45 protein-coding genes, 1 other RNA gene and 2 riboswitches (1 of these 48 cut by a window edge) are annotated in these 57,671 nt (G+C 54.4%); of the genes, 25 read left to right on the top strand and 21 right to left on the bottom strand.

Annotated features, from left to right (window positions below; genetic code table 11):
- Positions 1-188 precede the first annotated feature (188 nt).
- On the top strand, positions 189-4,334 hold the full coding sequence (locus tag P1X16_RS07115) for a T9SS type A sorting domain-containing protein (RefSeq protein WP_277227255.1): 4,146 nt from the start codon (positions 189-191) through the stop codon (positions 4,332-4,334).
- A 149-nt stretch (positions 4,335-4,483) separates the two neighbouring features.
- Here the strand turns inward: P1X16_RS07115 and ffh are convergent, their stop codons facing one another.
- Positions 4,484-5,842: a signal recognition particle protein gene (ffh, locus tag P1X16_RS07110; RefSeq protein WP_277227254.1), complete on the bottom strand. Its 1,359-nt coding sequence runs from the start codon at positions 5,840-5,842 to the stop codon at positions 4,484-4,486.
- Positions 5,843-6,184: 342 nt separating this feature from the next.
- Between ffh and P1X16_RS07105 the strand changes: the two genes are divergently transcribed.
- The 4 genes from P1X16_RS07105 (at position 6,185) to P1X16_RS07090 (ending at position 11,071) form a co-directional block, all read left to right on the top strand.
- Positions 6,185-7,495, top strand: a complete 1,311-nt coding sequence (locus P1X16_RS07105; protein WP_277227253.1) for a glycosyltransferase family 4 protein — start codon at positions 6,185-6,187, stop codon at positions 7,493-7,495.
- Between the two features lie 170 nt (positions 7,496-7,665).
- On the top strand, positions 7,666-8,685 hold the full coding sequence (gene pseB / locus P1X16_RS07100; protein ID WP_277227252.1) for a UDP-N-acetylglucosamine 4,6-dehydratase (inverting): 1,020 nt from the start codon (positions 7,666-7,668) through the stop codon (positions 8,683-8,685).
- A 113-nt stretch (positions 8,686-8,798) separates the two neighbouring features.
- Positions 8,799-9,479, top strand: coding sequence for a TylF/MycF/NovP-related O-methyltransferase (locus P1X16_RS07095; RefSeq protein ID WP_277227251.1), 681 nt, complete (start codon positions 8,799-8,801; stop codon positions 9,477-9,479).
- Positions 9,476-11,071 carry a hypothetical protein gene (locus P1X16_RS07090; protein WP_277227250.1) on the top strand — a complete coding sequence of 532 codons (1,596 nt, stop codon included), beginning with the start codon at positions 9,476-9,478 and terminating at the stop codon, positions 11,069-11,071. The genes P1X16_RS07095 and P1X16_RS07090 overlap by 4 nt, the downstream gene beginning before the upstream one ends.
- A gap of 131 nt (positions 11,072-11,202) precedes the next feature.
- Here P1X16_RS07090 and P1X16_RS07085 read toward each other — a convergent pair whose 3' ends face one another.
- Positions 11,203-12,609: a T9SS type A sorting domain-containing protein gene (locus P1X16_RS07085; RefSeq protein WP_277227249.1), complete on the bottom strand. Its 1,407-nt coding sequence runs from the start codon at positions 12,607-12,609 to the stop codon at positions 11,203-11,205.
- Between the two features lie 155 nt (positions 12,610-12,764).
- On the opposite strand from P1X16_RS07085, the gene pseC reads away from it, so the two are divergent.
- The 17 genes from pseC to P1X16_RS31310 all read left to right on the top strand — a co-directional run bounded on the left by pseC (position 12,765) and on the right by P1X16_RS31310 (position 35,784).
- Positions 12,765-13,934, top strand: a complete 1,170-nt coding sequence (gene pseC, locus P1X16_RS07080; protein WP_277227248.1) for a UDP-4-amino-4,6-dideoxy-N-acetyl-beta-L-altrosamine transaminase — start codon at positions 12,765-12,767, stop codon at positions 13,932-13,934.
- On the top strand, positions 13,927-14,667 hold the full coding sequence (locus P1X16_RS07075; RefSeq protein ID WP_277227247.1) for a glycosyltransferase family protein: 741 nt from the start codon (positions 13,927-13,929) through the stop codon (positions 14,665-14,667). Before pseC ends, P1X16_RS07075 begins: the two co-directional genes overlap by 8 nt.
- Before the next feature lie 46 nt (positions 14,668-14,713).
- Positions 14,714-15,739, top strand: coding sequence for a UDP-2,4-diacetamido-2,4,6-trideoxy-beta-L-altropyranose hydrolase (gene pseG / locus P1X16_RS07070; RefSeq protein WP_277227246.1), 1,026 nt, complete (start codon positions 14,714-14,716; stop codon positions 15,737-15,739).
- A gap of 122 nt (positions 15,740-15,861) precedes the next feature.
- Positions 15,862-16,410: a UDP-4-amino-4,6-dideoxy-N-acetyl-beta-L-altrosamine N-acetyltransferase gene (gene pseH, locus P1X16_RS07065; RefSeq protein WP_277227245.1), complete on the top strand. Its 549-nt coding sequence runs from the start codon at positions 15,862-15,864 to the stop codon at positions 16,408-16,410.
- A 14-nt stretch (positions 16,411-16,424) separates the two neighbouring features.
- A complete protein-coding gene (locus P1X16_RS07060; RefSeq protein WP_277227244.1) occupies positions 16,425-16,829 on the top strand; it encodes a MaoC family dehydratase in 405 nt (134 codons plus the stop codon).
- Between the two features lie 105 nt (positions 16,830-16,934).
- Complete coding sequence (gene pseI / locus P1X16_RS07055) at positions 16,935-17,975, top strand: pseudaminic acid synthase (protein WP_277227243.1); 1,041 nt, start codon at positions 16,935-16,937, stop codon at positions 17,973-17,975.
- Positions 17,960-19,282, top strand: a complete 1,323-nt coding sequence (locus tag P1X16_RS07050) for a hypothetical protein (RefSeq protein WP_277227242.1) — start codon at positions 17,960-17,962, stop codon at positions 19,280-19,282. Before pseI ends, P1X16_RS07050 begins: the two co-directional genes overlap by 16 nt.
- 52 nt (positions 19,283-19,334) lie before the next feature.
- Entirely contained in the window at positions 19,335-20,702 is a 1,368-nt protein-coding gene (locus tag P1X16_RS07045) for a hypothetical protein (RefSeq protein WP_277227241.1), read from the top strand.
- A 47-nt stretch (positions 20,703-20,749) separates the two neighbouring features.
- The gene (locus P1X16_RS07040) at positions 20,750-22,234 is read left to right on the top strand and encodes a polysaccharide biosynthesis C-terminal domain-containing protein (protein WP_277227240.1); all 1,485 of its coding nucleotides are present in this window, start codon (positions 20,750-20,752) and stop codon (positions 22,232-22,234) included.
- 297 nt (positions 22,235-22,531) lie between these two features.
- Positions 22,532-22,623: riboswitch (SAM riboswitch) on the top strand.
- 331 nt (positions 22,624-22,954) lie between these two features.
- Entirely contained in the window at positions 22,955-23,734 is a 780-nt protein-coding gene (locus P1X16_RS07035) for a phosphoadenylyl-sulfate reductase (RefSeq protein ID WP_277227239.1), read from the top strand.
- A 126-nt stretch (positions 23,735-23,860) separates the two neighbouring features.
- Positions 23,861-24,772 (top strand): sulfate adenylyltransferase subunit CysD, encoded by a 912-nt coding sequence (gene cysD, locus P1X16_RS07030; RefSeq protein WP_277229479.1) that lies wholly within the window; start codon positions 23,861-23,863, stop codon positions 24,770-24,772.
- Between the two features lie 92 nt (positions 24,773-24,864).
- Entirely contained in the window at positions 24,865-26,154 is a 1,290-nt protein-coding gene (locus P1X16_RS07025; RefSeq protein WP_277227238.1) for a GTP-binding protein, read from the top strand.
- A 69-nt stretch (positions 26,155-26,223) separates the two neighbouring features.
- Entirely contained in the window at positions 26,224-27,027 is an 804-nt protein-coding gene (cobA, locus tag P1X16_RS07020) for a uroporphyrinogen-III C-methyltransferase (protein WP_277227237.1), read from the top strand.
- Between the two features lie 125 nt (positions 27,028-27,152).
- On the top strand, positions 27,153-29,072 hold the full coding sequence (locus P1X16_RS07015) for an assimilatory sulfite reductase (NADPH) flavoprotein subunit (RefSeq protein ID WP_277227236.1): 1,920 nt from the start codon (positions 27,153-27,155) through the stop codon (positions 29,070-29,072).
- 350 nt (positions 29,073-29,422) lie between these two features.
- Positions 29,423-32,302: a TonB-dependent receptor gene (locus tag P1X16_RS07010; RefSeq protein WP_277227235.1), complete on the top strand. Its 2,880-nt coding sequence runs from the start codon at positions 29,423-29,425 to the stop codon at positions 32,300-32,302.
- Between the two features lie 46 nt (positions 32,303-32,348).
- Complete coding sequence (locus P1X16_RS07005) at positions 32,349-34,064, top strand: NADPH-dependent assimilatory sulfite reductase hemoprotein subunit (protein ID WP_277227234.1); 1,716 nt, start codon at positions 32,349-32,351, stop codon at positions 34,062-34,064.
- 208 nt (positions 34,065-34,272) lie between these two features.
- Complete coding sequence (locus P1X16_RS31310) at positions 34,273-35,784, top strand: TSUP family transporter (protein ID WP_346771237.1); 1,512 nt, start codon at positions 34,273-34,275, stop codon at positions 35,782-35,784.
- Between the two features lie 89 nt (positions 35,785-35,873).
- Here the strand turns inward: P1X16_RS31310 and P1X16_RS06990 are convergent, their stop codons facing one another.
- The 12 genes from P1X16_RS06990 to P1X16_RS06935 form a co-directional block, all read right to left on the bottom strand.
- On the bottom strand, positions 35,874-37,328 hold the full coding sequence (locus P1X16_RS06990; RefSeq protein ID WP_277227233.1) for an amino acid permease: 1,455 nt from the start codon (positions 37,326-37,328) through the stop codon (positions 35,874-35,876).
- Positions 37,329-37,669: 341 nt separating this feature from the next.
- Positions 37,670-37,781: riboswitch (SAM riboswitch) on the bottom strand.
- A 128-nt stretch (positions 37,782-37,909) separates the two neighbouring features.
- Positions 37,910-39,532, bottom strand: a complete 1,623-nt coding sequence (locus P1X16_RS06985; protein WP_277227232.1) for a DHA2 family efflux MFS transporter permease subunit — start codon at positions 39,530-39,532, stop codon at positions 37,910-37,912.
- Between the two features lie 21 nt (positions 39,533-39,553).
- Positions 39,554-40,165 carry a hypothetical protein gene (locus P1X16_RS06980; RefSeq protein WP_277227231.1) on the bottom strand — a complete coding sequence of 204 codons (612 nt, stop codon included), beginning with the start codon at positions 40,163-40,165 and terminating at the stop codon, positions 39,554-39,556.
- A gap of 57 nt (positions 40,166-40,222) precedes the next feature.
- Positions 40,223-41,551: an HlyD family secretion protein gene (locus tag P1X16_RS06975; RefSeq protein WP_277227230.1), complete on the bottom strand. Its 1,329-nt coding sequence runs from the start codon at positions 41,549-41,551 to the stop codon at positions 40,223-40,225.
- Between the two features lie 27 nt (positions 41,552-41,578).
- Positions 41,579-43,354: a TolC family protein gene (locus P1X16_RS06970; protein ID WP_277227229.1), complete on the bottom strand. Its 1,776-nt coding sequence runs from the start codon at positions 43,352-43,354 to the stop codon at positions 41,579-41,581.
- Between the two features lie 382 nt (positions 43,355-43,736).
- The gene (locus P1X16_RS06965; protein WP_277227228.1) at positions 43,737-44,300 is read right to left on the bottom strand and encodes a MarR family transcriptional regulator; all 564 of its coding nucleotides are present in this window, start codon (positions 44,298-44,300) and stop codon (positions 43,737-43,739) included.
- 214 nt (positions 44,301-44,514) lie between these two features.
- Positions 44,515-45,264 (bottom strand): EcsC family protein, encoded by a 750-nt coding sequence (locus P1X16_RS06960; protein WP_277227227.1) that lies wholly within the window; start codon positions 45,262-45,264, stop codon positions 44,515-44,517.
- A gap of 66 nt (positions 45,265-45,330) precedes the next feature.
- Positions 45,331-45,744: a PIN domain-containing protein gene (locus P1X16_RS06955; RefSeq protein WP_277227226.1), complete on the bottom strand. Its 414-nt coding sequence runs from the start codon at positions 45,742-45,744 to the stop codon at positions 45,331-45,333.
- Positions 45,737-45,943 carry a hypothetical protein gene (locus P1X16_RS06950; RefSeq protein ID WP_277227225.1) on the bottom strand — a complete coding sequence of 69 codons (207 nt, stop codon included), beginning with the start codon at positions 45,941-45,943 and terminating at the stop codon, positions 45,737-45,739. Before P1X16_RS06950 ends, P1X16_RS06955 begins: the two co-directional genes overlap by 8 nt.
- A 335-nt stretch (positions 45,944-46,278) precedes the next feature.
- Positions 46,279-47,304 (bottom strand): Gfo/Idh/MocA family oxidoreductase, encoded by a 1,026-nt coding sequence (locus tag P1X16_RS06945; protein WP_277227224.1) that lies wholly within the window; start codon positions 47,302-47,304, stop codon positions 46,279-46,281.
- A 165-nt stretch (positions 47,305-47,469) separates the two neighbouring features.
- Positions 47,470-48,276, bottom strand: coding sequence for a M48 family metalloprotease (locus tag P1X16_RS06940; RefSeq protein WP_277227223.1), 807 nt, complete (start codon positions 48,274-48,276; stop codon positions 47,470-47,472).
- 106 nt (positions 48,277-48,382) lie between these two features.
- A complete protein-coding gene (locus P1X16_RS06935; protein ID WP_277227222.1) occupies positions 48,383-49,552 on the bottom strand; it encodes a DegT/DnrJ/EryC1/StrS family aminotransferase in 1,170 nt (389 codons plus the stop codon).
- A gap of 161 nt (positions 49,553-49,713) precedes the next feature.
- Between P1X16_RS06935 and P1X16_RS06930 the strand changes: the two genes are divergently transcribed.
- The gene (locus P1X16_RS06930) at positions 49,714-50,622 is read left to right on the top strand and encodes a DUF6565 domain-containing protein (protein WP_277227221.1); all 909 of its coding nucleotides are present in this window, start codon (positions 49,714-49,716) and stop codon (positions 50,620-50,622) included.
- Between the two features lie 157 nt (positions 50,623-50,779).
- Here the strand turns inward: P1X16_RS06930 and P1X16_RS06925 are convergent, their stop codons facing one another.
- The 6 genes from P1X16_RS06925 to P1X16_RS06900 form a co-directional block, all read right to left on the bottom strand.
- Positions 50,780-51,673, bottom strand: a complete 894-nt coding sequence (locus tag P1X16_RS06925) for a glycosyltransferase (protein WP_277227220.1) — start codon at positions 51,671-51,673, stop codon at positions 50,780-50,782.
- A 160-nt stretch (positions 51,674-51,833) separates the two neighbouring features.
- Positions 51,834-52,532 carry an ATP-binding cassette domain-containing protein gene (locus P1X16_RS06920; RefSeq protein WP_277227219.1) on the bottom strand — a complete coding sequence of 233 codons (699 nt, stop codon included), beginning with the start codon at positions 52,530-52,532 and terminating at the stop codon, positions 51,834-51,836.
- Positions 52,533-52,630: 98 nt separating this feature from the next.
- Positions 52,631-52,834 (bottom strand): fructose-6-phosphate aldolase, encoded by a 204-nt coding sequence (locus tag P1X16_RS06915; RefSeq protein WP_245124171.1) that lies wholly within the window; start codon positions 52,832-52,834, stop codon positions 52,631-52,633.
- Between the two features lie 85 nt (positions 52,835-52,919).
- Entirely contained in the window at positions 52,920-53,576 is a 657-nt protein-coding gene (gene fsa, locus P1X16_RS06910; RefSeq protein WP_277227218.1) for a fructose-6-phosphate aldolase, read from the bottom strand.
- Positions 53,577-53,723: 147 nt separating this feature from the next.
- An RNA gene (gene ffs, locus P1X16_RS06905) (signal recognition particle sRNA small type) lies at positions 53,724-53,820 on the bottom strand.
- Positions 53,821-54,209: 389 nt separating this feature from the next.
- Positions 54,210-54,680 carry a carboxypeptidase regulatory-like domain-containing protein gene (locus P1X16_RS06900; protein ID WP_277227217.1) on the bottom strand — a complete coding sequence of 157 codons (471 nt, stop codon included), beginning with the start codon at positions 54,678-54,680 and terminating at the stop codon, positions 54,210-54,212.
- Between the two features lie 276 nt (positions 54,681-54,956).
- Between P1X16_RS06900 and guaA the strand changes: the two genes are divergently transcribed.
- Positions 54,957-56,489 (top strand): glutamine-hydrolyzing GMP synthase, encoded by a 1,533-nt coding sequence (gene guaA, locus P1X16_RS06895; protein ID WP_277227216.1) that lies wholly within the window; start codon positions 54,957-54,959, stop codon positions 56,487-56,489.
- A 103-nt stretch (positions 56,490-56,592) separates the two neighbouring features.
- On the opposite strand, the gene P1X16_RS06890 is transcribed toward guaA, so the two are convergent.
- Entirely contained in the window at positions 56,593-56,919 is a 327-nt protein-coding gene (locus tag P1X16_RS06890) for a DUF6686 family protein (RefSeq protein ID WP_277227215.1), read from the bottom strand.
- Between the two features lie 212 nt (positions 56,920-57,131).
- On the opposite strand from P1X16_RS06890, the gene P1X16_RS06885 reads away from it, so the two are divergent.
- Positions 57,132-57,671, top strand: the start of a protein-coding gene (locus P1X16_RS06885; protein WP_277227214.1) for an AsmA-like C-terminal region-containing protein. 2,733 nt of this gene lie beyond the right edge of the window; the window shows 540 of its 3,273 coding nt (coding positions 1-540); the start codon lies at positions 57,132-57,134; its stop codon lies beyond the right edge, outside the window.

Genomic DNA, 57,671 nt, shown 5'->3' with positions numbered 1-57,671 from the left:
AATTGAATGTTATTGACAGATAAATAACAAAGTGCAATTGTCTTAGCTCAATAAGGCCACTATATTTGTTTTGAGACCTAGCATGTTAAGGTCTGTAACCGGGCAGAAGTTGATTGATTATGTTGGATAGCGTCCCCCTAGGTTTAGGCCTGAATTACCACTTAAGTAACTACCACAATCTGTACTAAATGAAAACACTTTACATTCCATTCAGCCAGATGCGAACTTGGTTGAGATCTTCTAGTAAGGCGTCATTACCGGCAGCATTGCTACTAGTCTTAGCGCAGAATGCTGATGCGCAAGACACATTTCCCAGGTTTGAAAACTTTACGACTAACACGGCCGCCAAATTTACACTAGGAGGCGCACCTACCAGCGCTCGATTGACGGGAACGACCGCCACTAGCTCAGATGGTTTCCTGCGGCTTACAGATGCAACGCAGAACCAGTCGGGCTATGTTATTGACCAACTGTCCTTCCCAGCTCCAAAAGGGTTTAGCGTATCGTTCGAGTTTTTCTCATACGGCGGTACAGGAGCGGACGGGTTTTCAGTGTTTTTGATCGACGCAGATAAAACTACAGCTTCGACCTTCACCTCTGGTGCTTCGGGTGGCTCACTTGGATATGCACAAAAGACTGTTGATCCTATCAGCAACGGTGTTCCAAATGGCTATATAGGTATAGGTATTGATGAATTCGGCAACTTTGCCAACCCAACAGAAGGGCGCGTTGGAGGGCCAGGTTCCAGACCTGACGCTATTTCTGTGCGTGGACCCGGCAATGGTCGGGGTGCCACCGATTATCAATATCTAGGCGGCAGCGGTTCATTGCCATTTAGCTTAGACGTACCAACTCGAGTTACAGACCCGAAGAACGCTAATTATCGGCGAGCGTATATTGATGTTGTACCTCAAGGTACTGCCCCTAATATCACCTACAAAATCACGGTGCGTATTCAACACGGTACCGAGATAACGAAGGCCATTGATAATTTGACCGTTGCGACTCCGCCCGATCGACTACGCATTGGATTTGCTGGCTCCACAGGTGGTAGCACCAACATTCACGAAATTCGTAATCTAGCCATTGTGCAAGCACCTATTGCCAATGACGATTTAGCTGGAACAATTTACAATCAGCCTGTCACACTAAATGTCCTCAACAATGACATATTCTATGGCACTGATTTCAAGCCAGGCTCGGTTGACTTAGATATCTCTACTGCTGGCGTTCAATCAACATATACCGTAACAGGAAAAGGCACTTTCTCAGCCACTGCTGATGGGTTAGTCACTTTTACGCCTAGCGGTACTTTTGCTGGTGTAGTGACTCTCCCCTACCTCATGCAGGACTTGGCTGGGTCTACCAACGTGCCGCAATATTTTTCTAACCCAGGCACTATCACCATCATTGTAGAGGGAGCCGATATATCTACGACAATAAGCGGGCCAACTTCAGCTAACCCTGGCTCACGCATCACTTATACAGTAAATACTTCTAACCTTGGCACTCAGGCAGCTACGAACGTAAAACCAACACTTCAACTTGCCCCAAACTTACCAACTGCTAGCGTAAGTGTAACGAACGGAACCTACAACGCAAGCAATGGCTTAGTGACATTCGATGCCATTGCGAACCTAGCGAGCGGTGATGCCAACCCAACAGTAAACTCAGTTAGCATTATTGCACCTGATAACGGCAACGTGACGGGCACCACCAGCTACGTGACGACTGCTCCCGCCGTTCCTGATCCTGTAGCTACAAATAACACAGCTACGATTACCACTGTCATTACTGGTATCAAAAATGCAGCAGGAGTTTGTGCCACTCCCGGCAAAGATGGTCCTGCTACACTTGACGGTACAACTACGCCTAATACCTATTACCCCGGTACTGCGTCAGCCGCTATAGGTGCAACTAGCATTTTAGTTGGCACCGCTGCAGGCAGTACCACGCCTATAGTCGCTGGCGACTTATTGTTAGTTATGCAGATGCAAGGCGCAGAAATTAGCACTACCAACGGTACTGCCTACGGTGCTGGAACAAACACAGGAAGTGGAAGCCTTGGCACCAACTACACAGCAGGAACATACGAATATGTTACTGCTGCAGGCCCTGTGGCAAATGGCGCAGTGCCTCTAACAATGGGACTCGTAAATGCATACACGAATGCCGGTATGACGGCTACTGTTGGGGTACGTCGCTTCCAAGTGATTCGCGTACCGCAGTACTCCTCACTTTCAGTCACAGGAGTTGTATCTGGAGCAGCATGGAATGGGGAAACTGGTGGTATACTAGCACTGGATGTAGCCGGGGAAACCTCTTTTACAAGTGGCTCACTAAACATGACCGGTAAAGGCTTCCGTGGCGGTGGAGGTAAACTCTATACGGGCATAAGCGGGTACGTCAATACAGACCGCGTTAGAACTGCCACTGCTGGACCTAGTGGAGCCCATGCATCCAAAGGAGAAGGTATAGTGGGAACCCCTCTATTCGTGAACAATGATGGCGTTGTTCTGACTAACACTGCCGAAAACTATCCTAGTGGCAGCCTAGGGCAAGGAGCTCCTGGAAACGCCGGCGGAGGCGGTTCAGATGGCACGCCCGATTCAAATACACGCAATACAGGCGGTGGTGGCGGTGCTAACGGCGGTGCTGGAGGTATTGGCGGAGAATACAATGGAAGCAACAGTTCTTATGGCGGAAGAGGGGGCGCTGCCATCAATTCTGCTTCGGCAAGCCGCCTGACCTTGGGCGGCGGCGGCGGCGCCGGCACTAATAATAATACGATCAATAATGCCAATACTAGCAGTGGTGGCGATGGTGGGGGCATCATTATCTTCCGAACCGGATCGGTTACTGGCACTGCATCCATCGTAACTGACGGAGAAGCGGGTAAGAGCCCTTCTGCAAACGACGATGCCGCCGGTGGCGGCGGCGCTGGAGGCACGGTGTTAGTAGCTGTTCAATCGACTGGTATCAGCAATATTAGAGTGCAAGCGAATGGCGGTAAAGGCGGTAATTCAACCAGTAGCTCTAATTCGACGCAATATGGCAACGGTGGCGGCGGCGGCGGCGGTCAAGCATATGCCAACGGTACTGTGGGGAGCTCGAGTCTGGCTGGCGGTACCAACGGTGATGCTATTACTGCTAATGGAAGCACTGCGGTCAATGGCGCTACCTCAGGAGCAACGGCCACAATCACAAATGCAACCATTCCGCAGGCAGTTGCCAGTGTAGGAGCTTGCCTGCCTACATTCGACGTTGAACTATCAACTTCTACGCGCAATGTGGCCCGCCAAGCTAATAGATCAGTGAGTCCTGCTACCTATACACTCCTAGTAACTAATCTAGGTGGGTCAGCAAGTTCTGTAAGTTCTCTAGTATCGTTAACCGCTAATATATTCGCCTATGATCCGGCCTTCACACCAGTAGCAACGCTACAATTGGCTGATGAAACAGGAAACACAGGCAATAAGACAGCAGCCACTAACTTGACCGTTACTGCACCAACTACTGCTACTAGTACCCCATCTTTTGGTATTGGTTCTATTCCGGCAGGTGCTACTGTAAGCATCACTTTCCGTGCTACAGTTGCTAGCACAGCTATTGATGGCTTTGCTTACCAAGCCGATGCCACAGTAACTTATCTCGATCCTACTCGCACTAACACTCAAAGAGTAGGCCCAGGCAGCCCTTATGCTTCGGGAGGTGCAACAGCAGGCGGTTCCAATTATGGAGCTAGCAGCAGCAGCAGAGAGGATGTAATAGTTGCTCGTCCACTGCCTGTAGAGCTGAAGCGCTTTGAGGTGGCCGCCAAAGGCTTGAACGCTGAGTTGACCTGGGCTACGGCCAGCGAACTACAGAACGACCACTTCAACATCGAGCGTAGCTTGGATGGGCAGAACTTCGAGCGGATCAATGTTGTGAAGGGCCAGGGTACAAGCGCCCACGAAACTGCATACCGCTTCACTGATGCTGGCGCTGGTCGTTTGTCGCTGAAGCCGATTTACTATCGCCTACAGCAGGTGGACCTCGATGGCAGCAGCAGCTACTCGCCAATCCGTGTCGTGAAGTTTGAGCGTGGGTTGAAGGCAGCTATTGCCCTCTATCCTAACCCGCACCAAGGAACTGCTACGCTCGACCTAACTGCCTTGTCTTCACTTGACTCGCAGGTTGAGGTAATGGATATCTCGGGCCGCGTGGTGGGCAAGTTCCAGTTACTTGGTGGTCTTCAGCATCCGCTCGACTTGAATGCTCTTCCACTTGGCTCTTACCTGATTCGGGTGCGTAACGCTGAAACAGTTGTTACCCTGCCAATGGTGCGCAACTAGCGTTTCCGAGGTTCTTCAGTGAAGCTGGCCGCCGCAGAATTCTGCGGCGGCCAGTTTGCTTTATAAGGTTTGGCAAATCAGTTTCTAGCAAACAGAAAGGCCCGGACGTATAATACGTCCGGGCCTTTCTGTTTACTGGAGGCTAAAGACTAGAACTTACCGCCGCCTTTACCCATGCCGCCCATCATGCGGGCCATTTGCTGCATACCGCCTTTAGTTTGGCTCATCTTGTTCATGGTGCGCATCATCTTGCGCATATCCTCGAACTGTTTCATCAGGTTATTCACCTGCTGAATATCAGTACCCGAACCCTTGGCGAGGCGCTTACGGCGTGAGCCGTTGAGCACATCCGGGTTGGCGCGCTCATGAGGCGTCATGCTCTTGATAATGCTTTCAATTGGCTTGAAGGCATCGTCATCGATATCCACGTCCTTGATGGCTTTGCTCATGCCGGGTATCATGCCTACCAGATCCTTCAGGTTACCCATCTTCTTAATTTGCTCGAGCTGCGAGAGGAAATCGTCGAAGTTGAACTGGTTTTTGCGAATTTTTTGGTTGATGCGCTTGGCTTCGTCTTCGTCGAACTGCTGCTGTGCGCGCTCTACCAACGAAATAACGTCGCCCATACCCAGGATGCGCTGGGCCATCCGGTCTGGATAGAACATATCCAGTGCCTCCATTTTCTCGCCCGTCGAGATGAACTTGATGGGCTTCTCCACTACGGCTCGGATACTGAGGGCGGCACCGCCGCGGGCATCACCATCGAGCTTGGTAAGTACTACGCCGTCGAAGTTGAGACGGTCGTTGAAGGTCTTGGCGGTGTTTACTGCGTCCTGACCCGTCATCGAATCCACCACAAACAGCGTCTCCGAGGGATTGATGGCGCGCTTAACCGACTCAATTTCCGTCATCATTTGCTCGTCCACGGCCAAGCGGCCGGCGGTGTCGATGATGACTACTTTCTTGTTGTTCTTGCGGGCGTACTCGATGGCATTGCGCGAAATTTCCACCGGGTTTTTGTTCTCGATTTCGGCGTACACTTCCACTCCAATCTGCTCGCCGAGCACTTGCAGCTGATTGATAGCCGCCGGACGGTACACGTCGCAGGCTACGAGCAGCACGGTGCGGTTCTGCTTTTTGATGAACGAGGCCAGCTTGCCCGCAAACGTGGTTTTGCCCGAACCCTGCAAACCTGAAAGCAGTACGACAGCCGGATCACCTTTGATAACGATATCCTTCTTGTCGCCGCCCATGAGCAGCGTTAGCTCATCATAAACGATTTTGGTCATGAGCTGGCCCGGCGACACGGCTGTCAGCACGTCGCGGCCCATGGCCTCATCTTTGATCTTGTCGGTGACTTCTTTGGCCACCTTATAGTTTACGTCGGCATCAACGAGGGCGCGGCGGATTTCCTTGATGGTGGAAGCCACGTTGATTTCGGTGATGCTGCCTTGACCCTTGAGGGTTTTAAAGGCTTTATCGAGTTTGGTACTTAGGTTATCAAACATTGAATCGCTGATTTGCGCTGATTTACTTGATTTCGCTAATTAAAACGGCTTCTGTCACCTAGCCGGATAAGGGCCCTAGCAAGAGCACTATCTACTTTGGTTGATCCAGACGCGAATACAAAGCGCGCCAGAGGCTATTTTGGTTGCGGCTTACTTCGTCTCAACTTCCTTACAACCTAGCGGATATTAGAAATTTCATCTAACCGGAAGAGCGTAGAGCTTTTCTACCCTCACAGGGGCTGCAGAAGAATGGAGGCGAATTCAGCCTTCAAAAGTAACCAGAAAACCCCAAAAGGCCGCGTCTGTGTACCTTCGTGCATCTTCCCGCTATTTGCTTGCCTTGTGTCTGCTGCCCGTCCGCTCCGTTTGCTTGTTATTACCTACTACTGGCCGCCTTCCGGGGGCGCAGGCGTGCAACGAAGCTTGAAGTTTGTGAAACACCTGCCCGCCCTCGGGGTGGAGCCTACCGTGATTACCGTGGACCCAGCGCAGGGAGCCTACCCGGTGCTGGATCATTCCTTGGCCGCCGAGGTGCCCGCCAGCGTCCGGGTGATTCGGACCGGCACGTCCGAGCCGTTTGGGAGCTACAAGAAACTGACGGGGCGCGCCCAAATTCCATACGGAGGGTTTGCCAACGAAAGCAAAACCAGCTTGACGCAACAGCTCTTCAAATTTGTACGCGGCAACTTGTTTATTCCGGATGCGCGGCGTGGCTGGAACTCACATGCGCTGCAAGCAGTAGCCGAGTTGTTGGCACAGGGCGAAACCTTTGATGCCGTGCTTACTAGCTCGCCTCCTCACTCCACACAGCTGATTGGGCTTGAGCTGAAACGCCGCTACGGTTTGCGCTGGCTGGCTGACTTGCGCGACCCTTGGACCGATATTTATTACCGCTCCGAACTAAATCAAACCGCACCGGCCCGTTGGCTGGACGCCCGCTATGAGCGGCAGGTACTCGAACAGGCCGACATCGTACTCACCACCAGCGCCGACACGAAACGGCTGTTCCTAGGCAAATCAGCGAAGCTCAAAGACAGTAAGTTTCATGTGCTGCCTAACGGCTACGATGAAAGTGACTTCAAGCTTGCCTCCTCCCCTCCTACCGATGCGTTACTCATCACGCACACCGGCACTATTTCCGAAACCTACCACATTGAGCTATTCCTGGGTGCCGTGGCCGAGTGTATTCGCCGCCACCCTGATGTGCCACTACGGCTGCGCTTTGTAGGCAAGGTGGCCGAGGGAGTGCAACGGCAAATAAGAGAGTGTGGCCTCTCCGAAACAGCTGAATTGTTGGCCTTTGTGCCGCACGACCAATCAGTAGAGTACTTGCTACGCTCTACTGTCTTGCTGATGGCTATTCCGGATGTGTCGCACAACTTCGGCATTCTACCCGGCAAAGTGTTTGAGTACCTGGCTGCCAACAAGCCAATTATCTGTATAGGTCCCACTGGTTCCGATGCCGACCATCTGCTGCAAGAATGTGGTGCGGGCCGTGCTTGGCCTTACGACGCCTACGAGGCTATGCTCGAGTATCTGGAAACACTGGTAATGCAGTGGCGCGTCAATCCTAACCTAGACCTGCCAGCCCTCAGTCACTCCCGTTATTCGCGGCGGGCTTTGACCGAACAATTAGTATCACTTTTAGTGTAGTTAAGTACCAGAAGCTGTGCTAGAGAAAGATGGGAGCAAGCCCTGCTTTGCTTTTCAAGTCCCGCCAGCTTTCTGCACTCCTTAAGTAAGCGTACCTTTGCCACCCCATTTTGCCCGTGGTGCTGTAGCGCTTTACTTGCTCCCGCCTATTACCTCACTCCCATTCCCTAATGGCCCTCGATCTAACTAATAAATCTATTCTGGTTACCGGTGGTACCGGTTCGTTCGGCAAGCAGTTCGTGCAAACCGTGTTCGAGAAGTTTCCGCAGGTCCGGCGCTTGGTGGTGTATTCGCGTGATGAGCTGAAGCAGTACGAAATGTCGCAGACCTTTCCGCAGTCCAAGTACCCTGCCATCCGTTACTTCATTGGCGACGTGCGGGACGGGGAACGGTTGAAGCGGGCCTGCGAAGGTGTCGATATTATTGTGCACGCCGCGGCTCTGAAGCAGGTTCCTGCCGCCGAATACAACCCCATGGAGTGCATCAAGACCAACATCTTCGGTGCGGAAAACGTGATAAATGCCGCTTTCGACTGCGGTGTAAAGGACGTAGTAGCGCTAAGTACCGACAAGGCTGCTGCTCCCATCAACCTCTACGGCGCCACCAAGCTTTGCTCCGATAAGCTGTTTGTGGCCGCCAACAACATGAAAGGTGCCCGGGATTTGCGTTTTTCCGTGGTTCGTTACGGCAACGTAATTGGCTCGCGCGGATCGGTAGTGCCCTTCTTTTTGCAGCGCCGCCATTCCGGCGTGCTGCCCATCACGCACCCCGACATGACCCGCTTCAACATTTCGTTGGAAGAAGGCGTGAACCTAGTGCTCTATGCGCTGGAAAATGCTTGGGGCGGCGAGATTTTCGTACCGAAGATTCCGAGCTACAAAATAACGGAAGTAGCCCAGGCCATCGGTCCAAATTGCGAGCAAGAAATTGTGGGAATCCGGCCCGGCGAGAAGCTGCACGAGGAGATGATTACGTCGACCGACGCGCTAAGCACTGTAGAACTAGATAAGTACTACGTGATTCTCCCCTCTACCCCCCAATGGAGCGTTGACAAATTCATCGAGAAATTCGATGGGCAGCGCGTGCCGCTAGGCTTCCACTATGACTCCGCCAACAACAGTGACTGGTTGTCGGCGGACGAAATTCGAGAAGAAATTCGCCTACATGTCGACCCTGATTTCACGGTTTAGATTCCTTTGTTGTCAACCGTGTACGCAGGTGACGCCTAGCAGACCTTTGCTCTAGAGCTGTGTCGCGAGCTGCACTTTCTTGCTCTTACTTATTATCTCCCTTCCTTTTCTGCATGATCATCCAGAATTTCGATTCCGCCCAGGCCATTACCTACGAAAACGGGTTCTACCTCACCAGCGACATCACGCGACTAGCGAAGGCGATGGGCCACTTCGAAATCTACCGGATGATTACCCACCTGCCCGGGCAGGTAGTGGAATGCGGCGTATTTAAGGCAACATCACTGGTGCGTTGGGCTACCTTCCGAGAACTACTCGAAAGCCCTTTTTCCCGCCGCGTTATTGGTTTCGATATATTCGGCTCTTTTCCCCGCCACGATGATGAAGCCGACAACGCGTTTGCTGCCCGCCACGATGATGTAGCCGGGCAGGGCCTAAGCATGGAGCAGGTTCAGGCAGTGCTAACCCACAAAGGCATTCGCAACGTAGAGTTGATACCTGGCGACGTGATAGAAACTGTACCGGCCTACGTGGCGGCTCATCCAGAACTGCGCGTTGCGCTGCTGCACATCGATGTAGATGTGTATAAGCCAAGCAAAGTGGCACTCGATGCACTCTATGACATAGTAGTGCCTGGGGGACTCATTGTGTTTGATGATTACGGTACAGTGGCCGGCGAAACCCGCGCTGTGGATGAGTTGTTGCTCCAACACGGGCTTACGCTGCAGAAGCTTCCTTACACGCACACGCCTAGCTTTATTCGGAAGCCGGCGGCCTCCGGTTCTTCTCTATGAAAACCTACCACAAGCACCTAGAATCCACGCTGGCTGCTGGCGAAACCGTTAGTCTGACGCGCCGGCCTGTTTTCCGCTCGTCGGCTATCTTTCCGGTGCTGCACAATGTGCATTATTCCAGCCGGGTGCTGTTTATGGGGTACTGGCTGCTCAAGCGCCACATTCCTGAAGTACAGATGCTGGTGACGTTGCGCGCGCAGAATGGCACCATCTTGCTGCGCAAAAGCTTGCTTATCACTGAGCCCAAAGCCTTTGCACTACGCGTTGGCGATTTGCTAGCTGAAACCAACACCCCGGACACGAGCGAATTTACCGGCTCACTGGAGCTGGAAATTTTTGCTACGCGCGACCTGGTTTATCCCTATCCAGCGTTTGTGCTGAATTACTTCAGCGACACCTTTATGGCGACCGTTCACACCACGGGTCGGGTGTACAACGACATCGAGGACTTGCAGGAGAACGAGGATATTCAAGTGCCGGAATGCGGGTTCGACATCTTGTCGGGAGCTGCGTACGCCCCGTTTTTCGCGTTTGTAAACGGAGTTTATGCCTACGAGCAACAACTCGTGCGCTGGACCATCGTCGACGAGCACAACCACGCCACCCAAGGCGAATTCAAGTTGTGCGACGTGCAACCCTACGGCACCTACTTCATCAACCTGCGCGACTATATCGACCTAGACACCATCCTGCAGGGCCAGAAAGGTACCATTAAGATTCACCATAATTTCCGGGGTTTCTTTCCGCGCTTCGTCGCTGGCAACTTCGAATTGGAGCGTCATGCCCTCAGCATCACGCATACTTACTACGACAGTTCGGCCGTCAGCGACGCCGGGGCTTATTGGGGCAATACCGACGAGCGGTTTCACGACAGCGCCGTATTTGCGCCCCTCTTTTTGGAAGAAGGCGAGTACACGCAATTGGTGTTCTATCCTATCTACTCCCCTTCCGCCTTCGGCATCGACCTGGAATTCTACGACACCAATGGCCAGCGCATAGGCACCGTTCAGAACTGGCGTCACCTGGAAACCTCGCCGGATCAGTTCTTTACCTTGAACTTCAACGACGTTATCAACGAGAATTTCTCGCTGGAGCAGGCTCGTCAGTTACGTGGCGTTAACATTATCAAGCACTGGCCCAACCGGGAGCGTATCCCAACCCGCCTTAAGTTCGGACTGAACGTTGGGCGCCAGCAGCGCCCGATGAATCTGCCAACGAATGTGTGTTTCAACTCGCAGGTAGCCAACGCCAAACTCCTAACTAAACCCGGTACGTTTAAGTGGAGCCCCATTCTCGATGGTGAACATTCGGTGGTAATTATCCTGAACGGTTCCCCTGTAAAAGAGTACGCCACACCTGCTAACCTAGACCTCACCTTCTACCGCGAAGCCGACAACCAAACTCTCAGCCGTACCGCCCAAGTAGCCCCTTTCGGTCAGCTCCGCATCGACATGAACACAGACCAGGAGCTAGCTAGCTTCCTCGATGGCCAGCCCGGTTGGGTTACCATTCAGGCCGACAATCCATTCGTGACTTCGTGGTATTTCGATTTCAATGAAAGCGGCGCGGTTGGAGGTGACCATGCATTTTAGGTATAGCTTGAATAAAGTTCTATAAGTTAAAAAGAGAGGCCATTGCTGTAGCAACGGCCTCTCTTTTTAACTTATAGTTTGTGTTTTAAACGCCACCAAATTGCTATAGCATCCTTTCCTACCCCAGAATATTATTCAATAACAAGCTTCTTGCTGAGGAGGCCAGATTCAGTGCTAATCTGTAGGGTATATAATCCTTTGGGAATGGTTGTCAATTTGACAGCAGTACCTTCTTCGCCTTTAGAAACCTGAACCATTTGTTGAAATACTTGCTGACCTAAAGCATCGAATAGAGTGACTTCTGATGACTGCTTGGACAAGTTTTTCGGCAAACGTACCCAAACAACATCTTGCGCCGGGTTGGGATACACTGTCACTTGTTCCGCTAGCTTCCGCGAAGCAGTAGACAAAGGTTGAGTCGCAAATGCGTTAGGGAAGTTGGGCAGGCCTACTTGGCATATACCACCTACAGAAAGGTAGCTACTTGAGTAGTTTGCTCCTGAGCCAAGTGCATTAGGATTTGCAATGGCACCTATACTGCTGCTCTGGTGCTGAGACACGTAAATACGCCCATCAGGACCAAGTAGCAACGCACTGGTAGGATATGAAGAATATCCAATGTTCTGACGAGTGGACGCTGGGTTTGGGCTTGCTAGATTGTATTGGTAGACGCCACTTGATAAATCAGTTGTGTAAAGTTTCGTGTTATCAGGTGAGAAAGCCACTCCATACGTCCTGGCGTAGGTATCACCTGTATATAGCCGACGGGCGTTTGTTACCTGACCAGTCGCATTATTAAAATCGAATAATTCCAGCCCAGCATCTCGAACTGCTACGCCAAGTAAGCTTCCATCAGTCGAGGCCTTCATATAACCCACTGCATTCGCATTTCCATAGTCTCCGCCCCCACCTTGGTGTATGGAACCAACCCGGCTAACAACAGGTGTATTCGAAATACCAGTTGAACTTACTAGGAAAGCAAAGAACCCGTTACCCAACCATTCATGCACCATTACCCAAGTGTCGCGGCCGTTAGCGTGCCGTATCGCAGTTAGCTTTTCTGTTAGTTTGCCGCTGGCAGAGGGCGTAGCAACAGTCCTATTGAATGGCTGAATAATTCCGCCTAATCCATTTTGCAACTGCATATCAACAAGCGAATAATTCAGTCCACCAACAAGCAAATTGTCGCATGCATCTACACTAAATAAGTAATACAGGCTGTTACTACCAGGCACAGGCACAATGAGAGCTCCTTGGGTAGTAGAGGTGTGTCCTGACAAAGTAGAGCTACCGAGCATTGATGAATGGTTTCGATTCCAAACACCTACGCTATTTGTGTAAAACAATAGACCGCCATTGGCGTCTGATATTGTAGCACAAGCTTCGTAGCTATTTAACTGCCCTGCCCCTGTAGCCACAGGAGTAGCACCTTGAAAGGTAAGGCCGCCCCGATTACCGAAAAACCAATTCTGTGTTTCACGCTGTGCATAGGCGGTGAGACTAAACAAACAACTCAATAGGGTAAGAGTCTTTCTCATAGAGATTTTATGATTATGAATTTATAACACCCTAAGTATTTAATTATTTTGATACATAGTAGAATGTTATATAAGCAAATGTAGGACTATTAATACTGCGCATCCAAATATCAAATCAGGCCCGAGCTTCTACATTTGTAGAAATAGCTACACTCATGAACTACCTTTTTCCAGCTCAACCTATTCCTTACGGGCGTCAGCATATTACCGAAGCCGACATACAAGCAGTTGTGGAAGCCCTTCATGCCGATTTTCTTACGCAAGGACCTCGTGTAGCAGAATTTGAGAAGCAATTTGCCGCTTATGTGGGAGCCACTTATGCTGTTGCCGTCAGCAATGGAACGGCTGCGTTGCATCTATGTGCGTTGGCCCTAAATGTACAACCTGGTCAACGCGTTATTACCACTCCTATCACCTTTGCCGCCTCAGCCAACTGTGTTCGTTATTGCGGCGGCGAAGTGCATTTTGTTGATATTGACCCGGCTACAGCACTTATAGATTTAAAAGCTGTACGACGGTTGCTGGAAAGCCAACCTCAAGGGCATTTCCATGGTTTAATTCCTGTTGATTTTGCGGGGCTACCGGTTAATTTAGAAGAAGCCCGGGCTTTAGCAGATGAGTTCAATCTTTGGATTATCGAAGATTCTTGCCATGCACCAGGTGGTTTCTTTACTGATTCTGCAGGTGAAGAACAACGCTGTGGCAATGGTCAATATGCTGACCTTGCTATCTTCAGCTTCCACCCCGTTAAGCACATTGCTACCGGCGAAGGCGGCATGATCACCACCAATCGGGAAGAGCTGTATCAAGAACTGCTAAAGTTACGTACCCACGGCATAACAAAAGACCCTGCCCAGATGCAGCGCCACGATGGTGGATGGTACATGGAGATGCAGGAATTAGGGTATAACTACCGAATGCCCGATATGCTCTGCGCGCTTGGTATTAGCCAGCTCCAGCGTGCCGATGAGGGACTAGCTCGCCGCCGCCAACTGGCAATGCAATATGATGTGGCCTTTGCTGACTTAAGTGATGTTCAGCCGTTAAGCAGCGCAATAGGACATGCTTACCACCTATATGTAATTCAGGTGAAAGAACGTAAAAACCTTTACGACTACCTGCGCACCAAAGAAATATTCGCTCAAGTGCATTACATTCCGGTACACACAATGCCATACTATCAGCGTTTTGGTTGGCAAGAAGGCGACTTTCCGCTAGCTGAAAACTATTACGCTCATTGTTTGAGTATACCGCTTTTCCCCTCACTTTCTGATGAGGAACAGCAGTACGTTATTGCCTGCATTCGGGAATTTTATCATGCATAAGACAAAGATTGGCATCATCACGCAGGCTCGGATGGGTAGTACACGTCTACCAGGCAAAGTGCTACGCACAATTCAGGGTATTTCAATTCTTGAATACCACGTCCGCCGACTCCAAGCAAGTAAACTGCCAATATATATCGCTACTACTACTCTTCCGGAAGATGATGCCATAGTGGACTTGGCTCATCAATTAGGTTTACACTGCTTTCGGGGTGACGTAGAAGATGTATTAAGACGATACTACGATACTGCTACTCACTTCAACCTGGACGTGGTTGTGCGAGTTACGTCAGACTGCCCGCTGCTTGACGGTCATTTGATTCGGGCCGAAGTAGATCACTATCTAGCGGCCTCTGATCCAAATTTATACCTCTCCAATGGCCTCATTCGCACTTTCCCACGGGGACTTGACTTCGAAGTGTTTTCTTACGCACTCTTAGCTGAAGCGCAAGAACATGCTACTAGCAACTCTGACCGAGAGCATGTAACGCCCTATATACATCAAAACAGATCCGGGCATATACATTTTGCGCATGCAGTCCGGGAACCAGATGCCAGCCGTTTTCGAGTAACACTCGATACACCGGAGGATTTTCAGCTGCTTCAAGTTTTACTTGAACAGTATCAAGCTGATACTTTATCAGCGGAGAAGTTGATAGAAGTGCTAGAGAACCATCCGGAAATAACCGCAATCAACGCTCAAATTGAGCAAAAGAAATACGACTTCTCTTAAGCGGAAGGCGGACAACCAGCACCATTGCCTCTCATTGTAATTCTTCATGCGGATTATTTTCCGAGCAGACGGAAATGCCCAAATTGGGTTAGGTCATATCGTGCGCTCATTAGCTCTTACTAGTATTGTACGGCAAATTGCACCTTGCTTCTTTGTGGTTCATAGCCCGACGATAACCGTGAAGAAGCTCTTACAAGAAGCTGATGTAACACTTATTAAGATGCCGATAACTCTATCTGCTTACTCAGATGCTGAAGCAGATTACATAGCCAATACTGTAGTTAAGGCAAACGATATTGTTGTACTGGATGGCTACCACTTCCACTTTACATATCAGAAAATTATAAAGAGTAGCGGCTGTAGCTTGGTCTGTATTGACGATTTGCACACGGCTCCCTTTGCAGCTGACCTTATTATTAATCACTCACCAGGCGTAGAAGAGAGCAACTATACTGCTCTGCCTACTACTCGCTACTGCTTAGGACCTGCGTTTTCTTTACTACGCACCCCATTTTTAGAGCACGCGCAATTACCAACTGCGGTTCCGGTTCCAATTACTAATGCTTTACTCTGTTTTGGAGGAGCTGACCCTCAACAATTTACTACCCGCGTACTAACAGCACTGTTAACAATTCCAACTATTCAACAAGTGGGAGTAGTTCTTGGCGGGGCATTCGCTCATGAAGAAACTCTTTTCAACATGACAGCCGAACAACCGCCTGGCCGCGTTAATATTCATCGGAATATCTCAGCTGAGGAATTTGCCACGCTGTTTTTGGGGTATCAAATTACAGTTTGTCCGGCCAGTACAGTATTAATTGAAAGTTTGGTACTTGGTTGTGCCGCTATTACAGGATACTACGTGGACAATCAACGCCGGCTAGCTGACTACGTACATGCGCATAAGCAAGCCTTTTCGTTGGGCGACTTAACTCGATTAAGCGACTCTGAATTGCCTGTAGCAATAGAGCGTGGACTGCATTTTCACCAAGCAATGTTGCGTTTGCCTTACGTAAGAAAGATGGCTCATGCGCAACTACAAGCAGAGTTTGAGAAGTTAGCTCAGCACTAAAACGCTTTTCAGACTAATGCCTAGCTACTGTCTATACTGCAGGAGCCGTCTTGTTTATGGTTGAGGACGGTGAAATAGCTAGGTTGCATCACCTTCTGTGTTAATCCTTGTTTTTAGTAAGCATGTCTTCCACCGATATTCTTCGCCCCTTATTTCCTGATGACCTTGAAATGGTTCGAACTTGGCGCAACTCCGAAGCAGTGGCCCAATATATGTACAGCGACGAGCCCATCTCGGAAGCGCAACAGCAAGCTTGGTTTAAAAGTGTTAGCCAAGACCAGTCAAAACAATATTGGGTTATCGCCTATCAAGGCCGTGATGTCGGTGTAGCCAATCTGTATGCTATAAACCGGACTTCTAACTCTTGTTACTGGGCATTCTACATCGCCGACCAAAATATGCGAGGAACTGGAGTCGGAGCTAAGGTGGAAATGGCTGTATTAGAGTATGTCTTTGAGACACTTAAGCTTAACAAGCTACTTTGCGAAGTCTTTGTCGATAATGACAAGGTCATAACTATGCACGAAAAGTTTGGCTTTCGGCGCGAATCTTATTTCCGGGAACACATCCGCAAAAAAGGCACCTACAAAGATGTTGTTGGCTTAGCACTGTTGAAACGCGAGTGGAGTCAGCTGCGTGATACTTTACGTGCAAAAATCTATCGCTCATAACTCTCTTCTTTATTATGCATCTATCAATAGGCGACAGCGCTAGTCTGCAAAAAGTTATGCTCGATGAGGATCTACAACTTTTTGCAAAATTATCACTGGACACCAACCCTATTCATTCAGATGAACAGTTTGCTTCGCAGACCCGATTTGGGCGGCGTATTTGTCCTGGAATGCTATATAGTTCGTTGATCAGCGCAGTAATTGGCACTAAGCTTCCAGGGCCTGGTACTATCTATGTAAAGCAAACGTTGCGGTTCTTAAAACCGGTTTTTATCAATGATGAAGTCACAGCTATAGTTAGTGTAGCTAAAATATTACCATCTAAGCAAATGGCTATACTTTCAACTAAATGTTTCAATCAGCATCAGGTTGCCGTGATTAGCGGAGAAGCGGTAGTACTATTACCTAATCAAGCTTAAGATTTGGCTTATAACCATTCATAACTGGGAGAGAGCCATACCGAAGCGCTGTATCTGTAGCAGTGCTTAATGGCGCATTCAACGAGTCCTTCGTTTCTTTGTGTCATGAATTTCTTTATTGGCCCCCGTCTTATCGGCCCTGACCAGCCGCCACTCATCATTGCTGAACTCAGCGGCAACCACAATCAGGATCTGAATCGAGGTTTAGCCATTGTAGATGCTATGGCGGCTGCCGGAGCCCATGCCGTCAAGCTCCAGACTTATACCGCCGATACTATGACGCTGCCTGGCGCTCACCGCATCGACGACCCCAACTCGTTGTGGTACGGCCGGGAATTGCACGAGTTATACCAGGAGGCGCACACACCGTGGGAATGGCACCAGCCACTATTTGAGCGCGCCCGGCAGCACGGCATGCTGGCCTTTAGCTCGCCTTTCGATGAAACGGCTGTCGATTTTTTGGAAACGCTCGACGTACCGGCCTATAAAATTGCTTCGTTCGAAAACACTGACTGGCCCCTGCTGCGGCGAGTAGCTGCTACGGGCAAACCCGTCATTATGAGCACGGGCGCCAGTACATTAGCAGAAGTAGCAGAAGCAGTGCAAGTGTTGCGCGACGCGGGTTGCCGCGACCTGGTGCTGTTGAAATGCACTAGCACCTACCCGGCAACGCCCCTCAATACCAATCTGCGCACTATCCCGCACTTTCAGCAACTCTTCCCCGACTGCCTCGTTGGACTCTCCGACCATACGGCCGGAGTAGGTGCCTCCGTAGCGGCAGTAGCTCTAGGAGCTTGTGTTATTGAAAAGCACGTCACGCTACGCCGGGCCGACGGTGGCGTAGACTCTGCTTTCTCCTTGGAACCCGAGGAAGTAGCCAGTCTAGTAACGGAAACAGAGCGGGCTTGGCAGGCTTTGGGCCAGATACAATATGGCGTGCAACGCGCCGAAGAAAAGAGCCGCCTCTACAAACGCTCCCTCTATGTGGCACAGGAAATTCAAGCCGGTGAGGTATTCACCAAAGAAAACCTACGTGTCGTCCGGCCCGGCGACGGATTGCCACCACGCTACTACGACCAGTTGCTAGGTAAACCAGCTCGACAACATTTGTTTGCTGGTACGCCTCTTACATGGGAGGCCCTTTAATTGCGTTGATGCCCGAGGTTCCGCCTACGTTTATTGCCCGACTGCGCGACATTCTACAGTTGCGCTTCACACCCATGTTTGCTACGCTGCCAGCCAGCACGCTGCAGGGAATCTCGCCTGCCAGCCCATTCAGGCGGCTGGTGAAAGTATTAGGCTACACAGCGGCGCGACTGATTGGCAATATCTTTCAGCCCATCCGCAACCCTGAAACCTTGCAGGGCGCCGTGTGGCTGTATGTGGTCAGCCAGAACAACTACGAGTCGCTGCATTTTGTACGAGAAGCCTTATCGGATGCGGTGTTGGTAGCTGGTCAAAGCAAGCAAATTGGGCGGTATAACGCAGTAGTAAATCGACTTTCACTCCGGCGGAAGCTGTTGTACTACTGGCAATTCCCGCTGGCACTGGCAGGTCTTATCAGGATAGAAGGCACTCGGGCTTGGCGGTTTTTCGATTTGATTTTCAGTGCGGTTGGCTACTACGAAGTGTACCGCCGGGCGCTTCGGTACTACCGGCCAAGCGCCGTTGTGTTTGCCAATGACCACAACGACGATACTCGTGCGCTGCTTTTGGCTTGTCGTGCCGAAGGGGTGCCCACTGCCTATATTCAGCATGCCAGTGTGAGCACCAGCTTTCCGCCCTTGGGCTTTGACCTGAGCTTGCTCGAAGGCCAGGATGCCTTAGACAAGTACCGTCAATGTGGTCCTGTACATGGGGAAGTGCAGCTGGTTGGGATGCCCAAAGCCGACGAGTTTTTGAGCATGCGAAACCAGAACCCAACGGTGCAACGAGTAGGACTGGCTTGTAACCTACTCGACGAAACAAAGGCTCTAACATCTGTACTGAACTACCTGATTTCGAAGTTTTCGAATCTCACGTTCACCTTTCGAGCACACCCTAGCGACACGCGGGACTTTAGTTTTCTGAAGCTACAGCATCCGAACTTGCAGTTCTCCAACGCCAAACAGGAAAGCGTTTTCGCATTTCTAACCAAGCAGGATGCCTTAATTGCTGCCGACACCAGCACCCACCTCGAAGCCACTTTACTCAACGTAGTCGGTCTTTACTATCGGTTCAACACCCACGCCAACACCGATGACTACTACGGCTACGTGGCGCATAACTTAATTGAAAGAGCCAATACGCTGCCTGAGCTAGCTGCGCTACTTACCACCTATCAAGCGCATAAACCACTCGATATATACCAGCGCGCCGCGTACTACAATGCCACGCTAGGCACGCCCGATGAAGGCCGCAGCCGCGAACGGGCTGTACGATTGCTGAATCAATGGCTGAAAACTGTCGCATAAGTTTTAGCTTGTGCCGCACGCTGATTGTAAAGGCGAGTGGTTTACTCTTCTTATGCTTCCACCCTTATCTGCCATTGCACCTGTTTCTGTAGAACTCCGGCTGGCTTATGTTCTGCATCATTTTCGGCAAGCCTATGCAGAAGTGCCAGAAGTATCGATTGGCTACGCCAACCAACAGCCACAGGTGGAGGTAGTTGCTAGTGCTGGCGACTTTTTCGCTCGTCAGGAGCCTCAACCTCCGGCCCCCACCCTGCGCGAATGGCAAGGCCAGTTGCTGCCCTTTTTCTTCGACTTAAACCCAGAGCAACCGCTACTTGAGCTTTTACCTGGCAAACACGCTCGCATCAATGCCGATTTGTTAGCGGCGGCATTTTATCTGCTTAGCGGTTGGCAGGAGTATTTCTCCGAAGAGCGAGACCGGCACGGCCGTTTCCCTTACACTGCCAGCGTGCAGCACTGCTATGGTTTTGTGGCAGTGCCAGTGGTTAATTACTACTTCGATATTCTGAAAACGGCTGTTGAGCACACAACAGATCAACTACTGCATCCGCGCCTTTGGGTAAACGAGGCGCCCTTCGCAACTTTCATCACCCACGACATCGATGAGCTGCGCAGTGCCTGGAAAGCCCCCGCCAAAGCTGCTTTGCAACGTGTCAACTTGCTAAGATTTGGGCAACTTCTTTGGCAGCGTTTTTTCCAATCGGATGCTTGGGACAACTTAGAGCTAGTACAGCAGACAGTAACAGGTTATGATGCTAAGAGCACGTTTTTTCTGCTGCCTGAGCATCGCCCTGCGAGCAATGGTACGCCCAACGCCGATTACAAATTAGCCGCGACAGCGCTTCAGTGGCGTTTCAAGGCGCTCGTAAAACAGGGCGCAGAAGTGGCAGTTCACGGAAGCATTGGCACTTCCGTGGACCAGCAGCGGTTGGCGCGGGAGCAAACACAAATGCCCGCCCCTGCTGCCGGCAACCGATTTCATTACCTGAGTTGGGAACCGCGCCGCACGCCGGCAGTGGTTGAGGAAGCTGGTTTCGCCTACGACTCTACCTTGGGCTTTGCCGAACACTTTGGCTTTCGCAACTCCTACTGTTTGCCTTTCCGTCCTTTCGATTTAACGCAAGGCAGGGCTTGCACTTTCCTTGAAATTCCGCTTAACGTAATGGATGCTACGCTGCATCACCCCAATTACTTGCAGCTAGCCCCCCACGAAATCTTACCGGCTCTACTGCCCATGTTTCAGGAAATCGAGCGGTTTGGCGGCGTTTGTACCCTGCTCTGGCACAACGACCACTTCGACCCGGCTAACGAAACTACCGGTCCGCGCCAGTTCGCCGAGTTGATGCAGTACCTTCGCAGCCGCAATACCGCCTTCGTCAATGGCCGGGACATTTTAATGGAGCTAGGAAATAGAAGGTAGGAGCCTCTTTCTTTTTTCTGTCTCCCAACTTCTAGCTTCTTATTGTTTTGGGCATAGTTCAGCGGCAAGGGCTGCGCAATACCATTATTTCTTACGCGGGCTTGGGCCTAGGCTTCGTGAACACGGTGTTGGTGCTGCCGAAGGTGCTAGAGCCGAAACAAATAGGCTTGACCAGCGTGCTAATGGCGCTGGCTACCATGTTTGCGCAGGTGTCGGCGTTCGGATTTGGGAACATGGGCGTGCGGTTTTTTCCCTATTTCCGCAAGCCAGAAAGTGGGCACCAGGGGTTCCTACCGTTTCTGTTAGGAGTGCCGCTGCTAGGTTTTGTTCTAATTGCGGTATTGTATCTGCTAGGCCGGCCCCTGGTTTTGCACTGGTACATTGACGACGCAACGCTACTAGGCCGGTACTACACTTGGGGGTTGGTATTGACCCTGTTTGTCTTGCTTATTAACCTGCAGGACGCCTACCTCAAGGCCCTGTATCACACTGCCTTCTCTTCCTTCACGCAGGAAATTGTCTTGCGTCTACTCGTTACGGGCGGGGCACTGCTGTTTGCTAGCGGCTACCTCGATTTTCACGGCTATGTGCTGTGGTACGTGGGCGCACTTGGGGGCATTGCTTTGCTGCTGACAGTCTACACGGCTTCCATTGGCGAGTTGCACTTGCAGCCCACATCGGCGGTTTTGCGGGTGCGGCCGCTGCGCGAGATGCTTGGTTTCGGGGCGTTTGCGCTATTAGGCAACGTGTCGGGTGTTGTTATTTCCAGTATCGACTCGCTGATGGTGGGAGCCAAAGTGGACTTGGATGGCGCTGGTATCTACGGCACGGCTTTTTTCATTAGCACGGCGCTGGTGCTGCCGTTTCGGGCGCTCTACAAAATTGCTTTTCCATTGCTGGCCGAGTACTGGAAGAACAACGACCTCTCCCGCATGGCCGACTTCTACCAGCGCACCACCCGCCTAAACACTGTGCTTGGCTGCTACCTAGCACTCGGTATCGCGCTGAATCTGGATTTCATATTCGGGCAAATGAAACCGGCCTATGCTGCCGGCACCACTGCCGTGCTTATCCTGCTGGCGGGCCGGCTCTTCGACGGCATTACCGGCCTCAACGGGCTCATCGTTGTTACGTCGCCGCGCTACCGCTACGATTTGATTTTCAACGTGTCGCTGGCTTTGGCTACGGTGTTCATGAACTTGCTGTTGATCCCGCGTATGGGCCTAACGGGGGCAGCAGTGGCCGCTGCGGTTTCGTTGGTGGTCATCAACATCGCGCGTACCTGGTTTGTATGGCACAGCTTCGGGCTGCAGCCCTTCGACAAGCGTGTGCCGCTGATTTTGCTACTGGCTGCTACTGCGGGCGTGGTGGCGTGGTTGGTGCCATTTGTGCATTCGTTGCTGGTTACGATGCTGCTGCGCTCGGTGGTGCTAACGGTGCTTTATGGTGGGCTATTACTGGTTACCAACGCAGAGCCACAGGTACGAGAAATCCTGCAAACCGCACTTCGCCGTGTGCGTCACAATGCTTGATGCATTGACTCTACCCCTCTAACCTAGGAATTTTAAGTGCTTGGAATGCTACGCCTAGCTGCTTATTCGCTATTAGCTAGTAGTGCCGTATAACGAATTATATATTCCTTGGTGGAAACTAATAATTGGTCCTCCTGTATCTGACAGCAGGATTTGCCATTACAAAAGGCCACCAGAATGCTGATACCAAAACAGAACGTGGCACTTATCTGTAATAGGCAATACCAAATAAATTTGGAAGTATAAAATTTCCGCCACTACCTTTGTAGTATCAATTCTTTACCCCCAAAAGGATTGTTTTTATACAGAGGCGTGGAGAGACAGGCTCGACGAAGCGCCGGCAACCATCGGATGATCCGAAACGGTGCCAAGTCCTGACCATATAAAAACAAGTTGCCGTGAAACGCTTCATCAACACCCCCGCCATTTCTGCTACCTTCTCTGCTGTACAGCATGGGTGTTGTGGCATGGCAAGCCCCGTCTGTATGACCGTGGCTTTTGGTTGCTGTTGTTAGTAGTAGCGCAATTCCTCTCTCTTTCTGGTTTGTGCGCTGATCCTGGTGAGCTGATACGCTTTTACGCGTAGCTCCACCTCGTATCCGCACGTTCCGCCTTACGCTTTTGGCTGGTTTCTGCGGTGCTTTTGCACCCCGGAGCCCCCGAGGCTATTCTTCGGCCGGACCTTTGCCGCCGCGGCAAACTCCCCTCTCATTTCTTGTCATGCCCACAGCCTCTGCCGTGTTGGCCGTTCCCGCCCTGGACGACCTGCGCCTTCAGCTACCCGCTGCTTCTGCCTTAGAGCGGCTACGCCTTGTAGCCAAGTACTTCTCTGAGAAAGCGGTTTTCTCCACTTCCTTCGGTTTGGAAGACCAGATTATCAGCCACTTGATTTTCGACAATGAGCTACCCATCAAGGTATTCACCTTGGATACGGGGCGCAATTTCCAGGAAACCTATTCCACCTGGAACAAGACGCTGCTTAAGTATCAGCAGCCTATTGAGGTGTTTCACCCGCGCCAAGAAAGCGTGGAGGAGTTGATGCGCACCAAGGGTCCCAATAGCTTCTACGAAAGCGTCGACAACCGCAAGGAGTGCTGCTACATCCGCAAGGTGGAGCCCCTCAACCGAGCCTTGGCGGGCCAAGCCGCGTGGGTAACCGGTATCCGGGCCGAACAGTCGCAGAACCGGCAAACCATGGATCCGGTGGAATGGGACGCGGCCCACAACCTCACCAAGATTCATCCGCTCTTCGACTGGACGTGGGAGCAGGCCGTGGACTTCGCTCAAGCCAATGGCATTCCGGTGAACCCGCTGCACAAGCAAGGCTTTGTGAGCATTGGCTGTGCGCCTTGCACCCGCGCCATCAAGCCCGGCGAAGATTTCCGCGCCGGCCGCTGGTGGTGGGAAGACCTTTCGGCCAAGGAGTGCGGCCTGCACTCCACCACTGCCCACCACGACGGCCCCGACCCGGTGGTGGAGCCCGTTGAAAAACAGCACTAACTCTTCTCTCTCATAACACGGTCCGAAGCAACTGCTTCAAACCATTATTTCCGGCGCCGATACCCTCCGAAGCCCATGCTACTTGACCTTCCGGTACCGCACCAGCAACAGCAGATCCTAGAAACTATGAGTGCGCACTCCTTCGATTACCTCGACCGGCTGGAAGCCGAAGCCATTCACATCCTGCGGGAAGTAGCGGGCCAGTTTGAGCGGCCGGCGCTGCTTTTTTCGGGCGGCAAAGATTCTATCGTTCTCACCCGCCTCGCCGAAAAAGCGTTCCGCCCCGGCCGCTTCCCTTTTCCGCTGGTGCACGTGGATACCGGTCATAACTTCCCCGAGGTACTCGCTTACCGCGACCAACTGGCCGCTGAACTAGGCGAAAAGCTGATTGTACGTAGCGTGGAAGATACCATCAAGCGGCAGCGCCTGCGCGAGCCGGGCGGCAAGTTTCCGAGCCGCAACCCGCTCCAGACCTACACGCTGCTGGAAGTAATCGAAGAATTCGAGTTTGACGCTTGTATCGGTGGTGCCCGACGCGACGAAGAGAAAGCCCGCGCCAAGGAGCGCATCTTCTCGGTGCGCGACGAGTTCGGCCAGTGGGACCCCAAACGCCAGCGCCCCGAGCTGTGGAATGTGTACAACGGCCGCATCCAGAAAGGTGAAAACGTGCGGGTCTTCCCGATTTCCAACTGGACTGAGCTCGACGTATGGCGCTACATCCAGCGCGAAAACATCAACCTCCCCGACATCTATTTCGGCCACGAGCGGACCTGCGTGGTGCTGCCGAGCGGTCAACTATTGGGCCTCTCCGAGCATTTGCAGCTTGATGAGGAAGACGAAATCGTGACCCGGCAGGTGCGCTTCCGCACCGTGGGCGACTCCACCTGCACGGCCGCCGTGGAAAGCGACGCCAGCACCGTGGAAGACATTATTCAGGACCTGTTGCTAGCCAAAGTGAGCGAGCGGGGCGCTACCCGCCTCGACGACAACATCTCGGAAGCCGGCATGGAAGACCGCAAACGCAACGGCTATTTCTAAGTGGTGAAGTTGTGAAAGGCGAGGCGGTGAATTGCTTTCACGCCTTGCCAGCACGACGAACTCACAATTTCACGAACTCACAATTTCACCTCATGGACCTTCTCCGATTCATCACCTGCGGCAGCGTCGACGACGGCAAAAGCACGCTGATTGGCCGCCTGCTCTACGACTCCGATTCGGTGTCGTTGGACGTGCTAGCGGCGCTGGAAAACCGGCCGACTGTGCAGGGCACAGTGGACTTAGCTTTGCTGACCGACGGCTTGCGGGCCGAGCGGGAACAGGGCATCACCATCGACGTAGCCTACAAATACTTCACTACGCCGCGCCGCAAATTCATCATCACCGATGCGCCGGGCCACGTGCAATACACTCGCAACATGGTGACGGGCGCCAGCAACGCCGATTTGGCTATTGTACTGGTAGACGCCCGCCAGGGTGTGGTGGAGCAAACGCGCCGCCACACGTTAGTAGCGGCGCTACTCGGAATTCGCAATTTCGTACTGGCCGTAAACAAGCTGGATTTGGTGGGCTTCGACGAAACCATCTTCGAGCAGATTGCCGCCGACTACGCCGCCCTCACCGACCACTTCCAGCTGCCAGCCGCCACAGCTATTCCACTCAGCGCCTTGCACGGCGACAACGTGGTAAAACGCTCGACCCGCTTGCCTTGGTACACGGGGCCAAGCTTGCTGGAACACTTGGAAAGCGTGCCCGCCTCCGTGGAAGCAGCCAATGCCGAACCACGCTTTCAGGTGCAGTATGTCATTCGCCCCCAAACCGCCGACCTGCCCGACTACCGCGGTTATGCCGGCCAGATTCAGAGTGGCCAGTACCGCCGCGGCGACCGGGTAAAAGTGCTGCCTTCGGGACTAGAATCAGTGATTGAAGCCATTGAAGTCAACCAGCAAGAGGTGGAAACCGCCGTGGCGCCGCAAGCCGTGGTGCTCCGCCTCACCGACGATGTGGACATCAGCCGGGGCGACGCCATTATTCCCGTGGAACACGTGCCCACCGTGACGCGCGAACTGGAAGCTACCGTGTGCTGGATGAGCGAGCAGCCGTTGTGGCCGGGTCGTAAGCTGTTGTTGCAGCACCACTCGGCCGTGGTAAAAGCGGCAGTGCCCGCCATACTACACAAAGTAAACGTGCAAACCTTCGCCCGCGCCGCCGCCGATTCAGCCCAACTCAACGACATCGTGCGGGTGCGCATCAAAACCGCCGTGCCCCTGGCCGTTGACAACTACCACGAAAACCGCGTGACTGGCGCTTTCATCTTGGTAGATGAGCAAAGCGGCGACACCGTAGCCGCCGGCCTGATTGGCGCCGCCAACGCCGACTACTTCACGGCCCCGGTAGCGCCTCCGGTAGCCTTTTCCATCTAGTTAGTACCCATTCGAGAACGGTCCTGCTAAACGAAGTCGCAGCAGGTCCTCTATAATCACGCACTGCTTATGTCACTCACGAAAATCCCTCGCCTTACCGTGCTAGGCGCTGGCCCCGGCGACCCGGAGCTGCTGACCCTGAAGGGGGCGCGGGTGTTGGGCGAGGCCGATGTCATCCTGTATGATGCGCTGGCCAACAACGACTTGCTTGGCCACGCCCGGCCCGATGCGGTGACACTGTTTGTGGGCAAACGGCGCGGCATGCGCAGCTACAGCCAGGACGAAATCAACGCCCTGATTGTAGAGCAAGCCCGCCTGCATGGCCACGTGGTGCGACTGAAAGGTGGCGACCCGTTTGTGTTTGGGCGCGGGCGCGAAGAAATGCTCTATGCTGAGCAACACGGCTTGCTTACCGACTATGTACCAGGCATTAGCAGCGCCGTTGCAGCGGCCGGCAGCGTGGGCATACCGGTAACGCACCGTGGCGCCAGCGAAGGATTCCGGGTAATTACAGCCACTACCGCTACCGGCGAACTGTCGGGGAGCGTGCGGGAGGCAGCTAGTACCCGCACGACTACGGTTATTCTGATGGGGCTAGGGGAGCTAGACCGGATTGCGGCGCTGTATTGTCAGCACGGGCAAGCCAACACGCCCGCTGCCATCATTCAGAACGGCACCCTGCCGAATGCGCAATTAGTAACGGGCACGGTAGCCGAGCTACCAAGCCGTGCCGCGGCAGCCGGTATCGGGGCCCCGGCCATCATTGTTATCGGGGAAGTGACCCGATTGGCGACAACCCATGCCGAAGCGGCCGCGCTGCTGCCCGGCTTAACCTTCCCGGTTTTCCCCGCTGCGTACGCGGAAGTAGCTTAATACCCTGTCATTCCGCGCATCAAGCGGCGAGAAGAATCTGAGTTATCCTCCTTAATCAATCACTCAGATTTCTCCTGCATCGGAACAAAAGTTCCGTCTCAGCCCACCGTCTCAACCTGATTTTCATGCCTACCCCTTCTTCTTCCTCGTTGCCAATCGGCCTCGACGACAAGGCGCTCAACGAGTTAACTGCTAACCTTACCAACCAGCAACTGCTGTGGCTCAGCGGCTACCTGTACGGTCGCGCCGCCGAGGCTACCCAACAACCGGTGGCCGCTAGCACGCAAGCAGCCGCTGTAGCGGCACCGGCCGCAGCGCAACCAGCGGCAGCTCCGGCGGCTCCTTCCCGTCTTACCATCTTGTATGGCTCGCAGACCGGCAACAGCAAAAAGGTGGCGCTGCAAACCGCCGAGGCGGCACGCCAGCGCGGCCTAGAGCCTACGGTGCGCGACATGAACGACTACCCAACCCGCGCGTTGGCTTCGGAGCAGCAATTATTGGTGATTACCAGCACGCAAGGCGAAGGAGAGCCGCCCATTGCCGCCGAAGACCTGCACCAGTTCCTGCTTGGTCCGCGTGCACCCAAACTCCCGGCGCTGCGTTATTCCGTGTTGGCTCTCGGCGACAAAAGCTACCTGCAATTCTGCCAAACTGGTATCGAGTTCGATGAGCGGCTGGCGGCCTTGGGTGCGCAGCGCCTCGCCGACCGGGTGGAGTGCGACGTGGAATTTCAGGAATCGGCGGCGCAGTGGGCCGACCGGGTGCTGGACGTATTAACGCAGGAAGTTGCCACTGCCGAACCTCAAACTGGTCCTAGCACGGGTGCTGCGCTAGCGCAAGCGGCAGCGGTTTCCTTGAACGGCGGCAGCCAGGCAGATTTATCGGCCTTTCGGGTGGCTACTAGTCCGGTGCCAGCGCCCAAGCCCGCCGTGCAGCACGAGGACGTACAGTTCGATGCGCCCTTGTTGGAGAAGATTCAACTCAATGGCCGCGGCTCCGCGAAGGAAACCTATCATTTAGAGTTCTCCTTGGAAGGTTCTGGCCTTCAGTATGAGCCAGGCGACGCCTTGATGGTGCAGCCGACCAACCGCCCTGAACTGGTGGCGGACGTCGTAAAGGCGGCCCGCCTCGATGCTACCGCGCCGGTTCAGTTGAAAGGGGTGGAACTGGATTTGACCACTGCGCTAACCGAGCACCTGGAACTATCGGTGCTGACGCGTGACGTGCTGGAGCGCTACGCCGCTCTGGCGCCGCAGTATCCCGAACTGCGCGAAGCGCTGCTCGGCACGACGCAACTGCAAGCCTTCCTCTACGGCCGCGACATCGTGGACTTGCTCACCCAATTCCCTATTGATTTGTCGGCACAGCATTTGGCCGCAGTATTGCGGCCGCTGCCGGCTCGGGCGTATTCCATTGCCAGCAGCCCGTTGGCTCACCCCGATGAAGTGCACCTGACAGTGGGTGCTGTGCGCTACGAAGCCCACGGCCGCCAAAAGCACGGTGCCTGCTCTGTGTATCAAGCCGACCACCTGGCTATCGGTGACACGGCCCGGGTGTGGGTGGACCGCAACGAATACTTCAAGCTGCCGCAAAACCCCGCTACCGATATTATCATGGTAGGACCGGGAACGGGCGTGGCGCCGTTCCGCTCGTTTGTAGCGGAGCGGGCCGAGTCGGGCGCTACCGGGCGCAACTGGCTGTTCTTCGGCAATCCGGAGTTCACCACCGATTTCCTCTACCAAACCGAGTGGCAGCAGCACCTCAAGCAAGGCACGCTGACCCGCCTCGACCTGGCGTTTTCCCGCGACCAAGCCGAGAAAATCTACGTGCAGCACCGCTTGTTGGAGCAAGCACCTCAGGTGTTCAAATGGTTGGAAGATGGCGCTTACTTCTACGTGTGCGGCGACAAAACCCGCATGGCGGCCGACGTGCGCAAGGCCCTGCTGACCATCATCGAGCAGCAAAGCGGCCAAGATGCTGACTACGCCGCCGACTATCTGAAGCAGCTGAAAAAGTCGCGCCGCTACCTAGAAGATGTGTATTAGAAGCTTGTGCAACAGCTCATCAGTTCCCCATGCTAACTCTGCCGTTGCCAAACTAAACAGGTCATGCTGAGCGCAGTCGAAGCATCTCGCGTGCTGAGGTTGTGGTGCTAACTCAACGATTCGAGCGAGATGCTTCGACTGCGCTCAGCATGACGGTCTACTTGTATTGGCGTCTGCACACAAAATTTTTCGGAGGAGTTGTACCGTGCTTACTAGAACAACACCGCAACGAATGAGGCGTGGTACTCTGGTCACAGCGAACAACAAATCAAGCGTGACGGATTAGCAATGATTTGTTTGTCAACATCCCTGAAAAAGCCCTTCCAACTCCAATCCACTATACAATCCACATGAAAGCACACTACGCTTCTTTATTGCTCGTTCCGGCCGTGGCGTTGGCTGCAGTGCCTGCGCAGGCGCAGGATGCGCTGATAGCCATCAGCGGCACAGTGTACGAGAAGGGCACAAAGCAGCCGCTGCCGGGCGTCAGTGTGAGTGTGAAGGGCGCCTCAGTGGGTACGCAGAGCGACATGAGCGGCAAGTTCGAGCTGAAGGCACGGCTACGCTTTCCATTTACGCTGGTGTTCAACACCGTGGGCTATGAAGCCCGGGAGTTGGAAGTAGCCAGCGGCAGCCAGCCCATTGCGGTGCAGCTCGAATCGAGGGCCATTGCGGTGAACGAAGTGGTTGTGTCGGCGTCGCGGGTGGAGGAAAGCCGGTTGAAGTCGCCAGTGGCTATTGAGAAGCTGGATATTCGGGCTATCAAGGAAACGCCAGCGCCGAGCTTCTACGACGCGCTTGAGAACGTGAAGGGCGTGCAGATGACCACGTCGAGCATCACGTTTAAGGTGCCGAACACGCGCGGCTTCAACATCCCCAACAACTTTCGCTTCATGCAGCTCGTGGATGGTGTGGACATGCAGGCGGCCACGCTCGGTGTGCCCCTCGGTAACGCCATCGGGCCAACGGAACTGGATATTGCCAGCGTGGAAATCACGCCCGGCGCGGCGTCGGCGCTGTATGGCATGAACGCCATCAACGGCATGGCCAACCTCACTACCAAGAGCCCTTTCACTTACCAGGGGCTGAGCGTGTACCAGAAAGTCGGCGTCAACCATGTGGATGGCAAAGACCGGGACCCGAGCGTACTGACCGAAACGGCGGTGCGCTATGCGCAGGCCTTCAACAACAAGTTTGCCTTCAAGGTGAACTTCAGCTACTTGCGCGGTACCGACTGGCTGGCCGACACCCAAACCGACCAGAACCCGCAGAACCTGAACTCGGCCAACCCGCGCTTCTCTGAGCTGTCGGGCGCCAACAACCCCGCCGCCGACCTCTGGAACCGCTACGGCGACGACCGGAGCGGCAACGTGCCGGTGGCTATTCAGTATGGCGGCCGCACCGAAACCTTCAACGTGCGCCGCACCGGCTACTACGAGAAGGATTTGATTTCGCCCACCGTCCGCAACCTCAAGTTCGATGGTGGCTTGTTCTACAAACTCACCGATAAGCTGGAACTCTCCTACGGCTACCGCTACGGCCTGATGGATGGCATTTTCCAGCGCGGCAACAAGATTCAGCTCAAGGACGTGACCGTGCAAAACCACAAGCTGGAACTGCGCGGCGCCGACTACTACGTGCGCAGCTACGTGCTAGTGGAAAACACCGGCGACTCTTATAACCTGAACCCGCTGGCTCTCAACCTCGACCTGAACAACGGCTCGAACACGGCGTGGGGCAACAAGTTCCGGACCGAGTTGCAGAACCAAGTGAACCGCGGCACCGATCTGGCTACCGCTATGCAGCAAGCCCGCGCCGTGGCCGATGCGGGCCGCGCCGAGCCGGGTACCGAGGCGTTCAACCAGCTCAAAAACACCATCACTGGCATCAACAATTGGGATAGTGGCGTGAACGTGCCCGGCGCTCCGGCCACGGGCGGGGCCGCCCTCTGGCAGCGTAGCCGTACCTACCACAACGAGGCGCAGTGGAACGTAGGTCGGCGCATCAAGTTTGCCGATGTGGTGCTCGGCGCCGATGCCCGGGTGTACGAGGTAATACCCGACGGCAACAACTTCGTGGACTTCTCGAAGCCCCTCGCCGACCGCACCACGCCGGGCGGCAACAACGTGTACTACAAGAAGTTCGGGGGCTTTGCGCAAGGTACTAAGCTACTGCTGCAAGACCGCCTGAAGCTGAACGCCTCGCTCCGCCTCGACTACAACCCCGAGTTCAACCCCAAGCTGAACCCTCGGATTGCGGCCGTGTACACGGCGGCCAAAAATCACAACTTCCGGGCTTCTTATCAGAACGGCTGGCGTTTTCCGGCGCTGTTTGAGGCCCTGTCGTTTGTGAACAACGGCAACGTGCGCCGCGTGGGCGGCCTGGCCCGCGTGAACGAAGGCCTTGGTTTCCTCGACAACTCCTACACGCTTACTTCGCTCGACAACTTCACGGCGGCTGTCAGCCGCGACGTGGCCGCCGACAACGCCGGTGGCACCACGGCCCAAAAGCAGCAGCGGGCCGCCCTCAACAACCGCGACGTGCTGCAAGTAGCCAACCTCCCGACCATGGAGCCGGAGCGCATCAACGCCTTTGAGGTGGGCTACCGCAGTGTGCTCTTCGACAACCGCTTAGCTCTTGACGTGGATGCCTACTACAACGTGTATTCGGGCTTCTTGGGGCAGGTGGAAGTGGCCGTGCCGAAGTCGGGGGCGGTGGGCACGGATGCTGCGGTGCTGGACATGCTGACCCGCGGGCAGCAGGACCGGTACCGGGTGTATGCCAACGCCCGCAACCAATACCGCAGCTACGGTTCGGCGCTAGGCGTCACGTACAACTTCTACCAGAAATACACGCTGGCCGGCAACGTCAACTACAACAACATTGCCACCAACAGCACGCAGGACGTGTTCATTACCGGCTTCAACACGCCCAAGTGGACCACCAACCTAAGCTTCGGCAACCGCGAGGTGGTGCGCAATGTGGGCTTCAACGTGGTGTGGCGCTACCAAGACTCGTTCTTGTGGGAAAGCCAGCTTGCCAACGGCCGAATTCCAGCCTACCAAACCGTGGACGCGCAAGTGAACGTGCGCATCCCGAACTTGAAATCAACCATCAAACTCGGCGGCACCAACTTGCTCAACAACCGCTACATCCAGTATGCCGCCGGCCCAACCATCGGCGGGCTGTATTATGTGGCCGTAACGTTCGACAACACGATAATTCGCTAATGCCCTGCCCCTGCTGAGTAGCGGGGAACCAGTCACCAGACCCACCATGCCAGATACCACCATAAAACTTTCCGAAGTCGAACACGTCAAGACGGCCAGCAACTACTTGCGCGGCACGCTGGCCGATAGTCTCGTCAATCGAATTACGGGCGCCCTCAACCCCGACGATACTCACCTCATCAAGTTCCACGGCTCGTACCAGCAAACCGACCGGGACCTAGACAGCGAGCGGAAACGCCAGAAGTTGGAACCCCTGTACTCACTCATGATTCGGGTGCGGGTGCCGGGCGGCATTGCCACGCCCACGCAGTGGCTGCGCATGGACGAGTTGTCGACCAAGTACGCCAACAACACTCTCAAGCTGACCACCCGCCAGACCTTTCAGCTGCACGGCGTACTCAAGCGCAACCTCCAGAAAACCATTCTGGGCTTCAACCAAGTGTTCATGGACAGCATTGCGGGCTGCGGCGACGTAAACCGCAACGTGATGTGCAACCCCAACCCGCACCAATCGGAGGTGCACGCGCAGGTGTACGAGGTGTCGCGCCAAATTAGCGCCCACCTCACGCCGCGCACCTCGGCGTATTGGGAACTGTGGCTGGATGGCGAGCAGCAGCACATCAGCGCCCCCAACGAAGGCGAGGAAGATGCCGAGCCGATCTATGGCAAAACCTATCTGCCGCGCAAGTTCAAGATTGCGCTGGCCATCCCGCCGCACAACGACACTGACATCTTTACCAACGACTTGGGTTTGATTGCCATCGAGGAGAAGGGTCAGCTACTCGGGTTCAACGTGGCCGTTGGGGGCGGCATGGGCATGACCTTCGGCATGCTTGATACTTACCCGCGCCTGGCCGACATCATCGGGTTTGTACCCGCCGACAAGGTGGTGGATCTTTGCGAAAAGGTGGTAACGATTCAGCGCGACTGGGGCAACCGCGAAAATCGCAAGTACTCGCGCCTCAAGTACACCCTCGACCGGGTGGGTCTGGACGTGTTCAGGCAAGAACTCAACCACCGCCTGGGCTACGAGCTAGAGCTTGGCCGCGCCTACAAGTTTGAAAGCACCGGCGACGCCTTCGGGTGGACTACCGGGCCTGATGGCGCGCATCACCTCACGCTGCTGGTGGAAGGCGGCCGCGTAACCGACCGGCCCGGCCACACCCTGAAAACCGCGTTGCGCGAAATTGCCACCTTCCACACCGGCGACTTCCGCCTGACCGGCAACCAAAACGTGATTATAGCCAACGTAGCCCCTGAGCATCGCCTCACTGTTCAAGCCCTGCTCACCGAGCACGGCGTGGAGGTAGCTGGCAACGACTTGTCGGGACTACGGCGCGGGGCATTAGCGTGCGTGGCGTTAAATACCTGCTCGTTGGCATTTGCCGAAGCCGAGCGTTATCTTCCGCAGCTGCTTACCCGATTGGAGGAAAGCATGAAAGCGTATAATTTAACACAAGATGATATCTTGCTGCGGATGACAGGCTGCCCCAACGGTTGCGCCCGCCCATACATGGGCGAAATCGGGTTGGTAGGCCGCTCCGTCGGGCGTTATAATTTGTATTTGGGAGCAGCTTTCAACGGCGAGCGGCTCAACAAACTCTATAAAGAAATGCTGGATGAAGATGGTATAGTGCGGGAGCTGACGCCGATTTTTGCCGACTACGCTGCAAACCGGGAGCCGCTTGAGCGGTTTGGTGATTTCACCATTCGTCGGGGGTACGTGCAAGCCACCACGCACGGCCAGAACTTCCACGAGTAGCAATAGGTACTTTGGTAAACTCGTCATACTGAGGCTACCACAGTACATCTGTCATGCTGAGCGCAGTCGAAGCATCTCGCTAGTGTGGTAATCACTACTCTAGCATCAGCACGCGAGATGCTTCGACTCCGCTCAGCATGACGGACTTCGATAGTAGACTAGACTTCCCTAGACTTGCTACCACAACCGACCATCCAAAACACCCTCCATGCCTCTTTCCAATAACCCTGTGTCTCAGCCACGCTCCGAGCCCCCTCCCACTGGAGCGAACCGACTGTTTCCCATCTTCCTGAAGTTGGAACAGCTGCACGTGCTGCTGGTAGGCGGTGGAAACGTGGGATTGGAAAAGCTGTCCGCCATTCTAGCTAATAGCCCTGCGGCAGCAGTAACCGTGGTTGCCACGTATTTTCTGCCCGAACTACGGGAGCTAGCCGCGCGCCACCCCGCCGTGCAGCTCCGCGAAGGTCCTTACCAAATCACCGATTTAGTTGGCCACGACCTAGTCATTGTGGCGACTGATGACAAGGCGCTAAACCTAACCATCAAGGCTGATGCTACCCGGCAGCGCCTACTTTGCAACGTAGCCGACACGCCCGACGCCTGCGACTTTTACCTAGGGTCCATCGTGCAGAAGGGCGACTTAAAAATTGCCATCAGCACCAACGGTAAGTCGCCAACCATTGCCAAGCGGCTGCGCGAGATGCTCACCACCACCCTCCCCGACGAGTTGAACGAGGTGCTGCAACGCATGTCGTCGATTCGGGAGAAAGTAGGCGGCGACTTTGCGCATAAAGTACGCTCTCTCAATGCCGTGACGGCCGAGCTAACGGGTGGGCCGGCTTATGAGTCGCCGGCGGCGGCTATGTGGCGCCGCCGGGCAACCATGTCGCTGCTGGCGTTCATGGCCATCATCATCATCAACATTATCTCCTATTACGTCACGTGGCAGCAGGCCTGGGAGGTAGCGAGCAATGCCGATACGTTCTACATTTTCGTGGCTATCGGTTTTGGGGCGCAGATAGTTGATGGGCTATTGGGCATGGGCTACGGGGTGGTGACGGCCATCAGTTTGATGAGTTTAAACATTTCGCCCGCTGCGGTCAGCGCAAGTATTCATACCGCCGAAATGTTCGCCAGCGGCGCATCGGGTTACCATCACTACCGCTTCGGCAACGTCAACAAGAAGCTGTTCAAGGTGTTGCTGATTCCGGGCGTGCTGGGGGCCATTACGGGAGCCTACTTGCTGGCTACGTTTGGCGAGGAATACGCGAAGTACGTGAAACCCTTTTTGGCGGTGTACCTGCTGCTGCTTGGGGTTCGCATTATCTCTAAGGCCTTCTCTAAACCGAGTGCGCGCAAAAAGCACAAGAAGCTAGGTGTACTGGCAGCAGCCGGCGGCTTCCTCGATTCGTTTGGCGGTGGCGGCTGGGGTCCTCTCGTGACCAGCACCCTCATTGCCGGGGGCCGTACGCCGCAGTACGTCATCGGCTCGGTGAGCGTCACCGAGTTCTTCGTCACGTTTGCTAGTGCCGTTACGTTTTTCGCCACGCTGGGCATTTCGCATTGGCAGATCATCCTGGGCTTAATCGTGGGGGGCATTGCTGCTTCGCCCATTGCAGCCCGCCTCGCCGGCCGCATTCCGGTGCGGTGGATGTTCGTAGGCGTGGGTTTGATGGTGATTATCTGGAGCTTGTGGGCATTGCGCAAGGTGTTCTTTTAGCACATACGCCTTAACGTCTCTTGAAAACACAACGCCCCGACCAATGATGGCCGGGGCGTTGTGTTTTGCTGTAGTTTCATTCCTGCTCGTTATACAGGCTGTCTGTCCTGCTCCTGCCGCAGTTTGCTGTGTTTCTTGCCGTAGCCGTAGTAGATGGCCAAGCCTATAGCGAGCCACACCCCTAACCGTAGCCACGTTTCCCACGGCAACGACACCATCATCACCAAGCAGGTCAGGATGCCGAGAATAGGCACCACGGGCACCCACGGCGTGCGGAAGCCACGCGGGGCGTTGGGCTCTTTCTTGCGCATGATTAGGATACCCAAGCATACCATCACGAAAGCTAGTAGCGTACCGATGCTAGTCATTTCGCCAACTACCGAAATCGGCACGAAGCCCGCAAACAGGGCAATAAACAAGCCGAGCAGCAGGTTGGATTGCAGTGGCGTGCGGAATTTTGGGTGAACGTGCCCGAATACCGGCGGCAGCAACCCATCCTTGGCCATCGAGAAGAATACCCGGCTCTGGCCCAGCAAATCCACCAGAATAACCGAGGTGTAACCGATAATGATAGCCAGAATAACGGCCGCCGACAGCCAGGCGTACGGCGTTTTCTCGATGGCAATAGCCACCGGTGCGGCGCTGTTCTTGAACTCAGTGTAGTTGGCCAGGCCCGTCATGACGTGCCCGAACAGCACAAACAGCACGGTGCAAATCAGCAGGGAGCCGATGATGCCGATGGGCATGTTGCGCTGCGGGTTCTTGGTTTCCTGCGCCATCGTGGCCACAATGTCGAAGCCGATAAACACGAAGAAGATAACGCCAGCCCCGCGCAGAATTCCGCTCCATCCAAACTCGCCGAACGTGCCAGTATTCTCCGGGATGTAGGGTTGATAATTGGCCGGGTCGATGTATTGCCAGCCCAACGCAATGAACACCAACACCACCGATACTTTCAGCGTGACCACCAGCGCGTTAAACCAAGCCGAGCCTTCGGTGCCGCGAATAATGATAGCCGTAATAGCCAGCACAATCAACATAGCGGGCACGTTCACGAAGCCATGCACTGAGGTACCATCGGCCAGCGTGGCCGTTTCGAAGGGCGACATTACGATTTGCGCCGGAATGTGCAGGTTGTACTTAGCCAGAAACTTCACCAGATACTGCGACCAGCTAATAGCCACCGTAGCCGCGCCTACCGAATATTCGAGCACCAAATCCCACCCGATTATCCAGGCAAACAACTCACCCATCGTAGCATAAGCGTAGGTGTAAGCCGACCCCGACACGGGCACCATAGAAGCAAACTCGGCGTAGCAGAGCGCTGAAAAGGCACAACCAACAGCGGCCACCACAAACGAGAGTGTCACAGCCGGGCCGGTGTTGTTGGCGGCGGCAATACCAGTAAGCGAGAACAGGCCCGCCCCAATAATTACCCCGATACCAATGGTAATCAGGTTGAAGCCGTTCAGGCTTCGTTTCAGCGTGTGGGAACCCGTTTCGGCAGCTTCAAGCCGCAGCAGCTCCAATGATTTCTTAAGCATAAAAAATTGTGTGGGCACGCGCTAGAGCACGCTCACCCGTTGAGTAAAGCTGGTTCATTGAAGCGCTAACCGGCTGGTAGAACGGACACAATGCCCGCGTTATACGCAGTCAGCTAAGCTAAGACCAGTAAAAAGAAAGGATAGAAAGCAAAGTCCGCGAGCTGCCTGATAGCAAAGGCAGCCTTTTATGACTGCGGGTTTTACTACACAGGCGTAGAATTACCTGTCGCTCAGCAACAACAACCCGCGCTACAACAAGTCCGTCCGCGGCCCGCAGGCTCGGCGAATAGAGTAGCAACTAGGAAAAGCGGGGTAGTTAGTGAATGAGGCACGGTAACTTGTTTTTATATAGCCAGAGAGTGAATCCGCTGGCCTTCGGTTGGCACCGTTCCGCGGGTGACGGGGGTTGCCGGCGCGTCTTAGAGCCTGTCTCTCAGCGCCTCTGTATAAAAACAATCCTTCGTCGGTAAAGAATTGGTGCCGCAAAGGTAAGTCCAGCTTTTGCGCATTCACAAGTGCCTGGTTGAAGTTGAAAATGGGGAGCCATAGCAGTCTGTCCAAACCAACTTCCCGCTTACCTCCTACCCCGCTGCGCCGGCCTGCCCGTCTTGGCCAGGTTTATTGGCGCGCATCAAAAACACGAGCGGTACGGACAGTAGGCAGGCAAATCCTAGCAGATAAAAGGAATCGATATAGGACAGGATGTTGGCCTGCAGCTGCACTGCACCATATATTGTGGCTTGGGCACGCTCCGTTGCTTCGGCTAGGCTACCACCAACGGTGGCTTGGGTGGAAGCTAAGCTTTGCACGCCTGCTTCATAATTGGGATTCGAGAAGTTGAGGCTGTCGATGATGCGGCTTTGGTGGAACTGCGCGCGCCGCGCAATCAGGGTGGTAATGGCCGCAATACCAAAGCTACCGCCCAACGACTGCGCCAAGTTGATAAGCGTAGCTGCTTGGTTGGTTTTGTTTTTGGCGATACCCACGTAAGCGGCCACGCTGATGGGCACAAACAGGAAAGCCAGGCCCATACTTTGATACACCCGGGCCTTGGCTACACTCACAAAGTCGATGTCGGAGCTGAGTACATGGGCGTAGTTGAACAGCGCAAGTGTGCTGATGATCAAGCCGAACAAGATCATCCAGCGCGCTTGTACCTTACCCGACAGCACCCCCACTACCGGCATCAGCAGCAGTACCGACGCCCCACCCGGCGAAATAGCCAAGCCGCTTTTCACGGCGGTGTAGCCCAACAGGTTTTGCAGGAACAAGGGTAGTTGCGTGGAGCTACTAAACAGCACGGCTCCAACGGCAAACATCACCAACACCGCTGCCGCAAAGTTGCGGTGCCGGAGTAGTTTTAGGTCGATGACCGGGTCCTTGGAGCGCCACTCCCATATAACCCCGGCTACTAGGGCAAGAGCAGCCACCACCGACAGCACCGTAATAGCGCCCGAGCTAAACCACTCTTCCCGCTCGCCGCGGCTCAACACATATTGCAGCGCACTGAGCCCTACCGCCAATAAGCCTAACCCTACATAGTCAACTTTCAGTCCGCCGGCCCATTTTGCGGCTTTCTCTTTCACCATAGCCGGGGGGTCTTTCACCAGTATCGACACCAGAAACGCTGTTACGATAGCCACTGGCACGTTCACGAAAAACACCCAATTCCAGCTAGCATTATCGACCAGGTAGCCGCCTAGCGTGGGCCCCACAGTGGGCGCTACCACTGTGGCTACTCCGTAGGCCGCAAACGCCAGCCCTCGTTGCGCCGGTGGAAAAGTGTCAGTCAGGATGGCTTGTGCCATGGGCGAAAGCATGCCGCCGCTCAGCCCCTGTACCACCCGCATAAACACCAGAAACCCAATGGACGGCGACAATCCGCACAGCAGTGAGGTAGCACCGTAGGCCAGCAGGCAAATCGAAAACAGGCGCTTGCGCCCAACTACCGTGGCTAGAAACCCGGCCACCGGCAGCACCACCGCCTTCGATACCAGCTGCGCCGTCACTACCCATGTTACCTCGTCTTCGGCGGCGCTCAGGTTGCCCCCAATCTGCGACAGCGCCACCGACACGCTGGTATCGTCCAGCACTTCCATAAACGTTGCCATGGCCACCGTCACCGCAATTATCCACTTGAGGTTGCCCCCGTGGCTAGCGGTGGCATCACCAGCTGGTTTTTTCAAGGTTTTAGTTGAGCTCATGGCTAGGACTTCGAGCGGCCACTACTGCGGCGTGGTATGCAAATGCGTGCGCAGCCGCGTCACGGCTTCCTTGTAGTGCGTCGTGAAGTCAGCCAGGATTTCCTCGCGCGTTACGCTCTCGATTTCACGCCCTTCCGTCCAGGTGCTAAGCAGTTCGATGGTCTTTGTGCGAGCAGGCTTTTTGTCGTCTTTCTTTTCGTCTTTTCCCTCGTCCTCGCCTTCCGACCCATCATCTGACTCTTCGTTGTCGTCCTCATCTTCGGCGTCTTCTTTCTCACCCGCAGCCTCAGTGGCTTTGTCGGCTAATTCGTTTTCCTCGAACCAGCAGTGTATATAAGGCGTGACGGTTTCGATGCGCGCTTCGGCCACTACGGCATACTGAAACTCCACGGGTCCTTCAGGCCGATGCACAATCAGGTAGATCCGGCTTTGGTCGAGGCCGGTTTCGCAGGTGCGGCCGTGCTGACGCAAGGCCTCAGCCGCCGCTTCCAGAGCGGGCCGCGCCACCTCGTTGTAGAAGGTACCCTGCCGAGTAAGGTTATGGCTGAACGCGTGGTTTTCGCGGTCTACTGTTGCAAAGAAATCATTCAGATCTGCTTGCCAGCGTCCCTTCGAAGTGGATTGGGGCTCCATTGAGTACTATGTTAAATTGTAATTCCAGGGACTAGCAACCAGCCAGCAGCTACTACTTCAACGAACGGCGGCGCGTGAGGCGGTACCATCATTGCCAGGTGCGGCAGGCTTTTCGGTCGGCTCCACACTGATGTCCACTTCGGGCACCACCGACATACCAGGCGCCAGTAAGTGCAAGTTGGGCTGGCCATCAAATACAATTTTGACGGGGATGCGCTGCACTACTTTCACGTAGTTGCCAGTGGCATTTTCGGCGGGCAGCAAGCTAAAACGGGCGCCGGTGCCGCGCTGGAAGCTCTCTACCTTGCCCCGGAATTTCTCGCTCGGATAGGCGTCCACCTCCAGCTCAACCGGCTGCCCGGCACGCATCTTTTCGAGTTGCGTTTCTTTGAAGTTGGCCGTTACCCACAGCTGACCATACGTAAGCGCCATAAGTTGCTGCCCCACCGCTACGGTCTGCCCCTCGTCCACGGCTTTGCGGGTGACCCGTCCGGTTTCGGCCGCGTAGATTTTGGTATACGAAAGCTGCAGCTTGGCTTCTTCGGCAGCGGCTTGGGCTTCTCCTATTTGCGCCGCCGCCACGCCAATTTGCTCGGTAGCTTGGCGGTAGTCGTTTTCGGCTTGGGCCACGGCGGCACGGGCCTGCCCAACTTGGGCACGAACGGTTTGGGTACGCTTGCGGGCGGCATCGGCCTGAGCCGCTGTGGTACGAGCGGCCGTCTGGACCTGGTCGTAGCGCTGGCGCGACACGGCATCCGTTTTGTAGAGTTCGGCGTAGCGTTGCTCGTCGCGGGCATCGCGGGCCGCTTGGGCTTGGGCAGCGCGCTCTTCCGCCTGCGCTTGTTCCAGCGACGCCACCGCTGCCGCCAACTGAGCCTGTTGCTGATCAATGACGCTGCGCCGCGCCGTAGCTGCGCGGGCAGAAGCATCTCGTTGCGCCTGCGCACTTACCACGCCAGCTTGGGCTTGGTTGAGCCGCGCTTGGTAGTCGCGCGGGTCTAGCTCCAAGAGCAGGGTGCCGGCTTGCACGAGCTGGTTGTCGCGCACATACACCTTACTTACCGTACCAGCGGCCCTTGGGCTCACACGCACGGCGTCGCCCTCAATAAAGGCGTTGTCCGTTGACTCGTGGGCGCGGGCGTGCAGGTAGTACCGAATCCCGAAGAACAGCACGGCCAGCACCAGTATAATGGCACCAATCACAAACCACGGCCGCTTGTAGACGGGTGTTTTGGTGGTTTCGTCGGGCGCATCTTCGGGCTGCTGCTCTACCTTACGGCGGCCTCGGGCGCTACGGTCCGGAGCATCGGAGGGGTCGGCTGCTTGCCGCCGGGCGGGGTCGCGAGGGGCACTACGAGCGGGAGATTGGGTGGTATCTTGTGCCATTAGAAGTCTGCGTTGGCGATAAGTTGATTACAGGCGAAAAGACTGCGCGGTACCAGTGGCAGCGGCGAAATTGAGCCGCGCCGCGCCGTACTGTGCTAGCGCCTGTACTCGTAGAGCCCGGGCATTGGCTAAGCCGGCCTGCGCCTCTAATACTTCGGTGTTGTCGGCTACGCCAGCCCGGAAACGCTGGGTGGCAAGCTCTAATTCACGGGTTGCCAGCTGAAACTGTTCTTCGCTGGCCCGTACTTGCTCGGCGCCTAAGCGCCAGCCTACCAAGGCTGTGCGCACATCTTGCTCCACTTGGCCACGGCTGTTCCCTAGCTCCCACTCTGCCTGGCGCTGCTGACTCAGGGCCGCGTTTATCCGGCCACGAGTGTAACCTCCATCAAACACGGGCACGCTAAGCTGCACGCCGTAGGTGCGTGTAGCACGGTCGTTTTTGAAAGGGGTATTAGCCGACTGCCCATAGTCACCGACAGCATTAATGGTGGGGTAGCGAGCTGCAGCACGGGCTTTGCGGTCGAGGGCACGTTGCTCGATGGTTTGCTCGGCAATGCGCGTATCCAGCCGCGAAGTCAGCGCCTGCTGCAACGCAGCGTCAATGGACGGCACCGCCTCGGCGCGCACAGCTAGTGTGTCGGTGAGGGCAGTGGAACTGCCTTGAGGCAACCCTACGGCGCGTTCTAAGTCCAAGCGGGTTTGCTCGGCATTGGCCTCGGCTTGCACCACGCGGAGCCGTTCTTGCGCCGCTCTTGATTCGGCTCGCACCACATCAATACCGTTGGCTACGCCGGCGTTTCGTTGCTTGACAGCCAGCTCACGTAAGGCTTCTGCTAACCGAAGATCGGCCCGAGCAGCGTTTACTTCTAAGTTGCTGCGTTGGGCGCTCAGGTAAGCCAGCGCCACAAAAGTGGCCACCTGCTCCCTGGCCAGTTGGGCGGTTAGGTCCGCTACCTGCACGGCGGCTTTCGTGCTTTTGTATTCGCGCAGCGCCGCTAGGTTGAGGATGGTTTGCGAGAAGTTAAGACGAGCATCAAACGTATTGAATGGCCCTACAAAAGATGGAATTCCACCTCCGCCACCCATTCCGCCCATACCTCCCGGCATTTCCTCTCCACCTCCCCCACCAAAGCCTTGCGCGGCCAAGTTGAGTGTACGATTTTGCTGATAAGCCGTACCCGTGATATTAGGCAACAGAAAAGATCGTACCTGCTGTTGCAGGGCTCGTGCTTCTTCGGCCCGCTCGGTAGCTAGCAACGTGGCTAAGTTGTTATCTAACCCTATGGTTACGGCGTCGGCCAGGCTCAGGCGCTCCGGGGCCACGGCCAGTACGCGGGCCGCTCCGGTTTGCATGCCTTGGCTATTGGCATTGCGCATGGCCCCGCCAATAGGGGCACGCGGCGTGGTGGCACCCCGAGGCTCGCCGGGAGTACCTGCGCCACCCGAGCCAGAATTTGGTTGTGCTCCTTGACTACCTCCGCTTTGGCCCGGTGCGCTTCCTTGGCTCATGGAAGCTGGTGCGCTGGCTGGATTTATGGGAGTTGGTGGCGCGCTCTGCTGCTCGTTGGTTTGCTGCATTTGCTGGCGCCTGCGCTGCAATTCTTGTTGCTGCTGTTGCCCGGCAGGGGGGCCACCTATGCCTTGTTGTCCGCTGCTTTGCTGTTGAGCGCCCCCCGCTGGCTGCGAACCGCCCTGGCTTCCTTGTGCCTCAGCATCCGCGGCCGCGGCTAGCAGCAGCACTAGCCCGATAGGAACAGCCTCTCGGGTTACGTGAATCAGGGTACGTATCTTTTCTACAATCACCTCGAGTAAGCTATTGCTTGACAACTCATTACGTACAGTTACTTCCCTGCAACTCAAGCCAGTTTGTTTCACTACATGCTACTTGCATACAGGCAATAACTTTTAAGGATTGAGCCGGTTCGTTGTCTATTCGCATCATCGACAACACCTACAGCAGGCGTCCTTTCCTGTATCTATTTCCGCGACTGGCCCTGTTGTAAGCAAGTGGAACTCAATACACAAAAGCGCCTCAGTATATTTCCTTACGCGACCTTATCGAAATAGTTAACCTGTTAACTAAATCAGTTGAATAAGCATTTCGCTGCGGCAGATATCCGGCTGACTGCCTTGACATCTATTTCAATAAGCTAGCTGTAGCGCTGCACGAATGAAGAGCAACTTCTTACTTTACTGGCAGTTGCCTGCCTTCTTCCTCTATAGCCGTCCGAAACATCTGCGCTAGTTTGGCAAGCAAACGCAGTAGTTCCTGCCGCTCTGGTGCGCTGAATGGCTCCATGATGACGGCCAACCGACGCTGGTCGTTGGGCATCATCTCATCTAGAAATGTGCGGCCAGCTTGGGTCAACTGCACGGTGTGCGCACGCCGGTCGGTGGGGGCTACTACCCGCTGGATATAGCCCTGCTTTTCTAGTCCAGTCAGTAGCTTGGTTATGGCTGCGCGCGACACACCACAGTGTAAGGCCAACGTTGAGGGGCTGATACCCGCCGCTGCCCCGTCGAGGTGGAGCAGCACAATCAAGCGTCCTTGGGTGATTCCTAAGTGAGTGAAATGCTTGTCCATGCTAGTGAACAAACTATTGAACAGGCGCCCCATAGCCATGCAAAAGTGCAGCCCATCGGGGTCGGTGCCGGCGTAGCGCTGCGTGATGTTGCGCAGCATAGCATCGGTTTGTTCAGCAGAAGGAAATAGCCGTTCGGTTGCTAAAGTTGGAGAAACGCGCGCCATGCAAAAAGAATAAACAACCAATGAAGTGAGTACGACTAAAAGCTAGCTGCACTAACGGCATACGCTTCATGCAGGACGAAGTCACGGTAAATTGCCAAGCAGCTACGCGCCTAGAAGACGAGAATGCACAAAGCCAAGCGCCACCAGTTTACCCAAAAGCCTCAACGACGATGTCGTTGAGGCTTTTTGAGCTAGTGGATTGGCGATACATGCATCAAGAGGAAAGCGGAACAATTTCGCTGCTCTCTTTAGCGAAGTGCCTCATCCGGTAACAATTCATGGCCGTTTCGCCGAGCTGCACCAGTAGGCGGTAATTGGCCACCGTCCCTACTGCCGCCCCGATAATGGGCAGCAGCTGCGCCAGTTTGGCAAGGTCAATATAGTCGCGGTACTCTTGTTGGAAAGTGCGCCAATCAAACGCATTAACATCAGTGGGCAACGTGCGGCGGTAGTTTTCCCAATCGGCCAGGCGCCGATACACCTCGTTGCGCGTATGCTGGCTGCTGAAGGTTAGTTGGAAAATGTGCAGAATATAGAGCCGCTCGGGGTACTCTTTCACATCGTACCCGTAGAGCGCCGCTATGTCAAATAGCAGCTTAAGCTTGATGCCAAGCAGCAACGGAAAATCGGCAAGGCCGAGGAAAAAGCCGGCGGCACCCGTCACAGCTCCTTCGGCGGCCGCAGTGTTGCGGTAATAGCGAATCCGGGTGCGCACGCTTGTCTCACGGGCAACCAGTGCCATGCCCGTCAGTGGCTGGGGCGAGATGTACGTTGACCCAAACAGCACAGCCCGCACCATTTGCTTGATGGTGGCCGTAATGGCCTTGTGTACTTGCTCGGGCAGCAGCGCATTAAGGCGTGCTTGCACCCGCCGCGCCAACCGATTCAGCATGGACGGCGGTTGCTGCATTTGCTTTTGCCATTCGAGTAGCTCGGCATACGCCTGTTTTTCGTCGGGGGTCATAGCAGAAGCTTACGCGTATCGTGCTGCATAGGCTGTGTAACTCCAACTCGCCAGCCTAACCCGAGGCTAGAGTTCCGCTACTACCACCACTTGGATTTCGCGGACGTGCTTCAACTCTTTATCGTTGGTAAGAAACACGTCGCAGCCAGAATTGACGGCGGTGGCTATTTGCATGGCGTCGATGCCCTTGAGCCCGGCGTACTTGGCTTGCAGCTGATAAGCTAGCGTGGCTGCGCCAAGAGTTATTTCGCGCATTTGAAAATCGAAATCCCGCAGCAAATCGTCAAAGTCGAGCAACAGATCGGGGCGGCCGAGCTGCTCCGGCTTGGCGCAAAACTCGGTATACGTAAGCACGCTTGTTTCCAGCAGGGCATTATCGGTGAGCGACTGGGTTAAGTAGTCGGCCACTTTCTGATAATAGCCCGAATGGTTTTCAACCAGATAAATAAAGGGAGCCGTGTCAAAAAAAATTCTAGCCACGAGTACTCTGCCGTAACTGCTGAACATACTCCTGCGCGTCCATCGACCAGATTCCACGGCCTTTGCCTCTGTACTTGGCCAAAAGCTTTGTGGCGCGGCTGATGTGGCTCATACGCTTTGCCACTTCTTGGTAAACGACTTCCAGCTCGGTGGGTGGCAGCAAGTCAATTTCTTGGATGATTTGTTGGGTCAGGGTCATACTATCAAAGAGGGAAGGCAAGTTTTATCCTCAATTCAGGTTGAGGATAACTCGTCTATATCGGCAAGATACGAATCTTACCAATATCCTGTTCATTCATTGGTTACTGCAAAAAATAAATAAAGCTTAATTATTCCTATGCATAGCACAATTAATATAGTATGCAAGCATACAATTGCTTCACTTACTGCTTGTTGTGGGCTTGAGTGCCAAATATTGCCCTAACACTACAAGTTTGTTATCAAGACTTTAAAACCATAGATGCTTCAGCAAAGCTGTTTTTCACGAGTCAAACGCTCGTGATTTACCCTGCTTTACCTGCTCGCCTTTCCTCCTTACTTGAGGCTGTATATGCGCTCAATTATCTCCACTACCTTCAACCCTTCTAGAGCATTGGTGGTAGCGCAACCACGCTTTTGCACTGTATCCACTACGTTTTCAATCACTTGCACGTGATTAGCCGCGCTACCCTGGTACAAGCCATAGTCGTTGGCGGGGTTGGTGGGGGGCAGTTCAGGCAGTGTATAGTTGCGCAAATGGCAATACTCCACTTTGTCCATGTACTGGCCGCCGAGGCGCAGGCTCCCGTGTTCAGCTACCACCGTTAAGCTGCTTTCCAAATTCCGGTCCCAGACGGCGGTGCTATACTGCAGCGTGCCACTACCGCCGCGCACCAAATCGAAAGTCACTAAGCCGCTGTCTTCAAATTCGGTGAGTTCTGCGTGATTGAAGTCGCGGAAACGAGCCGAGATATTGGTAATGTCGCCGAACACCCAATACAGCAGATCTACGAAGTGGCTGAACTGGGTGAAGAGTGTGCCACCGTCCTGGGCTTGTGTGCCTTTCCAACCGCCTGGCTTGTAGTACCGGGCGTCGCGGTTCCAGAAACAGTTGAATTGCACCAAGTATATTTCGCCTAGTACGCCTTGGTCATAGACTTGCTTTAGCCACGCAGCGGGGGGCGAGTACCGGTTTTGCATCACCCCAAATACCAAGCGCCCCGTCTGTAACGCAGTTTGTACAATGGCTTCAGCATCCGCCTTGTGCAGGGCTATCGGCTTCTCGATAACTACATGCAAACCATGCTGTAAACCAGCTATAGCTTGAGGCGCATGCTGGTAATTTGGTGTAGCTATAGTTAGTATATCTGCCTCAGGGCCACGCAATAAGTACTCATCCAAGGAAGAAAAAAAGGGCACTTCGGGGTACTCTACGGCCAATTCGGGCGCTACTTCCGAGCGGATGTCAACAAGAGCGGTTAGCTGAGCCCCCGGGTGGCGCGACACCAACGAAGCATGACGGCGGCCAATATGCCCCACACCGCAAACAACGAAGCGAACCGCAGAAAGAGAATCAGCCAACGGCTTATGAGTTATAGATGCAAGAAAGAGTGGCAAGCTGCGAAAAAACTTCAGTTCTTTCATCTTCCTGTGCGCTGCCCCAAAACGAATATAGCGCATCAGCATGCAGGCGGCCGCCTTACACGCTGATGCGCTATGTTATATTTTCAAGAAGTATTGCTCGCGCTACAGTAGCCGCTTCAGCTCCTGAAAGTTAGCGTTGTTTACGTTACGCCCCGTGCAGCCTAGCTGTTGAGCACTCTTCTGAATGTTGGTGATGCGCGAACCTGGATTAGGGTGCGTGCTCAAGAACTCTGGTGTACCGCCGCCACCTTGTTTCTCGGCTTTGATGAAGAAACCAGCCGCCCCGTCGCAGGAATAGTAGCGTGTGCCATTGAGGTAGATGGTGGAGTATTTATCGGCTTCGGTTTCGTAGGTGCGGCTGAACTTGAGTTGCCCTATACCAGCGGCCATTTGCACGAGTTGATTGGGGTTGTTGCCGGCTATAACCCCTAGTAGTATGCTTACTCCGTACTGTTTCTGCAGCAGCTGTGTGCTATGCCGACGGTCGGCGTGCGCTATTTCGTGGCCGAGTACGCCCGCCAACTGGTTTTCGTCGTCGAGAAATTTAATCAGTCCCGAGAAAACGTAGATGTGGCCGCCAGGAGTGGCAAACGCATTCTGCGTTTGATCGTCTTTGATGATCTGTACATCCCACGGAAACTGCGTGCGGTACTTGAGGTTGCCGTTGTCGAGCACCCGTTTTACTACTCCATCGAGCAGTTGATACGCACGGGCGTTGCTGGAGCGCTCCAGCAGTTGCCCTTTGGCGCGATACGTGGAATCGGTTTGCTTGGCTACTTGGGCCCCAAGTTCAATATCCTGCTGTATGGGAAAGATGTTGAAGCCTTGGGTGGGCTTGGTAATGGCGGCGGTGGTAAGGGCGGCTACTCCGGCTAGCGGCAGCAGAAGCGTAAGAAAAGAACGGCGCATAAACGAGACTAAAGTTTAGAACAGTAATACGGCAGAAAGAAAAAACAGTGCCAACCTAACCGCACGCGTCTGCCTCAAGCGCAGCTTTACCTCTAGAGCAGAGGCCTTACGTTGTTGCCCATGTGCGCACGGCGGCCGCCACAACCGTCACTTGCTCTTGTGTCAAGGCCGGATGGATGGGTAAGGACAGCACAGTGCGGCACAAGCGTTCGGCTACCGGAAATTGCCCTGCCTGATAGCCTAAGTAGGCATAGGCGGGTTGTAGGTGGTTGGGCAACGGATAATACACAACGCTTGGAATCTGCTGCAACTGCAAATACGCCTGCAATTGGTCGCGGCGGTTCAATTTATCAGGAGCTTCCTGGTCTATCACCAGCGTGTACTGATGAAAAACGTGCGTGCTGCGCAAGTCTCGAACCGGGGTGTGCACGCCCGGAATACCCCCCAAAGCCGCATCATAGTGCGCCGCTATGTGCTGGCGGGTAACGGTCCACTGTGGCAGGTAGCGCAGCTTCACGCGCAGCAGGGCTGCTTGTATGGTATCGAGACGGGAATTGAGGCCGATGTGCTCATGGTGGTATTTGCGGGTCTGGCCGTGGTTGGCTAGTTGGCGCAAATAGGTGGCCCGTGCTTGGTCGCGGGTGTATAAGGCCCCGCCGTCGCCGAGGGCCCCGAGGTTTTTGCTAGGAAAGAAAGAAGTTGTCCCCACCTCCCCTACCGTGCCCGCCATCCAGGTTGGGCCCGCTTCGGCAGTGAATGTGGCCCCAATGGCTTGCGCATTGTCTTCAATCAACGCAACCCCATGTTTGTCAGCCAAGAGCCGCAGCGCAGCCAGGTCGGCACACTGCCCGAACAGATGCACCACTATAATAGCACCAGTGCGCGGCGTAAGGGCGGCCTCCACCGCGGCCGGGTCTAGGTTGAAAGTATCGGGCCGCACATCGGCAGGCACGGGCACCAAGCCGAGCACGGCAGCAGCTTCAAGGGTAGCAACGTAGGTGAAAGCTGGCACAATAATCTCAGTGCCAGCAGGCAATTGCAAACTCATCAGTGCCAGTTGAAGCGCATCGGTGCCGTTGGCGCAGGGCACTACATAGACATCGTCTAAGTAGGCGCTTAGCTCGTCGGCAAATTGCTGCACGGCTGGTCCCTGAATGAAGGCGCCTTCTTCCAAGGTCTGTTGCAGCACCGCATTCAGCTCATGTTGAATAGGAGCATGCTGAGCGCGCAGGTCCAGCATGTGAATGGGCGCGCAGGGCAAGGAAAAAGTAGGCACAGACGGAGGGTGGCAAATAAACAAACTCAAAGATAGAAGGACACCTGAGACGGGCCGCAAACCGCGCAACCTCAGGCATAAGCCTTGCGTTATCCGGCCACTAAGCAGCGTAGTTGCTTGGTGAAAATACTGCGCCTCTCCCGCTCTAACACCCCTATGCCATGTTCAGGAAAAGATTTACTGCTACTACCTTTGCCTCCTTGTTGCTGCTTGGTAGTACCGTCAGCTATACCAGTTGCTCGCAGCCTGACAAAAAAGAAGTATCGGCACAGAGTGACCAAGCGTACAGAGACTTCCAGTTATTCGTTTCCGACGCGGAGGCCAAAGCCAACAACGTAGCGGAAATAGCTGAAGCCGACCACGAGCAGGAAACCGCGCAACTCAAAGCCGACTTCGATGCCAAAGTAGCGGCCGTTGATAAATACGCAGACCAGTACGACGATGCCCGGCGGCAGGAAGTCGAGGCCCTCCGCACCCGCTACACCGAAGCCTTCGACAAACGCGAGGCGGCCTGGAAGAATAAGCGCACCACTACTGCTCCGGCAACTACTGATACTCCTGCCACTGCCTCTGGCGCGCCCAAATTAGGCAAGTACTACAAGCCTACCAGCCCCGCGGCCCGACTCACGGCTGCCAATGCCCGCGCCACCTACGAGTCGTTTGTTGAAAACATCAAGCGAAACGAAGATCAATACGACATCGACGACTGGCGCAATATCAACACGGAATGGCGCGCCCTCGATGAAGCCTACGACAAAGTGAAAGGCGAAATACCGGCGCGCGACTTAGCCGAAATTCAAAAAGAGAAGTTGAAATATGCCGCCTTCAAATCGTTTGATAAAGCGGAAGCTCGTGCTTCGCAGGGTGCTGCTGCCGTGGGCAACGAAGCAAAAGAAGTAAAAGAAGGTACTGCCGACGAGCGCAGCAAGGTAGGTCAGGCCGCTAGCAACACGGCTTCCGATGTAAAGGAAGTCGGTAAAGATGTAGGCCAAGGTGCTGCCAAAGTGGGCAAGAAAGTAGGCGGCGCGGTAAAAGACGTGTTCGACGGCAAAGACAACAAGAAAAACTAGGTATCCCAGACCTGCACCCACCCGTGCTTGCAAGCCTGTTTCTGCGCTTTAGGCCAGGAACCGGCTTTTCATTTGCAAAGCTCCCCTCGTCATCGTATTCAAGGCCTTGGTAGCTGGTGCCAGGCTGCGACCTAATGCCTAGACAAGAGCATCGGGACTACTTTGCCAGCTCCGTCAACATCCAGTACAGCTTCAGGGCGTCGAGTTGGCGCAGGCTAGGCCGTACGGAAAGCAAATTGCGCCGCACCTGCGTTTGGCGCAGCTTGAAAGCGGCTCGCACGGCTTCACTTAACCCCCAGCGGTGTAACTGCAGGGCAGCTTTCAGCAATTTGGTGTCGCTACCCAATCCCTCGGCCCGGTAGAGCAAGGCCAGATTGCGAACGGCCTCGTGGCTCTTCTGCAAAAACATAGTGGCGGGCTCCAAGCCATCATGCAGTACCGGATTGTCGAGGTGATGGACCTGAATGCCTGCTTGGCGCAGCAACCAACCAAATTTGGTGTCTTCGTGGCCGTAGCGGGTGAGTTGCTCATCTAAGCCAAACTGTCGAAACAACTTAGTATCGACCAGCATATTGTTGAGCGTAAGCTGCCCATGCGGAGCACGTTGCCGCACGGCCGCCGGCCGCGCTTCGCGCAGCCGCCCATACAACCAGCGCAAGGTTAGTTCTGCCGTCGAGGGGGCGGTATGTTCGTAGGTGGTTCCCCCTACTAGTACGGGCGCCTGCATGCGGGCAGCCGCATACCGGGCCAGAAACCGGGAGTCGGGCAGCAGACTATCGTTGTCGAGGAGTAGCAACCATTCGTAGCGGGCGGTTTGGGCCAGGCGGTTGCGGATAGCGGCCCGCCCGATATTGTGCGGCAGTTCTTCGTAGCATACGCCGGCTAGCTTGCTTAGGTGATGGTTGGGCAGCCGCTCCACTTCCCGGGAGCCGTCATCAAGACACAGAATTTCCACCGGGCCATCCCAATCCTTGGCTTGGGCCTGCAAGGCGTACACCAACGGCGTCACGTTGCGGTTGAAAACCGGAATCAGTACGGAGAGACCGGGCATGGATTAGAAGAGAAGTAGAGAACCCACCATACAGATTGTTGCCGAGTTAATGCGCCAAATGTACAATCAAGCTAACACTTACAGTCAACTTCGTGCCACAACCGGATTGAGCGCACGTAAGCTATTGGCTGGCTGCAGCTACGCTACTATCACTGATAATCTAAAACTCGTTTTTTAATTGAAAAGGTGTCACCGCAGAATCCACCAGCTGGCCTTGCTCGCACTTAAGCACTCGTTTTGGGTACTGCTGAATAATCTGGTAGTTGTGCGTGGCCATGAGCACAGCTGTGCCGGAATTGTTGATTTCCACAAACAGGCGCATAATGCTGTCTGCCACATCGGGGTCGAGGTTACCGGTGGGTTCGTCGGCGAGCAGCAGCAGCGGCTCGTTGAGCAAGGCGCGGGCAATAACCACGCGCTGCTGCTCGCCCCCCGATAACTGGTGCGGCATCTTCCCCGCTACGTTGGCCAGACCCACGCGCATGAGCACTTCGGAAATGCGCTGTTGTTTGCGGGCTTTGCCGCTCCACCCGGTTGCATTGAGCACAAAGAGCAGGTTTTCGGCCACCGTCCGGTCGAAGAGCAGCTGAAAATCCTGGAAAATGATGCCCAGCTTACGGCGCAAATACGGCACCTTGCTACTGTTACTGATTCGGGGCAGTGCAAAGCCTGCTACCGTTCCAGTTCCTGCTCCCAGCCCCAAATCGGCGTACAGTGTCTTGAGCAAGGAGCTCTTACCCGACCCCGTTCGGCCTACCAGGTAGGCAAACTCCCCTTTCTCCAGCGTAAACGTGACCTTTTGCAGGATGGTATTCACATCCTGCATGATATACGCATCGTGCAGCTCGACAACGGACATAATTCAATCCTTAATTTTCAGTGCCTAGTGCGTGGTTGGTGAGGCGTAGTATGAAACAAAACAGCCTCGCTTTACCAACCACGCACCAAACTCCAAATTTATATTTCCAGCTTCTGCAGCTTACCGAAAGCAAGGCCATCAATAACCGCAGCCAAGGCCGTCTCCTTATTTTCCAGCCCGTAGCGGTGCAGATCCTTCAGGGGCCGGTCGGCTCGGAAGTAAGCAATGAGGACAAACTCTTCGTCGCGCAACTGAATGTAATCGGGAATCTTGGCTTTGCCTTTGACTTTGATGATATACATGGCTGAAGGATTGAATTGTTTGGTTGCTGAACAACTACGGTCTACCAGAGTAGCAGAACAACTAGCTCTTTGCTTCTGCCGCTAGCTAGCCGTTTACTTTCGCGTGGTCGGCAAGGAACGTAGCCAAACCTTTGTCGGTGAGCGGGTGGCTGAGCAGCCCCGTGATAACGCTGAGCGGGCAGGTTACGACATCGGCACCAAGCTCCGCGCACTGAATCAGGTGCGGAATGTGGCGCACAGAAGCCGCCAGCACTTGCGTAGGATACCCGTAGTTAGAGAAGATGTCAACGATTTGCTGAATCAGCAACATGCCATCGGCGCCAATATCATCGAGGCGGCCCACAAACGGCGACACGTAGGTGGCACCCGCTTTGGCAGCCAGCAACGCTTGTCCAGCCGAGAAAATAAGGGTGCAGTTGGTTTTGATGCCTTTATCAGAAAAGTAACGGATAGCTTTCACGCCATCCCGAATCATGGGCACTTTCACCACAATATTGGGGTGCAGCTCTGCCAAGGCTTCACCTTCCCGCACGATACCCTCGTAGTCGGTGGCAATCACTTCGGCCGATACATCACCATCCACCAGCTCACAGATTTGCTTATAGTGGGCCATAACGGCATCGGTGCCTTTGATGCCTTCCTTGGCCATAAGCGAAGGATTGGTGGTTACGCCGTCGAGCACCCCAAGCTCTACGGCTTCCTGAATGTCCTTCAGGTTGGCAGTATCAATGAAAAATTTCATGTGGTATAAGCGGAATCAGTTGAAAACAACAAGTCCTCAAAGCTACCACCTATCCCGGATTTAGCTAGAGTTGTTGGTTGCCGCGCCCACCAGTGTCGCTGCTGAGTGCCAGCTATACATCTGGTTGCTTCCGAGACTTAAGGGCAAAAAAAAGCGAGCCAAAATCGCACCGCTCAACCGTCTACCCTTGCTACCTTCCGGTCCTGGGGGAGTTCAACAGGAGCTGGTCGTTCTGACTCGCCGGGTGCAAAGGTACAAACGAATCCTACGTTTTACGCTACAAGCGCTTGATTTTTCTCTTTAGCATCAACTTCTATCAGAGAATCAGGAGCTTTAATTTTCATTAGCGCTACTATTCCGTGTGATGAATGCAGCATACTAGGCAGCATGGCAAGTATAAAAACGCTGCTTCACCCAACCCTACCCAAGCTCAAATAAGAGCTTAGAGAGGTGACCGAGTAAAGCAGCGTTCTAGCAATAGAATAGGGAGAGATAAGAAGTATTTTATTTATCGAAACCCAGCAATAGCAAGATGTTATAGCGCAACCTGATAGTAAACCAATAAGTAATTTATCCTGCCGACGATCAGCCCATGCCTTGATAGCGGAAGCTATCCTCGTCGCATACTACCTGCTACTTGTGCCAAGCCTTCTCGGCGGCTTTCACTTTCTTTTTCAGCTGGCGCTCGTAATTGTCAATTGCTTCGAGCTGAAATGTGATAGGGCGGGCATACGTGGCTTGTTGCTGTATGTCCTCGTAGCCGGCATAGCTCACCAGCAGCACCGGCGATGCGTTGGTCGTGCGCAGCAAGTACTCCCCTTCCGAGTTGGTGGTAGTGGTGGTAGCAGCGCTAAACTGGTTCTTAGCCGATACTATCGAAACGACCACACCTGCTAGAGGCTCACCCAAGTCATCAACCACAGTTCCTCTGAATTCTTTAACCTCAACTGGAGCCCCTTCCACTACAGGCGCTGGCGAGGGTGTAGCAACGATTGGTGCTGCAGTGCTCATAGCAATAGCCGTTTTCGGCATCGTGCGGGTGTTTGTAGAGGTGCCAGCGGCACTCTGCGCTACGGCAGCTGTTGACAAGAGGAGGCTTGTCATACCGAAAATAAACTGTACAAAGGATTTCATACAACAGGTGTGGGAGGTAATAGAACGGAGTAGATAAGCGGTACTACAGCTGGAAGTTGTTGCAAACCAGCACTAGTTGATGCAAACATACATAGCATAATTATAATATCAATGTATAAGACAATTATTTTTTTAACTAATACCATTTCATTGAACATTATTGATACAATTCCAAGGGTGAACGGTAATATTGATTACTAGTAACTGGTTTTTTTGTGCTCCCCAAGTCCCTGCTTACCTTTGCACATGCCTCAACAGATTTTGATTCTCGACTTTGGGTCGCAGTACACTCAGCTTATTGCCCGACGCATTCGGGAGCTGAATGTTTACTGCGAGATTCACCCATATACGCACGCCCCGGACCTCACTGAGGACATCCGGGGCGTTGTGCTTTCCGGCTCCCCCTGCTCCGTGCGTGACGCCGAATCGCCAAACCCCGACCTTTCGGCCTATCTGGGCCATGTGCCAGTGCTGGGGGTATGCTACGGCGCGCAGCTGCTGGCGCACCAGCAGGGTGGTGAGGTGATGCCCGCCACTATCCGGGAATATGGCCGGGCCCGCCTAGCCCACGTCAATCATCAAAGCCCCTTGCTGCACGGGGTACCAACCGAGTCGCAGGTGTGGATGTCGCACGGCGACACCATCAAGCATTTGCCAGCCGGGTTCCAGATTATTGCTAGCACACCAGAGGTCGACGTGGCTGCTTTCCACATCGAAAACCAGCCCACCTATGGCATCCAGTTCCACCCGGAGGTCACGCATAGCACCGATGGTAAGACGTTGCTCCAAAACTTTGTGGTCAACATCTGCGGGCTCGATCAAAGCTGGACCCCCGAGCATTTTGTGGACTCGATGGTAGATACGCTGCAACGCACAATTGGCGAGCAGGATCAAGTAATTCTTGGCCTTTCGGGAGGGGTCGATTCTAGCGTAGCGGCCTTGTTGCTGCACCGTGCTATTGGGAGCCGGCTGCACGGCATCTTCGTAAACAACGGACTGCTGCGCAAAGACGAGTACGAGGATGTGTTGCATTCCTATAAAGACCTCGGCCTGAACGTACGCGGCGTAGATGCCTCCACCGAATTTTACGCAGCATTAGCGGGCCTCACCGACCCGGAGTTGAAGCGCAAAGCCATTGGCCGCACTTTTATTGAGGTGTTCGACCGGGAAGCGCAAAAAGTGGACGGCGCTCGTTGGTTGGCCCAGGGCACCATCTACCCTGACGTTATCGAATCGGTGTCGGTAAAAGGACCCGCTGTAACGATCAAAAGCCACCACAACGTAGGGGGCCTGCCGGCCAAAATGAACCTGCGGGTTGTAGAACCTCTACGGGCTTTGTTTAAAGATGAAGTGCGCGAGGTAGGCCACACTCTGGGACTACCAACCAACATTCTGCACCGCCACCCGTTCCCCGGCCCGGGCTTGGGTATTCGTATCCTCGGCGACATTACGCCCGCCAAAGTGGACCTGCTCCAGCGCGCCGATGCCATCTTTATCAACGGGCTAAAGGCTCACGGCCTCTACGACAAAACCTGGCAGGCTGGCGTAATGCTGCTGCCGATTCAAAGCGTAGGCGTGATGGGCGACGAGCGGACCTACGAGCAAGTAGTAGCCTTACGCGCCGTGACCAGCGTAGACGGCATGACGGCCGACTGGGCCCACTTACCCTACGAGTTTCTCGCCGAAGTTAGCAACAAGATCATCAACCAAGTGCGCGGTATCAACCGCGTGGTGTATGATATTTCTAGTAAGCCACCCGCTACTATTGAGTGGGAATAAGCTAGTATTTCATTCAGAAAAAGCCGCTGGCATAATGCCAGCGGCTTTTTTTTGCTACTACTATCAGGTAGTAGCGCTGTTTCAGCTGTGCTGTTGAACTCTGCTACTCAAATGTTCTTGGACTCAATAGTTGCTCTACTTCCAGCAACAGCGCCGTGTTTTCAACAATATCGCGCAGCTGAGTTAATTCAACGAGCGAGAAAACCAGAGCCAAATTGGGGGCTGGGGTACGCAAGGCAATACAACGGGCCTCGGGGTCAGCGGTGCGGAGGCAGTGGTGTTGCCAGGTATCCGCAATCACTTGGCGGAACTCCGAAAATTCGGAGGGAGTTGCAGCTAAAGCCACATTGCCAAAGCACAAGTGCAAATGGCAAGTACGAGGGCAGCGGGCACAATAGCCGAAATCGTTGTGGTGAAAGAATTGGGCCATGGAGATAAGGGGATGTAAAGCCCAAATGTATCATTATTTAGAAAATGTCTAAATAAATATTTTTTACTGTCCGCGTCTCCGCTAGCTTATGGGCGCCTTACTTCGGGCTAGAGCTTCGACTTGGCTCGGGGTGCTGTACCACAACAGTTGTTTCTGCGTAGAAGCGCTAGTCTCCTTCTGCTTCCTGCTCGTATGCCGCCTTCTCACGCTCTATGAAACGCCCTTCTCTCCGCCAATTGCTGGGCTTTTCGTTGCTTGGGTTGCTGCTTGCTGTTCTGATAGGGGCAATACTGCTAGGATCTAGCTGGGGCAAACGGCAGGTAGAACAGGCGGTGCGGGAGCGGATAGCACGTAACTCCGACTTGGTGCTAGCTCCTTTCGACGTAGACTTTTCGCTGGTACGCAACTTTCCGGATTTCACAGTTTCGTTGCGGCACTTCCAACTCACCGACACTACGGCCCGGGCGGCGGTGAAGGTTTTAGGCATCAACCATGCTGATGCTAGGCTGGAAATCAGTCAGTTACTGCGGGGCCGCGTACACGTCCGCCATCTTACCCTCTACAACACCGAGTTTCGGCAGCTCACTGATTCGACGGGCCACGACTGGGGTTTGCACGGCCGAGGACCTCGCCGGACCACTGCGGCCACTCCCCCCAACTTCGATTTAGACTCGCTCACGCTTGTCAATTTCCATATGGTAGACCGCAATGACCTTCAAAATAGCGGTTTTGAGGCGGTGGTACATCATGCG

Origin of the sequence: Hymenobacter sp. YC55 (assembly GCF_029433095.1) — a bacterium.
GTDB lineage: Bacteria > Bacteroidota > Bacteroidia > Cytophagales > Hymenobacteraceae > Hymenobacter.
The sequence above is the reverse complement of the archived record's forward strand: the minus strand, read 5'-3'. Positions and strand labels throughout refer to the sequence as shown.

Coding starts and splice junctions, on each gene's coding strand:
- P1X16_RS07115 (WP_277227255.1), top strand. CDS start 189: ATGAAAACACTTTACATTCCATTCAGCCAGATGCGAACTTGGTTGAGA.
- ffh (WP_277227254.1), bottom strand. CDS start 5,842: ATGTTTGATAACCTAAGTACCAAACTCGATAAAGCCTTTAAAACCCTC.
- pseB (WP_277227252.1), top strand. CDS start 7,666: ATGGCCCTCGATCTAACTAATAAATCTATTCTGGTTACCGGTGGTACC.
- P1X16_RS07095 (WP_277227251.1), top strand. CDS start 8,799: ATGATCATCCAGAATTTCGATTCCGCCCAGGCCATTACCTACGAAAAC.
- P1X16_RS07090 (WP_277227250.1), top strand. CDS start 9,476: ATGAAAACCTACCACAAGCACCTAGAATCCACGCTGGCTGCTGGCGAA.
- P1X16_RS07085 (WP_277227249.1), bottom strand. CDS start 12,609: ATGAGAAAGACTCTTACCCTATTGAGTTGTTTGTTTAGTCTCACCGCC.
- pseC (WP_277227248.1), top strand. CDS start 12,765: ATGAACTACCTTTTTCCAGCTCAACCTATTCCTTACGGGCGTCAGCAT.
- P1X16_RS07075 (WP_277227247.1), top strand. CDS start 13,927: ATGCATAAGACAAAGATTGGCATCATCACGCAGGCTCGGATGGGTAGT.
- pseG (WP_277227246.1), top strand. CDS start 14,714: ATGCGGATTATTTTCCGAGCAGACGGAAATGCCCAAATTGGGTTAGGT.
- pseH (WP_277227245.1), top strand. CDS start 15,862: ATGTCTTCCACCGATATTCTTCGCCCCTTATTTCCTGATGACCTTGAA.
- P1X16_RS07060 (WP_277227244.1), top strand. CDS start 16,425: ATGCATCTATCAATAGGCGACAGCGCTAGTCTGCAAAAAGTTATGCTC.
- pseI (WP_277227243.1), top strand. CDS start 16,935: ATGAATTTCTTTATTGGCCCCCGTCTTATCGGCCCTGACCAGCCGCCA.
- P1X16_RS07050 (WP_277227242.1), top strand. CDS start 17,960: ATGGGAGGCCCTTTAATTGCGTTGATGCCCGAGGTTCCGCCTACGTTT.
- P1X16_RS07045 (WP_277227241.1), top strand. CDS start 19,335: ATGCTTCCACCCTTATCTGCCATTGCACCTGTTTCTGTAGAACTCCGG.
- P1X16_RS07035 (WP_277227239.1), top strand. CDS start 22,955: ATGCCCACAGCCTCTGCCGTGTTGGCCGTTCCCGCCCTGGACGACCTG.
- cysD (WP_277229479.1), top strand. CDS start 23,861: ATGAGTGCGCACTCCTTCGATTACCTCGACCGGCTGGAAGCCGAAGCC.
- P1X16_RS07025 (WP_277227238.1), top strand. CDS start 24,865: ATGGACCTTCTCCGATTCATCACCTGCGGCAGCGTCGACGACGGCAAA.
- cobA (WP_277227237.1), top strand. CDS start 26,224: ATGTCACTCACGAAAATCCCTCGCCTTACCGTGCTAGGCGCTGGCCCC.
- P1X16_RS07015 (WP_277227236.1), top strand. CDS start 27,153: ATGCCTACCCCTTCTTCTTCCTCGTTGCCAATCGGCCTCGACGACAAG.
- P1X16_RS07010 (WP_277227235.1), top strand. CDS start 29,423: ATGAAAGCACACTACGCTTCTTTATTGCTCGTTCCGGCCGTGGCGTTG.
- P1X16_RS07005 (WP_277227234.1), top strand. CDS start 32,349: ATGCCAGATACCACCATAAAACTTTCCGAAGTCGAACACGTCAAGACG.
- P1X16_RS31310 (WP_346771237.1), top strand. CDS start 34,273: ATGCCTCTTTCCAATAACCCTGTGTCTCAGCCACGCTCCGAGCCCCCT.
- P1X16_RS06990 (WP_277227233.1), bottom strand. CDS start 37,328: ATGCTTAAGAAATCATTGGAGCTGCTGCGGCTTGAAGCTGCCGAAACG.
- P1X16_RS06985 (WP_277227232.1), bottom strand. CDS start 39,532: ATGAGCTCAACTAAAACCTTGAAAAAACCAGCTGGTGATGCCACCGCT.
- P1X16_RS06980 (WP_277227231.1), bottom strand. CDS start 40,165: ATGGAGCCCCAATCCACTTCGAAGGGACGCTGGCAAGCAGATCTGAAT.
- P1X16_RS06975 (WP_277227230.1), bottom strand. CDS start 41,551: ATGGCACAAGATACCACCCAATCTCCCGCTCGTAGTGCCCCTCGCGAC.
- P1X16_RS06965 (WP_277227228.1), bottom strand. CDS start 44,300: ATGGCGCGCGTTTCTCCAACTTTAGCAACCGAACGGCTATTTCCTTCT.
- P1X16_RS06960 (WP_277227227.1), bottom strand. CDS start 45,264: ATGACCCCCGACGAAAAACAGGCGTATGCCGAGCTACTCGAATGGCAA.
- P1X16_RS06950 (WP_277227225.1), bottom strand. CDS start 45,943: ATGACCCTGACCCAACAAATCATCCAAGAAATTGACTTGCTGCCACCC.
- P1X16_RS06940 (WP_277227223.1), bottom strand. CDS start 48,276: ATGCGCCGTTCTTTTCTTACGCTTCTGCTGCCGCTAGCCGGAGTAGCC.
- P1X16_RS06930 (WP_277227221.1), top strand. CDS start 49,714: ATGTTCAGGAAAAGATTTACTGCTACTACCTTTGCCTCCTTGTTGCTG.
- P1X16_RS06925 (WP_277227220.1), bottom strand. CDS start 51,673: ATGCCCGGTCTCTCCGTACTGATTCCGGTTTTCAACCGCAACGTGACG.
- P1X16_RS06920 (WP_277227219.1), bottom strand. CDS start 52,532: ATGTCCGTTGTCGAGCTGCACGATGCGTATATCATGCAGGATGTGAAT.
- P1X16_RS06915 (WP_245124171.1), bottom strand. CDS start 52,834: ATGTATATCATCAAAGTCAAAGGCAAAGCCAAGATTCCCGATTACATT.
- fsa (WP_277227218.1), bottom strand. CDS start 53,576: ATGAAATTTTTCATTGATACTGCCAACCTGAAGGACATTCAGGAAGCC.
- P1X16_RS06900 (WP_277227217.1), bottom strand. CDS start 54,680: ATGACAAGCCTCCTCTTGTCAACAGCTGCCGTAGCGCAGAGTGCCGCT.
- guaA (WP_277227216.1), top strand. CDS start 54,957: ATGCCTCAACAGATTTTGATTCTCGACTTTGGGTCGCAGTACACTCAG.
- P1X16_RS06890 (WP_277227215.1), bottom strand. CDS start 56,919: ATGGCCCAATTCTTTCACCACAACGATTTCGGCTATTGTGCCCGCTGC.